At 68.8% G+C, this 56,900-nt stretch carries 54 protein-coding genes (1 of these 54 running past the window's edge); 28 read left to right on the forward strand and 26 right to left on the reverse strand.

The features are described 5' to 3' along the window. Positions 1–132: 132 nt before the first annotated feature. The 4 genes from ACL9RL_RS10230 to ACL9RL_RS10245 form a co-directional block, all read right to left on the reverse strand. Positions 133–654 (reverse strand): CarD family transcriptional regulator, encoded by a 522-nt coding sequence (locus ACL9RL_RS10230; protein ID WP_422780146.1) that lies wholly within the window; start codon positions 652–654, stop codon positions 133–135. A 70-nt stretch (positions 655–724) separates the two neighbouring features. Next, positions 725–1,384: a TetR/AcrR family transcriptional regulator gene (locus tag ACL9RL_RS10235; RefSeq protein WP_422780147.1), complete on the reverse strand. Its 660-nt coding sequence runs from the start codon at positions 1,382–1,384 to the stop codon at positions 725–727. A 73-nt stretch (positions 1,385–1,457) separates the two neighbouring features. After that, positions 1,458–3,314: an ABC transporter ATP-binding protein gene (locus tag ACL9RL_RS10240; protein ID WP_422780148.1), complete on the reverse strand. Its 1,857-nt coding sequence runs from the start codon at positions 3,312–3,314 to the stop codon at positions 1,458–1,460. Beyond that, positions 3,311–5,098: an ABC transporter transmembrane domain-containing protein gene (locus tag ACL9RL_RS10245; RefSeq protein WP_422780149.1), complete on the reverse strand. Its 1,788-nt coding sequence runs from the start codon at positions 5,096–5,098 to the stop codon at positions 3,311–3,313. The genes ACL9RL_RS10240 and ACL9RL_RS10245 overlap by 4 nt, the downstream gene beginning before the upstream one ends. A 54-nt stretch (positions 5,099–5,152) precedes the next feature. Between ACL9RL_RS10245 and ACL9RL_RS10250 the strand changes: the two genes are divergently transcribed. From ACL9RL_RS10250 to ACL9RL_RS10275, 6 genes are all read left to right on the forward strand, one after another. After that, positions 5,153–5,935, forward strand: coding sequence for a helix-turn-helix domain-containing protein (locus ACL9RL_RS10250; protein ID WP_422780150.1), 783 nt, complete (start codon positions 5,153–5,155; stop codon positions 5,933–5,935). 138 nt (positions 5,936–6,073) lie between these two features. Then, entirely contained in the window at positions 6,074–7,195 is a 1,122-nt protein-coding gene (locus ACL9RL_RS10255; protein WP_422780151.1) for an iron chelate uptake ABC transporter family permease subunit, read from the forward strand. Continuing rightward, positions 7,192–8,319, forward strand: a complete 1,128-nt coding sequence (locus tag ACL9RL_RS10260; protein WP_422780152.1) for a FecCD family ABC transporter permease — start codon at positions 7,192–7,194, stop codon at positions 8,317–8,319. The genes ACL9RL_RS10255 and ACL9RL_RS10260 overlap by 4 nt, the downstream gene beginning before the upstream one ends. Next, positions 8,316–9,221: an ABC transporter ATP-binding protein gene (locus tag ACL9RL_RS10265; RefSeq protein WP_422780153.1), complete on the forward strand. Its 906-nt coding sequence runs from the start codon at positions 8,316–8,318 to the stop codon at positions 9,219–9,221. The genes ACL9RL_RS10260 and ACL9RL_RS10265 overlap by 4 nt, the downstream gene beginning before the upstream one ends. Then, positions 9,218–9,346: a hypothetical protein gene (locus tag ACL9RL_RS10270; RefSeq protein WP_422780154.1), complete on the forward strand. Its 129-nt coding sequence runs from the start codon at positions 9,218–9,220 to the stop codon at positions 9,344–9,346. The genes ACL9RL_RS10265 and ACL9RL_RS10270 overlap by 4 nt, the downstream gene beginning before the upstream one ends. Before the next feature lie 20 nt (positions 9,347–9,366). Further along, a complete protein-coding gene (locus ACL9RL_RS10275) occupies positions 9,367–10,416 on the forward strand; it encodes an ABC transporter substrate-binding protein (protein WP_422780155.1) in 1,050 nt (349 codons plus the stop codon). 72 nt (positions 10,417–10,488) lie between these two features. Here ACL9RL_RS10275 and ACL9RL_RS10280 read toward each other — a convergent pair whose 3' ends face one another. The 3 genes from ACL9RL_RS10280 to ACL9RL_RS10290 form a co-directional block, all read right to left on the reverse strand. After that, positions 10,489–12,471 carry a heavy metal translocating P-type ATPase gene (locus ACL9RL_RS10280; RefSeq protein WP_422780156.1) on the reverse strand — a complete coding sequence of 661 codons (1,983 nt, stop codon included), beginning with the start codon at positions 12,469–12,471 and terminating at the stop codon, positions 10,489–10,491. Then, positions 12,468–12,827: a Cd(II)/Pb(II)-sensing metalloregulatory transcriptional regulator CmtR gene (gene cmtR / locus ACL9RL_RS10285; protein ID WP_422780157.1), complete on the reverse strand. Its 360-nt coding sequence runs from the start codon at positions 12,825–12,827 to the stop codon at positions 12,468–12,470. Before cmtR ends, ACL9RL_RS10280 begins: the two co-directional genes overlap by 4 nt. 122 nt (positions 12,828–12,949) lie before the next feature. After that, entirely contained in the window at positions 12,950–13,300 is a 351-nt protein-coding gene (locus ACL9RL_RS10290; protein WP_422780158.1) for a hypothetical protein, read from the reverse strand. 202 nt (positions 13,301–13,502) lie between these two features. On the opposite strand from ACL9RL_RS10290, the gene ACL9RL_RS10295 reads away from it, so the two are divergent. The 4 genes from ACL9RL_RS10295 (at position 13,503) to ACL9RL_RS10310 (ending at position 17,340) form a co-directional block, all read left to right on the forward strand. Continuing rightward, entirely contained in the window at positions 13,503–14,171 is a 669-nt protein-coding gene (locus ACL9RL_RS10295) for a response regulator transcription factor (protein ID WP_422780159.1), read from the forward strand. Between the two features lie 139 nt (positions 14,172–14,310). Next, entirely contained in the window at positions 14,311–15,522 is a 1,212-nt protein-coding gene (locus tag ACL9RL_RS10300; RefSeq protein WP_422780160.1) for a sensor histidine kinase, read from the forward strand. A 98-nt stretch (positions 15,523–15,620) separates the two neighbouring features. Next, positions 15,621–16,223: a TetR family transcriptional regulator C-terminal domain-containing protein gene (locus tag ACL9RL_RS10305; RefSeq protein WP_422780161.1), complete on the forward strand. Its 603-nt coding sequence runs from the start codon at positions 15,621–15,623 to the stop codon at positions 16,221–16,223. A 106-nt stretch (positions 16,224–16,329) separates the two neighbouring features. Further along, positions 16,330–17,340, forward strand: coding sequence for an alcohol dehydrogenase catalytic domain-containing protein (locus ACL9RL_RS10310; RefSeq protein ID WP_422780162.1), 1,011 nt, complete (start codon positions 16,330–16,332; stop codon positions 17,338–17,340). A gap of 54 nt (positions 17,341–17,394) precedes the next feature. On the opposite strand, the gene ACL9RL_RS10315 is transcribed toward ACL9RL_RS10310, so the two are convergent. Further along, a complete protein-coding gene (locus ACL9RL_RS10315) occupies positions 17,395–17,781 on the reverse strand; it encodes a winged helix-turn-helix transcriptional regulator (RefSeq protein ID WP_422780163.1) in 387 nt (128 codons plus the stop codon). Positions 17,782–17,979: 198 nt separating this feature from the next. On the opposite strand from ACL9RL_RS10315, the gene ACL9RL_RS10320 reads away from it, so the two are divergent. The 6 genes from ACL9RL_RS10320 (at position 17,980) to ACL9RL_RS10345 (ending at position 22,665) form a co-directional block, all read left to right on the forward strand. After that, complete coding sequence (locus ACL9RL_RS10320) at positions 17,980–18,366, forward strand: nuclear transport factor 2 family protein (RefSeq protein WP_422780164.1); 387 nt, start codon at positions 17,980–17,982, stop codon at positions 18,364–18,366. Between the two features lie 159 nt (positions 18,367–18,525). Further along, positions 18,526–19,224, forward strand: coding sequence for a FadR/GntR family transcriptional regulator (locus ACL9RL_RS10325; RefSeq protein WP_422780165.1), 699 nt, complete (start codon positions 18,526–18,528; stop codon positions 19,222–19,224). Continuing rightward, on the forward strand, positions 19,221–20,546 hold the full coding sequence (locus ACL9RL_RS10330) for a CynX/NimT family MFS transporter (RefSeq protein ID WP_422780166.1): 1,326 nt from the start codon (positions 19,221–19,223) through the stop codon (positions 20,544–20,546). The genes ACL9RL_RS10325 and ACL9RL_RS10330 overlap by 4 nt, the downstream gene beginning before the upstream one ends. Next, positions 20,546–21,436 (forward strand): ABC transporter ATP-binding protein, encoded by an 891-nt coding sequence (locus ACL9RL_RS10335; protein WP_422780167.1) that lies wholly within the window; start codon positions 20,546–20,548, stop codon positions 21,434–21,436. The genes ACL9RL_RS10330 and ACL9RL_RS10335 overlap by 1 nt, the downstream gene beginning before the upstream one ends. A gap of 172 nt (positions 21,437–21,608) precedes the next feature. Further along, positions 21,609–21,947, forward strand: coding sequence for a hypothetical protein (locus ACL9RL_RS10340; protein WP_422780168.1), 339 nt, complete (start codon positions 21,609–21,611; stop codon positions 21,945–21,947). A gap of 112 nt (positions 21,948–22,059) precedes the next feature. Continuing rightward, on the forward strand, positions 22,060–22,665 hold the full coding sequence (locus tag ACL9RL_RS10345; protein WP_422780169.1) for a histidine phosphatase family protein: 606 nt from the start codon (positions 22,060–22,062) through the stop codon (positions 22,663–22,665). 95 nt (positions 22,666–22,760) lie between these two features. Here ACL9RL_RS10345 and ACL9RL_RS10350 read toward each other — a convergent pair whose 3' ends face one another. Continuing rightward, the gene (locus ACL9RL_RS10350; protein WP_422780170.1) at positions 22,761–23,981 is read right to left on the reverse strand and encodes an MFS transporter; all 1,221 of its coding nucleotides are present in this window, start codon (positions 23,979–23,981) and stop codon (positions 22,761–22,763) included. 99 nt (positions 23,982–24,080) lie between these two features. On the opposite strand from ACL9RL_RS10350, the gene ACL9RL_RS10355 reads away from it, so the two are divergent. Both ACL9RL_RS10355 and ACL9RL_RS10360 read left to right on the forward strand, forming a co-directional pair. Beyond that, complete coding sequence (locus ACL9RL_RS10355; protein ID WP_422780171.1) at positions 24,081–24,536, forward strand: winged helix-turn-helix transcriptional regulator; 456 nt, start codon at positions 24,081–24,083, stop codon at positions 24,534–24,536. Between the two features lie 211 nt (positions 24,537–24,747). Continuing rightward, positions 24,748–25,323, forward strand: coding sequence for an NADPH-dependent FMN reductase (locus tag ACL9RL_RS10360; protein WP_422780172.1), 576 nt, complete (start codon positions 24,748–24,750; stop codon positions 25,321–25,323). Between the two features lie 40 nt (positions 25,324–25,363). On the opposite strand, the gene ACL9RL_RS10365 is transcribed toward ACL9RL_RS10360, so the two are convergent. The 5 genes from ACL9RL_RS10365 to iolB all read right to left on the reverse strand — a co-directional run bounded on the left by ACL9RL_RS10365 (position 25,364) and on the right by iolB (position 30,233). Further along, positions 25,364–25,768: a winged helix-turn-helix transcriptional regulator gene (locus tag ACL9RL_RS10365; protein WP_422780173.1), complete on the reverse strand. Its 405-nt coding sequence runs from the start codon at positions 25,766–25,768 to the stop codon at positions 25,364–25,366. 115 nt (positions 25,769–25,883) lie between these two features. Then, on the reverse strand, positions 25,884–26,303 hold the full coding sequence (locus ACL9RL_RS10370; protein WP_422780174.1) for a VOC family protein: 420 nt from the start codon (positions 26,301–26,303) through the stop codon (positions 25,884–25,886). A 168-nt stretch (positions 26,304–26,471) separates the two neighbouring features. Continuing rightward, entirely contained in the window at positions 26,472–27,269 is a 798-nt protein-coding gene (locus ACL9RL_RS10375; protein ID WP_422780175.1) for a methyltransferase domain-containing protein, read from the reverse strand. Between the two features lie 112 nt (positions 27,270–27,381). Further along, positions 27,382–29,283 carry a 3D-(3,5/4)-trihydroxycyclohexane-1,2-dione acylhydrolase (decyclizing) gene (gene iolD / locus ACL9RL_RS10380; protein ID WP_422780176.1) on the reverse strand — a complete coding sequence of 634 codons (1,902 nt, stop codon included), beginning with the start codon at positions 29,281–29,283 and terminating at the stop codon, positions 27,382–27,384. Further along, a complete protein-coding gene (iolB, locus tag ACL9RL_RS10385; protein ID WP_422780177.1) occupies positions 29,280–30,233 on the reverse strand; it encodes a 5-deoxy-glucuronate isomerase in 954 nt (317 codons plus the stop codon). Before iolB ends, iolD begins: the two co-directional genes overlap by 4 nt. A 139-nt stretch (positions 30,234–30,372) precedes the next feature. On the opposite strand from iolB, the gene ACL9RL_RS10390 reads away from it, so the two are divergent. Next, a complete protein-coding gene (locus ACL9RL_RS10390) occupies positions 30,373–31,119 on the forward strand; it encodes a GntR family transcriptional regulator (protein WP_422780178.1) in 747 nt (248 codons plus the stop codon). 225 nt (positions 31,120–31,344) lie between these two features. Here the strand turns inward: ACL9RL_RS10390 and ACL9RL_RS10395 are convergent, their stop codons facing one another. The 5 genes from ACL9RL_RS10395 to ACL9RL_RS10415 form a co-directional block, all read right to left on the reverse strand. After that, entirely contained in the window at positions 31,345–32,844 is a 1,500-nt protein-coding gene (locus ACL9RL_RS10395) for a CoA-acylating methylmalonate-semialdehyde dehydrogenase (RefSeq protein ID WP_422780179.1), read from the reverse strand. 109 nt (positions 32,845–32,953) lie between these two features. Continuing rightward, entirely contained in the window at positions 32,954–33,853 is a 900-nt protein-coding gene (locus ACL9RL_RS10400; protein WP_422780180.1) for a Cgl0159 family (beta/alpha)8-fold protein, read from the reverse strand. Continuing rightward, positions 33,853–34,818 carry a 5-dehydro-2-deoxygluconokinase gene (gene iolC, locus ACL9RL_RS10405; RefSeq protein ID WP_422780181.1) on the reverse strand — a complete coding sequence of 322 codons (966 nt, stop codon included), beginning with the start codon at positions 34,816–34,818 and terminating at the stop codon, positions 33,853–33,855. Before iolC ends, ACL9RL_RS10400 begins: the two co-directional genes overlap by 1 nt. A gap of 334 nt (positions 34,819–35,152) precedes the next feature. After that, positions 35,153–38,095 carry a glycoside hydrolase family 2 TIM barrel-domain containing protein gene (locus ACL9RL_RS10410; RefSeq protein ID WP_422780182.1) on the reverse strand — a complete coding sequence of 981 codons (2,943 nt, stop codon included), beginning with the start codon at positions 38,093–38,095 and terminating at the stop codon, positions 35,153–35,155. Between the two features lie 123 nt (positions 38,096–38,218). Continuing rightward, positions 38,219–40,750, reverse strand: a complete 2,532-nt coding sequence (locus ACL9RL_RS10415) for a glycosyl hydrolase family 95 catalytic domain-containing protein (protein ID WP_422780183.1) — start codon at positions 40,748–40,750, stop codon at positions 38,219–38,221. Between the two features lie 228 nt (positions 40,751–40,978). Here ACL9RL_RS10415 and ACL9RL_RS10420 point away from each other — a divergent pair, with 228 nt between their 5' ends. The 3 genes from ACL9RL_RS10420 to ACL9RL_RS10430 are packed head-to-tail and all read left to right on the forward strand — an operon-like array spanning position 40,979 to position 45,791. Continuing rightward, positions 40,979–41,878 (forward strand): TIM barrel protein, encoded by a 900-nt coding sequence (locus tag ACL9RL_RS10420; protein WP_422780184.1) that lies wholly within the window; start codon positions 40,979–40,981, stop codon positions 41,876–41,878. Further along, a complete protein-coding gene (locus ACL9RL_RS10425; protein ID WP_422780185.1) occupies positions 41,875–43,014 on the forward strand; it encodes a Gfo/Idh/MocA family protein in 1,140 nt (379 codons plus the stop codon). The genes ACL9RL_RS10420 and ACL9RL_RS10425 overlap by 4 nt, the downstream gene beginning before the upstream one ends. Then, the gene (locus ACL9RL_RS10430; protein ID WP_422780186.1) at positions 43,011–45,791 is read left to right on the forward strand and encodes a hypothetical protein; all 2,781 of its coding nucleotides are present in this window, start codon (positions 43,011–43,013) and stop codon (positions 45,789–45,791) included. The genes ACL9RL_RS10425 and ACL9RL_RS10430 overlap by 4 nt, the downstream gene beginning before the upstream one ends. 476 nt (positions 45,792–46,267) lie before the next feature. Here the strand turns inward: ACL9RL_RS10430 and ACL9RL_RS10435 are convergent, their stop codons facing one another. Beyond that, positions 46,268–46,705 carry a GNAT family N-acetyltransferase gene (locus ACL9RL_RS10435; RefSeq protein WP_422780187.1) on the reverse strand — a complete coding sequence of 146 codons (438 nt, stop codon included), beginning with the start codon at positions 46,703–46,705 and terminating at the stop codon, positions 46,268–46,270. Between the two features lie 423 nt (positions 46,706–47,128). Next, positions 47,129–47,371 carry a hypothetical protein gene (locus tag ACL9RL_RS10440; RefSeq protein WP_422780188.1) on the reverse strand — a complete coding sequence of 81 codons (243 nt, stop codon included), beginning with the start codon at positions 47,369–47,371 and terminating at the stop codon, positions 47,129–47,131. On the opposite strand from ACL9RL_RS10440, the gene ACL9RL_RS10445 reads away from it, so the two are divergent. From ACL9RL_RS10445 to ACL9RL_RS10460, 4 genes are all read left to right on the forward strand, one after another. Next, entirely contained in the window at positions 47,267–47,548 is a 282-nt protein-coding gene (locus ACL9RL_RS10445; RefSeq protein ID WP_422780400.1) for a GNAT family N-acetyltransferase, read from the forward strand. The genes ACL9RL_RS10440 and ACL9RL_RS10445 overlap by 105 nt on opposite strands. 623 nt (positions 47,549–48,171) lie before the next feature. Beyond that, positions 48,172–49,515 (forward strand): ABC transporter substrate-binding protein, encoded by a 1,344-nt coding sequence (locus ACL9RL_RS10450; RefSeq protein WP_422780189.1) that lies wholly within the window; start codon positions 48,172–48,174, stop codon positions 49,513–49,515. Positions 49,516–49,660: 145 nt separating this feature from the next. After that, positions 49,661–50,599 (forward strand): carbohydrate ABC transporter permease, encoded by a 939-nt coding sequence (locus ACL9RL_RS10455; RefSeq protein WP_422780190.1) that lies wholly within the window; start codon positions 49,661–49,663, stop codon positions 50,597–50,599. After that, a complete protein-coding gene (locus ACL9RL_RS10460) occupies positions 50,596–51,552 on the forward strand; it encodes a carbohydrate ABC transporter permease (protein WP_422780191.1) in 957 nt (318 codons plus the stop codon). Before ACL9RL_RS10455 ends, ACL9RL_RS10460 begins: the two co-directional genes overlap by 4 nt. A 126-nt stretch (positions 51,553–51,678) precedes the next feature. Here ACL9RL_RS10460 and ACL9RL_RS10465 read toward each other — a convergent pair whose 3' ends face one another. Continuing rightward, the gene (locus tag ACL9RL_RS10465) at positions 51,679–52,332 is read right to left on the reverse strand and encodes an HD domain-containing protein (protein ID WP_422780192.1); all 654 of its coding nucleotides are present in this window, start codon (positions 52,330–52,332) and stop codon (positions 51,679–51,681) included. Between the two features lie 206 nt (positions 52,333–52,538). On the opposite strand from ACL9RL_RS10465, the gene ACL9RL_RS10470 reads away from it, so the two are divergent. Next, the gene (locus tag ACL9RL_RS10470; protein ID WP_422780401.1) at positions 52,539–53,486 is read left to right on the forward strand and encodes a GlxA family transcriptional regulator; all 948 of its coding nucleotides are present in this window, start codon (positions 52,539–52,541) and stop codon (positions 53,484–53,486) included. Between the two features lie 17 nt (positions 53,487–53,503). Here ACL9RL_RS10470 and ACL9RL_RS10475 read toward each other — a convergent pair whose 3' ends face one another. Continuing rightward, the gene (locus tag ACL9RL_RS10475) at positions 53,504–54,202 is read right to left on the reverse strand and encodes a helix-turn-helix transcriptional regulator (RefSeq protein WP_422780193.1); all 699 of its coding nucleotides are present in this window, start codon (positions 54,200–54,202) and stop codon (positions 53,504–53,506) included. Positions 54,203–54,287: 85 nt separating this feature from the next. Between ACL9RL_RS10475 and ACL9RL_RS10480 the strand changes: the two genes are divergently transcribed. Next, positions 54,288–55,028 carry an alpha/beta fold hydrolase gene (locus ACL9RL_RS10480; protein ID WP_422780194.1) on the forward strand — a complete coding sequence of 247 codons (741 nt, stop codon included), beginning with the start codon at positions 54,288–54,290 and terminating at the stop codon, positions 55,026–55,028. A gap of 76 nt (positions 55,029–55,104) precedes the next feature. Here the strand turns inward: ACL9RL_RS10480 and ACL9RL_RS10485 are convergent, their stop codons facing one another. The 3 genes in view from ACL9RL_RS10485 to ACL9RL_RS10495 are tightly spaced (each overlapping or abutting the next) and all read right to left on the reverse strand, a layout consistent with a single transcriptional unit that may run on beyond the window. Then, entirely contained in the window at positions 55,105–55,431 is a 327-nt protein-coding gene (locus ACL9RL_RS10485; RefSeq protein ID WP_422780195.1) for a lysylphosphatidylglycerol synthase domain-containing protein, read from the reverse strand. Continuing rightward, a complete protein-coding gene (locus ACL9RL_RS10490) occupies positions 55,428–56,201 on the reverse strand; it encodes a hypothetical protein (protein ID WP_422780196.1) in 774 nt (257 codons plus the stop codon). The genes ACL9RL_RS10485 and ACL9RL_RS10490 overlap by 4 nt, the downstream gene beginning before the upstream one ends. Beyond that, a protein-coding gene (locus tag ACL9RL_RS10495) for a glycosyltransferase (RefSeq protein ID WP_422780197.1) crosses the window boundary here: on the reverse strand, positions 56,194–56,900 show its 3' portion. The gene runs 112 nt beyond the window's last position; 707 of the gene's 819 nt are visible here — the last part of the coding sequence; the start codon falls outside the window, past its right edge — the gene reads right to left on this strand; the stop codon is at positions 56,194–56,196. The genes ACL9RL_RS10490 and ACL9RL_RS10495 overlap by 8 nt, the downstream gene beginning before the upstream one ends.

Here is a 56,900-nt window from a genome sequence, read left to right on the forward strand (position 1 = left end):
CCCCCCAACGCGGAATGCGCAGCGCGATGCCCTCAAACAAACGCACACAGCCAGCCTAATCTCGGTTCCGGCCGGACCCGCGCTCACGTCAGCGCGATGCGCTGGTCGGCGTACTCGCCGCCGACGAAGCGACTACTTGGCTGCCGCGGTCAGCGTCTCCGGGTCGGCGAGGGTCTGCGCGAGCACCTCGTCGAGCAGCACGGATGCGCCGTCGTCGTCGAGCCCCTGCGCGAGCGCGAGCTCGGACACGAGGACCTGACGGGCCTTCTGCAGCATGCGCTTCTCACCGGCGGACACACCGCTGTCCTGGTCGCGACGCCACAGGTCGCGGACGACCTCGCCGACGCGGTGGACGTTGCCACTCGCCATCTTCTCCTGGTTGGCCTTGTAGCGGCGCGACCAGTTGCCCGGCTCCTCGACGAACGGTTCGCGCAGGACGGTGTAGACCGCCTGGACGCCGTCGTTGTCGATGACGTCGCGCACACCGACGAGGTCGGCGTTGGCGATCGGGAGCTTGATGGTGAGATCGCTCGTGTGCACACGGAGCGTCATGACCTGCTGCTCCTCACCCTTGATGGTGAGGGTGGACAGCTCGGTGATCGTGACGGCGCCGTGGTGCGGGTAGACGAGCGTTTCCCCAACGATGAACTTCATGGCAGTGTGTCTCTTCTCTTCTCTGGATACGATGTCGGCGGCTGGCCCCGACGGAAGTCTGTGGTGCGGCTCAGGTGCCCGATGCGAGCAGCCACGGCGGCAGCAGCGCGATGAGCTCGTCGACGAGTTCGTCGTCCGAGACGTCGATACTGCCGCGCATCCAAGCGCCGACGAGCGCGAGGGTGCCGCCGGCGACGTACGCCGCGACGAGCTCTGGCCTCGTGCCGGCCGGGACGCTGACCGTGTCGACGAGCGAGGCGATCATGCGGTTCGTGTACGCCGTGACGATCTCGTCGTAGGTGCTGCGCGCGACGGGCAGGTCGAGGACGCTGGAGTACAGCGGGAAGTGGTCCGTGAGGTGCGCGATGAGGCGGCGGTAGCCGATGCGCGCAGCCGATCGCCCTGTGCCGGAGGCGTCGTCGAGGTCGCCGGGGTGGATCTCGACGCCGGCGGTGCCGATCTCGGAGAACTGCAGGCGCAGGAAGTCGGTGGTGAGCTCGTCGAGGCTGGAGAAGTGCGCGTAGAAGGAGCTGCGGCTGATGCCGGCGGTGCGGACGATGTCGCCGACGGAGACGCTCTCCGCGCGTGCGGCCATAAGCGTGCCGACGGCGGCGAAGATGGTCTGCCTCGTGCGCTCGGCCCTGGGATCGGTCGTCGTGCGCCCCGCGGGAGCCTGGCCGGAGGTTGCTTGGCCGTCATCGGGGTCGGAAAGTCCAGATTGTCGAGCCATTCCCTCCATCGTACCACTTCTCGGACAGTTGTCCGAGAAGTTGTCGAAACGATTCGTTCCCCGGGCGGCGCGATCACCGCGCGGCGTCGGCACGCTCCGGTACGTGGCGACGATCCGCCCATGCGGACCACAACGACGCGTACGTTCCGCCGGCCGCAGCGAGCTCGGCATGGCTGCCGTCCTCGACGACCAGCCCGGCGTCGAGCACAACGACCCGGTCCGCCGTGACCGCCTGGGTGAGCCGATGCGCGATCACGATCGTGGTGCGGCCGGCGGTCACCCGGAGCGCAGCCTGCTCGAGCTCGACCGCCGCCGCACTGCCGGCGTCGGCCGTGGCCTCGTCGAGCAGCACAACGGCCGGATCGGCGAGGACGAGTCGCGCGAGCGCGATCTGTTGCGCGTGCGCAGCACTCGGCAGCACACCCTCCGGACCGAGGACGGTCGCGATGCCGTCCGGCAGCGCATCGAGGAAGGATCCGGCCCCTGCGGCTGCCAGTGCGGCCACGAGCTCATCGTCGCTCGCCGTGTCCTTCGCGAGCCGGAGATCGCTCGCGAGCGGCCCCTCGAACACATGGGCCTCCTGACTGAGCAGGACGACGCTGCCGCCGCGGGACTCCCGGACGCTGCGCGCGGAGACGCCGGCGATGCTGACGGTCCCGCTCGTCGGATCGAGCACACCGGCGATGAGCTTCGCGAGTGTGCTCTTGCCCGAGCCGGACGCACCGACCACGGCGACGGTCGTGCCGCCGCGGATCGTGAGGTCGACGTCACGGAGCGCCGGCCGGACGCCCGCCGCGTAGCTGAGTCCGACGTCGCGCAGCACGATGTCCGCGTCCGTGCCAACGACGATCGGCCGACGATGCGCGACGCGCGGCATGCCGATGAGGCCAACGACGCGCGTGAGGCTTGCCCCCGCCTGCTGCACCGTGTCGATCAGCCCGAGCACGGTGTTGAGCGGATCGAACAGGCGGCTGATGAAGAGCGCGGCGGTTGTGGTCGCCCCGAGTCCCACCGGGTCGACTCCGCCGTTCACGAGGAAGAACCCGACCGCGAGCACACCGCCGAGCGCGATGAACTCCGCGAGGTTCAGTCGTCCGAAGAACCTCGTGGACACCCGGACACTCGTTGATTCGAGGTCGCGCGCGAGTGCCGAAGCTGTGTTTGCACGGTCGAGGTGCTCCGTGCCCGCGCGGAGCGCACGGACCGTCTTCGCGCCCGTGATCGATTCGAGGACGGCTTGGGCCCTGGCGCTCTCCGCCACCCGCGTCCGCCGATACACCGGCGCCGAGGTGCGCAGGTACCGCCTGAGCGCGAACACCTGCACCGGCACGGCGAGGAGTCCGGCGAGGGCGAACCGCCAGTCGAGCACCGCAAGACCGGCGAGGGTGATCGCGATCGCGAGGGCGGAGGAGACGAACGCGCCGAGCGTGCCGCCGGCCGCATCGGACAGCCGATCGATGTCGCCGGTGATCCGCGAGACGAGATCGCCGGATCCCGCCCGTTCGAGCACAACGGCATCAGCGTCGAGGGCTGCGGCCATCGCGTCCTCGCGGAGTTCGGCGAGGATCGGCTCGGTCACGCGGATGACGAGGTGGGCGCCCAGCCAGACCAGCACTCCCTGCACAACGGCGCCGCCGGCGAGCAGGGCGACGGCCAGGACGAGGGTTCCGTACCCCGTCGAGGCGGTGATCGCTTCGACCACGAGGCCGATCGCAACAGGAGGCAGCAGCGATGCCGCCGCGCCGAGGACGAGCACGATGACGCAGCACAGAGCGCGAAGCGGTTGTGCTGCGAGTCGGCGTCGGAGCATCGCCGCGGCCCGACGACCGGTGGCGACCGGCAGGGCGTCGAGGGGCCCGGAACCCGGCTGCTGCGACCTCGGCTGCCGCGATCCGGACTGCTGGGAACCGGGCTGCTGCTCCGCGCTCATCGCAGCACCGCCGAACGATACGCGGCATCGCCTGCGACGAGCGAGGCGTGCGTCGACGCCGCGTCTCGGACCCCCGCGGCGACGTCGCCGTCGATGAAGATCACCCGGTCACAGGACTCCAGGATCGCGGGGCTCGTCGTCACCATGATCGTTGTGAGCCCGGCCCTCGCTCCCCCGAGGCGTGCGGCGACCGTCGCCTCGGTGACCGAGTCGACGGCCGTCGTCGGGTCGTGCAGCACGAGCACCGGAGGCTGGGCAGCGATGGCGCGTGCGAGCGCGATCCGCTGGCGCTCACCGCCCGACAGCGTGCCGCCGCGCTCCGTGAGCACCGTCCGCGCTCCGTCCGGCAGTCGCTCGATCACGTCGTCGGCCGCCGCGGCGCGCACGGCGACGTGCCAGCTTTCCTGAGCACCCGGCTGCATACCGCGCACGATGTCGGGCCTAACGTCGGGAATCACGCGGGTCATTGCACCCGGCATCCCGCCGATCATCTGCCCGACCGGGCCGCTGAACAGGGTCGCATCATGCGGTGAGACGAGCACACGCTCCCGCCACGATGCAGGTGCGGTCATCGCGAGGTCGTCCTCGCCGAGCAGGACCCGTCCGTGCTCCGGAAGCGCCTCGCCCGCGAGCAGGTCGACGATCGCCTGTGCGCGCTCGGCGTCCGGGACGACGAGACCCGTCATCCCACCCGACGGGATGCGGACGTCGAGCACCCGGGCATCGTCCCGTCCGGGGAGGACGACGCCTTCGAAGGTGATCGATGCGCCGTCCGCTCCGATCGGCACTGAACGGTCGGGAGCAGTTCCGCGCCCCGTCAGCAGCACCGGGGCGTCGAGCAGCGCGGTGATGCGCTTCGCCGAGGCCCGACCGCGCGCCGCCACCGCGCCGAAACCGCCGAGCGTCTGCAAGGGCCCCAGGATGAACTGCGACAGGCCGAGCACCGCGATGAGCTGTCCGATGTCGATCGCGCCGGAGAGCCCGAGGACCCCGCCGATGGCCGCCACGACCGCGAGGTAACAACCGACGACCGCGACACCGATGCCCTCCAGCCTGCCCTCGAACGAACCGGCGGCGATCGCGTGGCCGAGGGAGACCCGGCTCTGGGCCCGGTACCGGCCGTGCGCCGCCCGCTCGGCTCCGAGTCCGGCGATCGTGCGGAGCCCGCGCAGCAGATCAGCACCGAGCGCCGAGGTCGACGCCGCCGCCTGCTGCTCCGCACCGCTCCGTCGCTCGAGCGGTGCGCTCAACAGCGCGAGCAGCACCACAACGGCGACAACGCCGACCGCGACCACGAACGCGAGGAGGACGGAGGTCAGCGCCACCATGACCACGCCGAACACCACGACCGCGGCAGCGGCGAACGCGCCCATCGCCTGTCTGATGGTCTCGCCGACGCGCCGCGCATCGGAGGTCGCGGTCGAGAGCACGGCGCCGGCCGAGCTGTGACGGTCGAGTCCTCCTCGCTCGTCGAGCGCCCGCGCGATGATCCGCACGCGCAATTCGTGGGCGATGCCGAGGCGCACGGTGGCGCCGATGCGCGCACCGAATCGGTAGGACATCGAGAGCAGCAGGAAGTCGGCCCCGAGGACGGCCAGCCAGAACAGGAGCGCCTGCACCGCTCCGCCGGCGACCGCCTCACTGATCGTCAGACCGATGATGACCGGGACCATCGCCTCGCCGAACTGGTGTCCGGTCAGCAGCGCCGTCGACGCGATCACCCGCAGCCGATACCCCCTCGACGCGCCCAGACGTGCGGATGGACGGGTTTTCAGCGGCGGCACAGCTTCGAGGCTAAACGACGGCACGGTGGCGTGGTTGCGGTACCGTGACGAGTTATGACGACAACCCGCCAAACCGCGATCGTGTTGGAGAGCTTCCCGCTCGCCCAGGGTGAACGGTTCGACGACCACGTGCACAACCGCGATCAGCTGGCGTGGGCGCGCGAGGGCGTGCTGATGGTGACGATCGGCGGTCGGCACTGGGTGCTGCCGTCGAGCCTCGCCCTCTGGATCCCGGCCGGGACCTGGCACACCACAACAAGCGTGCGCCCAGGCACCCTCCAGGGCATCTACCTGGATCCGGGCGAGCGGCGCGGCGCGGTCCTCGACCGACCGGAGCCGACGGTCGTCACCGTGTCGAACCTCCTGCGGGAACTCATCGACCACCTCTGCACCGACCTCGACGACGGCGAACGCTCACGCGCCGAGCACCTCGTGCCAGACCTCCTGCATCCGGTCGACACCCTCACGATCGACCTGCCGCTGCCCGTGGACGGACGCGCGCGCAAGCTCGCGGAGGCGCTCATCGACGACCCGGCGGACGGACGGGACCTCGCTGCATGGGGCCGGATGGTCGGCGCATCCACGAGGACCCTCTCGCGCATCTTCGCGAACGAGACCGGGATGGGCTTCACCCAGTGGCGCACCCTCCTCCGGTTGCGGGCGGCGCTCGGGCACCTCTCGGAGGGCGACAGTGTGAGCCAGGCGTCCGCCCGCGTCGGCTACTCCTCTGCGAGCGCGTTCATCGCCTCCTTCCGTCAGGTCACGGGACTGACTCCCGGGTCCTATTTCGCGCAGCTCGATGCGGATGGCGGGTTCCCGATACCGATCGGCGAGTGAGCGTTGCGCGCCGCTCGACACGCTGGTTACGCTGTTCTTCGGTCATCAGGTTAGGCTTACCTCACCGTGGCCCGAGTCCCCGACGACGTGGGCGTTCACCCCACGCCTTCCAGGCGACCACAACACGAAGAAGACCCCATGCACTCGACCAGGTCGACCGGCAGCAGTGCTGCGCAGGACACCGCACCGACCGTGACGCCGGGCAGCCACGCTGCCGGCGGTGCGAGCGCTCCGGGTGTCACGGGCGGCTCCGGCCTCGTCCGTTCGAACCTCGTCCGGACGATCTGGTGGGTCGGGTCCCTCGCCGTGCTGCTCGCGGTCATTATGCTGAGCTTCGCGATCGGCTCGAAGGACATCCCGTTCGGGACGGTCGTCAACGCCCTCTTCCACCCGGCGAACACCGACCAGGTGCTCATCGTCCGCGATCTCCGTGTGCCCCGCACCGTCCTCGGCATCCTCGCCGGCGTGGCGGTCGGCGTGGCCGGCGCGCTCATCCAGGCGCTCACCCGGAATCCCCTCGCAGACCCCGGCATCCTCGGCGTCAACGCCGGAGCGTCGTTCTTCGTCGTCGTCGCCGTCGCCTTCTTCGGGCTCACGAGCATCAGCCAGTACCTGTGGTTCGCCTTCATCGGTGCGATCGTCGTGACGGTCGCGGTGTACGCGGTCGGATCGGTCGGACGAGACGGCGCCACCCCGGTGCGGCTCACCCTGGCAGGCGTCGGCATCGGCGCGGTGCTCGCCGGCCTCGGCACCGGCATCACCTTCCTCGACCCGCGCGCCTTCGACAACATGCGCGGTTGGAACGCCGGCTCCATCAGCGGCCGCCCGCTCGACATCTCGCTCACGATCGTGCCGTTCGTGATCGTCGGCGTCGTCGTGGCGCTCATCGCCGCCCGCGAGCTGAACACGATCGGACTCGGCGACGACCTCGCAGCCTCCCTCGGCACGCGGGTCGTGCGCACCAGGATCCTCGTCCTCATCAGTGTGACGCTGCTCGTCGGCTCCGCGACCGCTGCGGCAGGCCCCATCGGCTTCGTCGGGCTCATGGTGCCGCACGTCGCCAGGTGGATCGTCGGTCCGGACCAACGGTGGATCCTCGCCCTCAGCATCCTCTTCGCCCCGATCCTCGTCCTCGGAGCCGACATCATCGGCCGGGTCGTGCTGCGCCCCTCCGAGCTGCCCGTCGGGATCGTGACGGCGTTCGTCGGCGCACCGGTGCTCATCTGGCTGGCACGGCGCTCGAAGGCGAGCACCCTGTGAGCCGCGGAACCTCGATGGAGCGCGAGGCCCGGACCGGCACCACGTCGACCGCGGCGACGACCACAACGGCGTCGCCCGGGATCGACTTCGGCGGCAGGCAGATCGTCGGCCGGTCCAAGGGGCACGGCGTCTCCTGGCGGATCCCGCGCCGCACCGTCGTGGTATGCGTCGGCGCAGCGGTCGCCGCGATCCTCATTGCCCTCGTGTCGCTCGCGAGCGGCGCCTACCAGCTGAGCATCCCGGAGGTCGTCGAGGCGCTCATCGGCCGATCCAGCGGCATCGTCCAGACGATCGTCCTCGAATGGCGACTCCCCCGCGTGCTCCTCGCGGCGCTCTTCGGCATCGCGCTCGGCCTCGCCGGCGGCATCTTCCAGTCGCTCACGAGGAACCCGCTCGGCAGCCCCGACATCATCGGCTTCGACGCCGGCGCGTACACCGGCGCGCTCGTCATCATGCTCATCGTGCACGGCGGCGTCTTCGTCACGACCGGCGGCGCGCTCCTCGGCGGACTCCTGACGGCCGCAGTTGTGTACCTGCTCGCGTATCGCCGCGGTGTGCACGGGTTCCGGCTCATCATCGTCGGCATCGGCGTGACCGCGATGCTCGGCTCCTTCAACACCTGGCTCATCCTGCAGGCGAGCCTCCAGGACGCGATGAGCGCGTCGTTCTGGGGCGCCGGATCACTCAACGGCGCCGGCTGGGAGCAGTTCATCCCCGCGCTCATCGTCTTCCTCGTCCTCATCCCGGCGACGATCGCCTTGAGCGGCCCCCTGCGGATGCTCGAACTGGGCGACGACGCCGCCAAGCAGCTCGGTGTGAGCGCAGAGCGCACGCGGCTCCTGCTCGTGATCGTCGGTGTCGGGCTGTCGGCGACCGTCACCTCCCTCGCCGGGCCGATCGCCTTCGTCGCGCTGTCCGCTCCGCAGATCGGTCGTCGACTGGCCGGATCGGCCGGCATCTCCCTGAGCGCAGCAGCCGCGGTCGGCTGTGTGCTGCTCCTCGCATCGGACTGGGTGGCTCAGCACGCCCTCGGCGAATCGGAACTGCCCGTCGGCGTGGTGACGGTCGTCCTCGGTGGCGGATACTTCGTGTGGCTGTTGATCAGAGAGGCAAAACGTCCATGACCGAGACGATCGGAACCGGTGTGACGACGAGTGCAACCGCAGGTGCGGCAACCGGAGGCCCGGCTGCCGGGAGGACACGCCTGTCCGTCGACGGCGCGACGCTCGCGTACGAGAAGCGGGTCATCTCCAAGGACCTCTCCATCGAGATCCCGGACGGCTCGTTCACCGTCATCGTCGGCCCGAACGGCTGCGGCAAGTCGACGCTGCTTCGGGGGCTGTCCCGCCTGCTCAAACCGAGCGCAGGCCACGTCCTGCTCGACGGCCGCGACATCCACTCGATCAAGACCAAGGAGGTCGCGCAGACCCTCGGCCTGCTGCCGCAGACCTCCATCGCCCCGGACGGCATCACGGTCGCGGACCTCGTCTCCCGCGGTCGCCACCCGCACCAGCGGATGCTGCGCCAGTGGTCGACCGACGACGAGCGCGCCGTGACCGCCGCCCTCGAAGCGACGGGCGTCGCCGATCTCTCCGGCCGACTCGTCGACGAACTCTCCGGCGGACAACGCCAACGCGTGTGGGTGGCGATGGTGCTCGCGCAGGAGACCGAACTCCTCCTGCTCGACGAGCCGACGACGTTCCTCGACATCGCGCACCAGATCGAGCTCCTCGAACTCCTCCGCCAGCTGAACGTCGAGAGCGGACGCACCCTCGTCGCCGTCCTGCACGACCTCAACCACGCCTGCCGGTACGCGACCCACATCATCGCGATGGCCGATGGCGAGGTCGTTGTGGAGGGCCCGCCGAACGAGGTCATCACCGCGGAACTCGTGCACGACGTCTTCGGTCTGCCGGCGCACATCCTCACCGACCCCATCGCCGGCACGCCGCTCGTCATCCCGCTCGGTGCTCCTGGACGCGCGTTCGCCGACGACCTCGTCCCGTACACGCCGGCGTCGGCATGACCGCCAGGGACACGGCCGGGGAACGGTTCCCGATCGACCGGTTCGATCCCCGCATCTTCCGCTGGGCTGAGCAGGCGCTCACCGAGCTCGACGGATCCCTCGGCCGGTTGCGGCCCGTCCTCTAGAAACTGGAGCACCACACACCATGCGACTCGATACCCCTGGCACCGCTGTGCACGAAAACACCCTCGCACGCACCGATTCCGCGACGATCGCCGGCTCCGCCCGCCGTACGCGATCGCACGCCCGTCTCGGACGCGTCGTCGCAGCGGGCGCCATCGCCGCAGCCCTCGTCCTCGGCGCCGCTGCATGCTCGGCGGGCGGCTCCGACGCAGCCTCAGCCGCCGACACCCGCACGGTCTCGACGGCGCACGGCGACGTGAAGGTCCCTGCGCACCCGTTGCGCGTCGTCTCGGTCCACTCGTGGACGACCGAATCGCTCTACGACCTCGGTGTGAAACCCATCGCCGTCGAGGACGGCGGAGCAGAATACGTGCCGTCCAGGTACCTGACGAACTGGAAGGCCGCGAAGAAGATCAGCAGCGGCGCGGACGTCGACCTCGAACAGATCGCGGCGCTCAAGCCAGACCTCATCGTCGGCGTCGACGTGCCGTACCTGACGAAGCTGTACCCGAAGCTCGAGGCGATCGCCCCGACCGCGTTCGCCGCGTTCGACGGCAAATGGACCACCCCGGCGATCGCGACGGCCGACTTCATCAATGACGACGCCGCGCTCACGAAGCTGCAGGGCTCCTACACGAGCAAGCTCGATGAGATCCGCTCGACCTATGGCGAACAGCTGAAGACGGCGAAGTGGGATGTGATCCAGGGCGGATTCGACGAGGGGAACTACTGGATCTACGGCGAGAAGTCCTCCGTCGGCACGATCCTCACGGACCTCGACGCGCCGCTCGCGAGCGCGTCCGCCGCGGTGAAGGACGACAACAGCACTTCCGTCTCCTATGAACAGGCGGCGTTGCTGTCCGATGCGGACTACATCATCTACTACGCGAACAACGACGGAACGCCCGCGAACAACATCCAGAACCTGTTCGATCTGCAGGCGTACAAGCAGCTGCCTGCTGTGACCGCCGGCCACGTGATCGGAACGTCGGACTTCCTCACCGGGTCGTACGCCGATGCGATCGGTGTGCTCGACGCCATCGAGCAGGTGCTCAAGACGTCCGCGAAGTAGCGCCAGACGAAGCCGGGCTCCGGGCGGCGCCGATCGGATCCGATCCTGCGCCGCGTCGGGTCGCCCCCTGCTTCACCGTGAACGGGCTGCGCGCCGCCGACCGCCGGCTGCACGCAGCCCGTTCGCGATCACCACGACCTCCGCGATCTCGTGCACAACGACGACGCCCGCGAGGCCGAGGACGCCGAACAGTGCGAGCGGGAACAGCACAACGATGATGAGCAAGGCGAGCACGATGTTCCCGGTCATGATGCGGCGCCCGCGCCTGGCGTGCCGCAGCGCCCGTGGGACGAGACGCAGGTCCGTGCCGGTGAACGCGACATCGGCAGCTTCGACCGCGACCGCCGAACCGCCGACGCCGATCGCGATGCCGACGCTCGCCGTTGCGAGGGCCGGGGCGTCGTTGATGCCGTCGCCGATCATCGCCGTCGCCCCGGACGACATCGCCGCTTCGACAGCTGCGGCCTTGTCGGCGGGGAGCAGTTCTGCGCGGACGTCGGTGATCCCCACGCGCTCGGCGATGGCGAGCGCCGTGCGGCGGTTGTCACCCGTCAGCATCATGACCTCGACAGCGTCGCTCCGAAGGATGGCGACCGCTTCCGCAGCCTCCGGTCGGACCTCGTCGCGGATTCCGATGGCGCCGATGGTCTCGCCGGCAACCGCCACCAGCACAACGCTCGCGCCCTGGGCTTCGAGGGCCGATACCTCCTCCGCTATCCCGCCGACGTCGAGCCACCTGGTGCTGCCGACGCTGATCCGCACCCCGTCGACGACGCCCTCGACGCCCTGCCCCGGGTGCTCGATGACATCCGACGCGTGCAGGCGGGCAGCCGGGGACACCGCGCCGGCGAGCGCAGCAGCGAGCGGGTGGGTGCTGCCGGCCTCGACAGCGGCCGCGAGTGCCACGACCTGTTGACGGAGGCCGGGGGCCGTCACGTCGACACCGGATGCCCCGGCCACAACGACCTCGACGACTTCCGGCCGGTTCCTGGTGAGCGTCCCTGTCTTGTCGATCGCGACCGTGCGGACCGCGCCCAACTGCTCGAACGCCGCCCCGGACGTGATCACAACACCGAACCTGCTCGCCGCACCGATCGCGGAGATGACCGTCACCGGAACCGCGATCGCCAAGGCGCACGGGGACGCGGCGACGAGCACCACGAGCGCGCGCTCAGTCCAGAGCAGCGGGTCGCCGACGACGAACCCGAACACGACGATCGCCGCGGCCACGACGAGCACGGCCGGCACGAGCGGCCTCGCGATGCGGTCGGCGAGCCTCGCCCGACGACCAGAGCGGGCCTGCGCCTCTTCGACGAGCCGAACGATCGTGGTGACCGAGTTGTCGCGCCCGTCGGCCGTCGCCTCCACGAGGAGCACACCACCGCCGTTGATCGAACCGGCGGGGACGACCGCGCCCGGACCGACGTCGACCGGGATCGATTCGCCCGTCACCGCTGAGGTGTCGATGCTGCTGCGCCCCTCCGCCACGACGCCATCTGTGGCGACGCGCTCCCCGGCCCCGACCACGAGGAGGTCGAATTCGCGGACCTCGGCGGCGGGGATGACGACATCGCCGGAGAGCTTCGACAGCCGGGCGGTCTCCGGCATGACCGAGAGCAGTGCGCGCAGGCCGTGCTTCGCCCGGTCCATCGCCCGATCCTCGAGCGCCTCGGCGATCGAGAACAGGAACGCGAGGGCCGCTGCTTCACCGACGTGGCCGAGCAGGACGGCGCCTGCCGCAGCGATCGTCATAAGCAGCCCGACGCCGAGGCGTCCGCGGATCAGACGACGCAGCGCGCCAGGGACGAACGTCCACGCACCGGCGAGGAGGCTCGCCGCGAGGACCACGGTGGCCGGGACGGGGAACCCGGTCCATTCGAGTCCGTATCCGACGGCGAGCAGGAGACCGGCGAGCACGGGCAGCGCGAGTGCCCGGTCCAGCCACCAGGGGGCGGGGGCATCGTGCTCGTCGACGTCCGTCGAGCGTGGATCCGCAGGGTTCTGGCCGGACGGGGACGTCTCGGGGTCCTCCGGCGTGCAGCAGGCGGCGCTCATGCCTCGCTGCCCGGGTCGCAGCACAACGGGACGTCGCACTCGTCGTCGAGGCACGGGATGCCGTCGTCGACGGCGAGCACCACGTCGACGAGCTCCGTGAGGGCTCTCGTGAGGTGCGGATCGGCGATCTCGTATCGCGTCCGTCGCCCCTCCGGCACGGCGACGACGATGCCGCAGCCGCGCAGGCACGCGAGGTGGTTCGAGACGTTGGACCTCGTGAGTCCGAGGTCGAGCGCCAGTTGTGCGGGGTGCCCTGCCTGTTCGAGGAGACTCAGGAGGATGCGGGACCTGGTCGGGTCGGCCATGGCCCGACCGAGGCGGTTGAGGACGTCGAGACGCGAAGAAATGGTCAGCACACGCTGACTATACAGCATGTGCTGACCATTTGACCAGAGCCGCGCACCTCGGCGGTCGCCTCAGAGTGGCCGACTCGACGCGCGGTGCAGTTGCCTGCCGTCCGGCCTGTCCGCGTGCCGGGTCAGTTCGCGGGAACGGCCTCGGTGAGCGTCAGGCCGCTCCCGTCGCCGAGCACGGCGTCCTTGGGCACGGGACCGATCGCCTTGGCCACACCCGGCTTGACGTCCTTCGGCAGCGGCATCGGGTGCGCGCCAGGACCCGTCGTGTGCGGCCCGGTCGAAGCCGGATCGACGACGGTCGTCGACTGGTAGTCCGACGACCCGCCGGTCTCGGCGGACGCCGACGTCGCCACCGCGACGCCGACGCCGACGGCGCCGAGCGTCAACGCTGCAGCAGCGGCACCGGCGATGATGCGGCGCTTCATGGAGCCGGCCTTCGGTGCCTGAGGCTCCTTGTAGATTTCGAGTGACATCATTCCTCCTCAGCCGGCGGACCGGCGTTGTGTGAACTGCCGGCGTACCGGCTGACCGGTGATCGGTCATGCACACAGTCCAGCCCACCGGCTGTCGCGAGAGCGTCGGGATTCACCGTGACGTTTTCCTTATACGACGTCTGTTGTAATCGTCAGGTTCAGCCACCCGACGCTGGACGCATCCGAATCACAGAGGAACAACGTGCGTGTGCTGATCGTCGAAGACGAACCCTACTTGGCCGACGCGATCAGAACGGCGCTCGGCCGCCAGGCCATCGCAGCCGACATCGTCGGAGACGGACTCGCAGCCATGGAAGCGGTCTCCATCACCGAGTACGACGTCGTCATCCTGGACCGGGACCTCCCCGGCCTGCACGGCGACGAGGTGTGCCGGAGGATCAGCGCCTCCGACTCCCCCACCAGGATCCTGATGCTCACCGCAGCGCGCAGGCTCGGCGACACCGTGAGCGGCTTCGAACTCGGGGCGGACGACTACCTCAAGAAGCCGTTCGAGTTCCCGGAGCTCATCGTCCGGCTGCGGGCCCTCGAACGCCGGTCAGGCAAGGCTGCTCCCACGACGCTCAGCTTCGGCGACGTGAGCCTGAACGCGTTCCGGTTCGAGGTCTTCCGCGCCGGGCGCTTCACGAAGCTCTCCCGCAAGGAGTTCGCCGTCCTCCACCTGCTCATGCAGGCCGACGGCGGGGTCGTGAGCGCCGAACAGTTGCTCGAGCAGGCCTGGGACGAGCACGCCAATCCGTTCACCAACGCCATCAGGGTGACGATCTCCGCCCTGCGCAAGAAGCTCGGGGAGCCGTGGATCATCCAGACGATCGCGGGCGTGGGGTATCGGATGGGCGAGGGCGATGAGTAGTCGGGCTGCTGCGGACGCCGATCGCACAGCGGACGCCGATCATACTGCGGACGCCGGTCACGCAGTGGTCACGGCGCCTCCCACCCGAACGCGTCGGCACCCCTTCCACTCGCTCCCCGCCCGCGCGAGGTTCGCGATCGTGTGCACTGGTCTTATCCTCGTGGTCGGCCTTGTGATGCTCGCCGTCGTCTCCATCGCGATGCGCTACGTCCCGACCTACAACTTCACCGCCGCGAATCCGGATATCACCCCAGTCCTCATCCCGACGACGCTCACCCCGACCACCGGGGCGGCCGGTGCGACGGGCACAACGACGCTCGCCACGGCGAAACCCTCCGGCATCGTCATCTCCAGTTCGAACGACATCCTGGCGACCCTGTTCGTCACGAGCGGCATCGCCCTGCTCGTCATCGGCGGCCTCGGCGCAGTGCTCAGCTGGTTCGTCGCCGGACGGATGCTGCGCCCGCTCGAATCACTCGCATCAGCCGCCGAGCGCACCGCCACCGGGTCGCTCAGCCACCGCGTCGGCCTCGACGGCCCTGACGACGAGTTCACCCGACTGTCGCGATCCTTCGACGACATGCTCGATCGCCTCGAACGCTCCTTCACCGCCCACGAACGTTTTGCGGCGAACGCCTCGCACGAACTGCGGACGCCGCTCGCGACCACAAAGGCCCTCCTCGACGTCGGAAGGGACGGCATCGAGGACACGGCGGTGCCCGACCTGCTGGAACGACTCTCCGAGACGAACGACCGCAGTCTCGACATCGTCGAGGCCATGCTCGACCTGTCCGATGTGGCACGGACGGTCATCAGCACGGACACCGTCGACCTCGGCCCGATCGTGGCGAGCGAGCTCGAGCTCGTCGCGGACGAAGCCGGCGCCACCGGCGTGGCGCTGACGTTCACCGAGCCGGGCACCGACGCCGGTGTCGTCGCGGGCGACGCGGCACTCCTGCACCGACTCACGGCGAATCTGCTCATCAACGCCGTGCGCCACAACGACGATCGTGGCGAAGCGTCCGTCACGATCAGCACGGAGGGCCCGATGAGGGTCCTCCGGGTCGAGAACACGGGCGACGACTTGTCTGACGCCCAGCTCGCGGTGCTGCGAGAGCCGTTCTATCGGGCGCGCGGCCGTGTCAGGGCCGCTCCTCGCCCGACCGCGACCGGCAGTTCCCGTGCGACGCACGGGCTCGGCCTGGCACTCGTGGCCAACATCGTCGATGTGCACGGCGGCGAGCTGGAACTGGTCGCGCGCCCAGGGGGCGGCCTCATCGCATCGGTTCGGTTGGCCGCTGCACGGCCGGATTCCGAGGGGTCGCCGAGCCTCGCCGCACACGTTCGCTGACAGCGAACAGTCTACGGAGACGATTTGAGACGACCGGTCATATTGTTAATGGCACCGAGCCGATCCAGGCGCGGATCGCCATCGACAGGAGCCGTGACGTGCCGAAACCGAACCTCAGAGCCGCATTCCTCGAGGCCGGATACGAGACCATCCACCGCGACGGGTACACCGCGTCAGGGGTGGCGGCCATCGCCGCACGCGCCGGCGGGCCGAAGGGCTCCTTCTACAACCACTTCGCCAGCAAGGAGGACCTCGCCGTAGCCGTCCTCGAACGCTACGGCGACGGCCGCAGGATGGACATGCTGAGCGCCGAGGAGCACACACCGCTCGACCGCATCGCCGGGCACTTCGCCCACCTGCTCGCCGACCTCGCGATCGACGACTACCAGCGCGGATGCATGTTCGGCAACTTCGCCGCGGAGACGGCCGGCACCAACGACCGGCTCGCGAGGGTCGTCGACCAGGCGTTCGGCGAGTGGCACGAGGCACTGGCCGGGGCCATCGAAGCCGCCAGAGCCGACGGCAGCGTCGACGACTCCGTCGACGCGCGGGACGCCGCCTGGTTCATCATCGACGCATGGGAGGGCGCGGCCCTCCGAGCGAAGTCGCTCCGCAGTGCAGCACCGCTCGAACGGGTGCTCGCACTCACGTTCTCAACCGTTCTCATCGCCGGCCTGGCCCCCGGCTCGACGAGCGCCTGAGCCACCGGCAACCGTCGACAACCACCGACGACTGCAGCGCGCCAGGCGATCAGCGCCTCCCAGCATCACCACACTTCCCACCACCATCACCACAGAAGGATCTGCCATGCCCACGTACTCCGCCATCCAGGTCGCACCCGACGGCTCGCTCGAAGCGACCGAACGAGAACTCGTCGAGCCGGCACCTGGCCACGTCCGCATCAGGGTCGAGGCCTGCGGCGTCTGCCACAGCGACAGCCTCGCAGTCCACGAGCACGCCGCGAGCGAGATCGGACGGGTCCCCGGCCACGAGGCGGTCGGGCGCATCGACGCCGTCGGCGACGGGGTCGGCTCCTGGTCGATCGGCGACCGGGTCGGCGTCGGCTACCTCGGCGGCCACTGCGGCGTCTGCGACCGTTGCCGCCGAGGCGACTTCACCGGTTGCACCGACCAGCCCGCGACGGGCGTGACCGTCGACGGCGGCTACGCCGAGGTGCTCTACGCACGCCAGTCCGGCCTCGTCGCCATCCCGGACGAGCTCTCCTCGATCGAGGCGGCGCCGCTCCTGTGCGCCGGATTCACCACCTTCAATGCACTCCGGAAGGCTGCGGCCGCCCCCGGCGACCTCGTCGCCGTCCAGGGCATCGGCGGACTCGGGCACCTGGGGCTGCAGTACGCCAGGAAGATGGGCGCCCGCGTGGTCGCGATCGCACGAGGCACCGACAAGGCCCCGCTCGCGAAGGGACTCGGCGCCCAGGACTACATCGACAGCCGCTCGGTCGATCCGGGGAAGGCCCTCCAAGCACTCGGCGGCGCCGACGTTGTGCTCGCGACCGCGGCAAGCGGCGCATCGATGACCGCACTCGTCCCCGGGATCGCGCGCGGCGGGCGGCTGATGGTGGTCGGCGCATCGTTCGAACCGATCGAGGTCTCCCCCATCTCGCTCATCTTCGGCGATGTCACCGTGGGCGGCTCGTTGACCGGCTCCTCGATCGAGAACGAGGACAACCTGCGGTTCGCGGCCGAGAACGGGGTCCGCGCGATGATCGAGGAGGCCCCGCTCGCCGACGCCGCTGCCGCGTATGCGCGGATGATGGACGGCGACGCGCGATTCCGTATGGTCCTCGCGATCGCCTGATCACCTGATCGCCTGCCGGGCTCCCCGATAGATCCGACTCGGCGGCGAGGCGATTCAGGGACGCTGCTGGATGCCGAGGACCGCATCGTCGGCCGCGGCATCCCAGCGGTCCCGGGATTCGAGCACGTCCTCGATGTGCGACTCCGACCAGCGCTGGAGCGCCAGGAGGGGCTCTTCGAGCGTTCGTCCGAGCGGCGTCAATCCGTACCCTGGCGCCTCGCCGACGAGTGCGCGCTCGACCATCCCGTCCCGCTCCAGCGCCTGGAGGGTGTCGCTCAACACCTTCTTGCTGATGCCCTCCAGGCGAGTCTGCAGCTCACCGAAGCGGTGGGGACGCTCCGACAGCGAGATGACGATCATGGCCGTCCACTTGTTCGCGATGCGGGCGAGGGACGTGCGCGAGGGGCACGTCTTGGAGAACACGTTCCACACAGGGGCCACAGCGGGTCTCATCTCTTGATCGGGTCTGCGGGTCGCCGGAGGGCGAGACGCAGTGGCCGCGCGTCCGATGCGCGGGGCGTCCGGCCGACGCGCATCGTGCACCTGCCGGGTAACGATGAAGTTACCTGGCCGGATCCAGGATAAATGACTCATCACATCGTCAGCATCCGCTGACGTTCACAGATGGGAGTCATCGACATGACCGCACTCGACACCTTCAATCGCTACCTCGCAAGCCTCGAAGCCGGCGACATGGGCGCGCTCGCGGCGACCCTGCACCCCGGCGTCGTGTGGCACCAGCCCGGTGCCCACCCGCTCGCGGGCGACCACGTCGGCCCGGACGCGGTCCTCGGATTGCTCGGCGGCATGATGGAGCGCTCGGCCGGTTCGCTCATCGTCGCGACCGAGTCCTCGATCGCCGGCGGCGACCTCGTGGCCGCGACCGTCTGCTTCACCGCGAAGCGCGACGGCCGTGCCGATCTCGACCAGCACGGCGTCGACGTCTTCCGCATCCAGGACGACCGCATCGTCGAGGTCTGGCTCATGAGCGAGAACCAGCCCGCCGAAGACCTCTTCTGGTCCTAAATCCCTCTCCCGTCCCTTCTTCCCCCGCCCTTAGCCCGCGAACTGTCAATCGTGGCTGGTTTGACGACCGTCAAAGCAGCCACGACTGCCCACTCGCGGGCTGAGGGCGGGCGAAGGGGTGGGCGTGGTACGTTGTGTGTAAATGTAGGAGGTTTGCACATGGCGACGCTTGGCGCACCGATTCGACAGGTCCCGCTCGTGACCCAGGTCGCGGATCGATTCAAGGCACTGCTGGATGACGGCACCTGGGCGGTCGGGACGAAGATCCCCGGTGAGGTCCAACTGGCCGAAGACCTCGGTGTCAGCCGCGGCACCGTTCGGGAGGCACTCCGCGCCCTCAGCGTCGCCGGCCTCCTCGATCCCCGCGTCGGCGACGGAACCTACGTCCGCGCGACGGACGAACTCACGGCGATCCTCACCCGCGACCGGGTCGTCACCGACCTCGCCCATGCGCTCGACGTGCGCTCCATCCTCGAGACGGCGGCCTCCTCGCGCGCAGCGAACCACGCGACCGACGACCAGCTCGCCGAGATCGACGCCGCCCTCGAAGCCAGGCGAACGGCTCACGATGCCGGCGACCGCGCCGGATACATCGCGGCAGACCTGCGCTTCCACCGCGGCATCGTCACCGCGAGCGGCAACCCGCTCCTCGAACGCCTCTACGACGCGGTCGGCCAGACGATGACCGAGACGATCGACAAGACGGCCGTCCTCCCGGAGGATCCTGGCATCCTGCAGTCGCACCACGACCTCCGCGATGCGATCGGTCGCGGCGATGCGGAGGGCGCGGAGCGCATCGCCCGCGGCATCATCGACGACGTGACGTTCCTGGATGCGATCGGCGGACTGGCAGAGTGAGCGGCGGAATCGAGACGGCGTCCGTCCCGACGTCGGCGCGCGGATACGAGCACACGTCCCCGTCCGATACCGGCCCGGCCCGCCCTGCCGCGCCCGCACACCCGAGTGCGCCCGGCCGCATCTCCCGCCCTGACCTCAGCACGTTTCTGCTCGGACTCACCGTCCTCGTGGTCGCCGCGAACCTCCGTCCAGCGATCACGGCGGTCGGTTCGGTCATCGGCCACATCGCGGCTGACACCGGCCTCCCCACGGCGTCGCTCGGCCTCCTCGGCGCCGTCCCCCTGCTCGCGTTCGCCGTCGTCTCGCCCCTCGTGCACCTCGTGAGCGTCCGCCTCGGCACCGAGCGTGCCGTCTTCTTCGCGGTGATCGTGCTCATCGCCGGCACCGTCATCCGGTCCCTGCCAGGTCTCCAGGCGAACCTGTGGATCGGAACGGCGATCCTCGGCGCCGCGATCGCGGTCTGCAACGTCCTCGTCCCGTCGATCGTCAAACGGGACTTCCCGAACAACATCGCGGTCATGACGGGCGCGTACTCCGCCGTCATCAGCGCGTTCGCGGCACTCGCGTCCGGGCTGGCCGTGCCGCTCAGCGAGTGGGGCGGCTGGCGCCTCGGCATCGGCGTGTGGGCTGTGCTCAGTGTGGTCTCGGCCATCGTCTGGATCCCCCGGCTGCGCCACAGGCGACCGGTCGCCCCCGTGGTGACGGGATCCTCGACGTCCACGACCGGATCGATGTGGACCTCACCTGTCGCCTGGCACGTCACGTTCTTTATGGGACTGCAGTCGACGAGCTTCTACCTGCTGATCACCTGGCTCCCGGAGATCGAGGAGCACGGCGGCACCGCCATCGCGGTCGCCGGCTGGCACCTCTTCGCGTTCCAGATCATCGGCATCGCGGGCGGTCTCGGGATCACGGCGTTTATGGGGCGCCGCGCCGACCAGCGTCTCGTCGGCGTCCTGGTGAGCGTCCTCATGATCTGCGCCATGATCGGCCTCCTGCTCGCTCCACAGCTCGTGATCCTGTGGGTGCTCATCGGCGGGTTGAGCTGCGGCAGTTCACTCGTCGTCGCACTGACCCTCGTCGGGCTCCGCTCCCGGACCGCGAGCGACGCAACGCGATTGTCCGGCATGGTGCAGGGCGTCGGATACCTGTTGGCCGCCTTCGGTCCCATCGGCTCTGGACTGCTGATCGATGCGACGGGCTGGTGGTCGGCGCCGCTTGTGCTCGTGATCGGCATCGCGAGCATCCAACTCGTCTTCGCGATGCTCGCCGGACGCGACCGCTACACCCACCCCGAACCCATCGCCGTCAAGGAGGCGTGATGAGCATCAACACCGCATTCGGGCAGGCGCCCTCCGCAGATCCGGTCGAGCGCTTCAAGGAGCACGCCTTCCTGGCAGAACCGGCCACCGTCCTCGAGTTCTCCGACGTCGCACTCGTGCGCAACGGCCGGGAGCTCCTGTCCGGCGTCGACCTCCGAGTCCGCGAGGGCGAGCACTGGGCCGTCATCGGTCCGAACGGCGCCGGCAAGACCACGCTCATGAACCTCTGCGCAGCCGTCACCCACCCGACGAGGGGCACGGCGACCGTCCTCGGGCGACGCATCGGCCGGACCGATGTGAACGAGTTGCGCCGCGACATCGGATTTGTGCAGCCGCGACACCCGCTGACCTCGGCACTGCCGGTCATCGACGTGGTGCTCACGGGAGCGACCGCGACGATCGAACGCCGCCTGCGCTGGGACCCGAGCGAGCAGGAGTCGGCGCGCGCGCACGAACTCGTCGATCTCCTGGGCATCGGGCACATCGTCGACAGCCCGTGGACGACCCTGTCACAGGGTGAACGCGGACGGGCCCTCATCGCCCGCGCGCTGATGCGCGAACCGCAGCTGCTGCTGTTGGACGAGCCGTCCACCGGACTCGATGTCGCCGCTCGCGAGAACCTGCTCGACCGGATCCGCACGCTCGTCGGCGCGACGCCGCGACTCGCGACCGTGACGATCACCCATCACCTGGAGGAGCTGCCGAGCACCACGACCCACGCGGCACTGATCCGCGACGGGCGGATCATCGCCAGGGGCCTGGCAGAGGACGTCCTCACGACGACGGGCGTCTCGGCGGCCTTCGACTACCCGATCCGGGTGAGTCGCACCGGCGGCAGATGGTCCGCGGTGACCGGGGTCGAGGACACGGGCCGGCCCACCACCGCCTAGCGACATCGCGCGCGGACGTACGGGTCGGTCGCACGGAAGGCAAGCCCCTGTTCGACCGCGGATGCCGTGGATACGATCGTCGGACATCGACCTGCACCGCGCAAACCCGGGACGGCGGCAGTTCACCAGCAGCCCGCCCGATCCTTCGGCGGTGCCGAACGATCGGGGAATCATGGAGCGGATCACGTGCGCCGGCAGCACGTTCGTGACGGGCGGTCTCATCGCCGCGGCGGTCATCGACTACGCCCACATCCTCGCGCAGCAGGGCGAGTTCGATGTGATCGAACTGCCGACGCGACGGACCGACGGCTCGGCGGGCCGGGCGAGGCTCCTCGTCGGACCGACGACGCAGATCGCGTCGGAGACCGTGCAGCTCGCGAGCGACGAGCTGACCGATCTCCCGCTCGTCGACGAGCTGCGCGAGCGCGCGGCACGACTGCGCCGCCCGCAGCGACCGGCCGTGGACCCCGGACGCCATGCCGAGGACGTCGAACCCTGGTTCGACCTGTGAGCAGGCGCTGAAGCGGCGCTGAACCAGCGGCCAAACCGGTCCTCAACCGGCACCGGTCGAGCACACTGCAGCTGACAGCGAATTCCCGATCAAGTTCGTGCACTATTGATTCGTGCACGAATCTATTCCATCCCCAGCATCTGCGATCGGCGACACGACGTCGACGATCGCCCACCCGCCCGCAACCACTCGCCTGGCGATCGTCCGCCACGGGGAGACCGACTGGAATCGACGAGGCCTCCTGCAGGGCCGCGTCGATCAACCGCTCAACACCACCGGGCGAGCCCAAGCGGCAGACGCCGCGGAGAGCCTGGCCGGCAGAGCATGGGACCTCGTGGTCTCGTCGCCGCTCGATCGCGCCGCGACGACCGCCGGCATCATCGCCGAGCGCCTCGGGCTGGCAACCCCCGCACTCGCTCCCGAGTTCACCGAGCAGTCGTTCGGCGTCGCGGAGGGCACCCCCGCGCAAGCGGCGTTCACCACGTGGCCTGACGGCGACTACCCGGAGGGCGAGCGTCGCGCAGAGGTCGATGCGCGCGTCGCGACCGGGCTGGAACGCATCCTCGCCGAGCATCACGGCCGCAGCATCGTGCTGGTCTGCCACGTCATCGTCGTGCGCAGCATCATGCTGACGCTCACCGGCAACGAACCGGCTGAGGTGCCCAACGGCTCCGCGACGATCCTGACGCACGTCGAGGGACGCGAGGGCTGGAGCTAGGGACAGAACACAACACAACGTGCGGTGCGGCCCGGAGGAACCCTCCGAGCCGCACCGCACTTCGATTCAGCCCCGCACGCAGATCGCCCCCTGATCTAGGCGGGGTCAGCCGTGCGCACCGACCCGGTCGACGCCGCAGCCCGCCGCAGCCGCGTCGCCCAGGCCAGGAACAGCGCAACGAGGAAGAGCACGCCGAGCGCGATCGCCCCCTGGTCGAGCGCCGTCCCGATGCCCGAGCGGGTCGCGACCAGTCCCAGCACAACCGCGGTCAGACCCTGCCCGACGTACCCGATGAGGTACGCGGCGGAGAACATGCCGGCCCGGTGGTGAGCGGGGGCATTGGCGCCGATGAGCGACACGCCACCGAGGAAGGTGAGGCTGTACCCGGCGCCGTTGACGAGCGATGAAGCAAGGAAGATCCAGAGGTTGTGGGTCAGGCCGGCCTCCACCAGGAGCCCGACGCCGACGAGGGACAGCACGGCGCCGATGCCGATGTTCAGACGGGGCGCAAGCCTCGAGAACACGATCGCGACGATGCCGACGGCCACACCGAAGGTCGACATCAGCGCACCGGTGACGAACGCGTTGTCCGAACCGACGAGGTCGTGGGCGATCTGCCCGCCGAGCGAGAGCAGCAGCGCACCAACGGTGTAGGCGCACGTGATCGCGGCCGCGGCGGTGATGAGGACCAGCCGCAGGCCCTTCGGGACGGCGATGCCCTGCGGCCGCCAGCGCCCGCGCGCCTCCGCTTCGGTGTGGTGCGGCAGGAACCAGGCCAGGGCGCCGACCACCACGAGCACAAGCGCGAGGACGAGATAGTCGAGGTGGAGCGGCAGCGGTGCGTACTGGACGAGCGCCCCGCCGACGAAGAGCGCGATCACGACGCCGAGTGCGGTTGCGGCGGTGTTGATGGCACTCGTCAGCCGCCGCTTCGCCGGATCGCTGAATTCGATCATCGCCGCGCTGCCAGGACTCAACGAGAGCCCGACGCCGATCCCCATAAACGCGCGTCCGACGAAGAGCCACCACACGTCGGAAGCTGCGGCGAAGCACAGGGCGCCGATGAGCAGCGAGCCGAGCCCGAGGAGCATGGAGGCGCGCCTGCCGATGTAGTCGGAGAGGTTGCCGAAGAGCAGCAGCACCACAACGAGGGCGACGGGGTAGACCGCGAACACGGTCGTGGTGAGTGCCGGGGTGAGCCCCCAGGACGCCGCGTAGAGCGGGTAGCTCATGGACGGCGCAGCGCTCGCCCAGAGGGCGAGTCCCACCACCATCGCCGACACCCGGAAGCTCGCGCGATTGCTCAGTGTGCGCATTTCTGGTCCTCTCCACCGCGGCGAACCTCGCCGACTGACTTGGAGATTCCAAGTTAGCACATGAATAGGTTTTTCATATCCAGGTGGTACGATGGCGACATGGTCAAATCACTCGGCAAGGACGCCCGTTGCGCGGTCGCCCGCGCGGTCGACCTCCTGGGCGACAAATGGACCCTCCTGATCGTGCGCGAAGCCTTCTGGGGCAGCACGCAGTTCTCGCAGTTCCGCGAGGAGCTCGGCATCGCGCCGGACATCCTCACGGCACGCCTCACGAAGCTCGTCGCCGACGGAGTCTTCGAACGCGTCCCCTACCGCGACGCCGGCAGCAGGGAGCGTCACGAGTACGTGCTGACGCCGGCCGGCGCCGACCTGCACTTCGTGATCGCCGGCCTCTCCCGCTGGGGCGAGGACAACCGGCCGCGGGACGACAGCACCGGGCCGGTGTACTCCGATGCGTCCACGGGCGAACCGCTCGAAGTCGCGTTCGTCACGGCGGACGGCCGCCGGGTCGAACCGATGGACGTCACCGTGACCCCCGGCTATCTCGTCAGCTGAGAAATTCCTGAGACCGCCTTCCACGCACCCGCGAGATCACGCAAGACGCACCTGCACATGCGTGACGCACTCGAAAGTGCGGGATCAGCGGCGGGATTACCCGGGCACGAACCCCTGTTCCGAATCGAGTCCGCGCACTCGAGAACTCTCGACCTGCGGTCGCCACACCGACCGGTCGCCAGGCCGGCCGCCTTCGAAACAGGAGACACACGTGACCAAGATCGCCATCATCATCGGCAGCACCCGTCCGGGCCGCAACGGAGAAGCCGTTGCCAACTGGGTGCTCGACCAGGCCGCAAGCCGCACCGATGCCACGTACGAACTCGTCGACCTCGCGGACTACCCGCTGCCCCACCTCGACGAGCAGCTGCCGGCCGCCTACGGCCAGTACGCGAACGACCACACCAAGAAGTGGGCTGCGAAGATCGCAGAGTTCGACGGGTACATCTTCGTGACCCCCGAGTACAACCACTCCACCTCGGGCGTCCTGAAGAACGCCATCGACTACCTCGGCGCCGAGTGGAACAACAAGGCCGCCGGCTTCGTGAGCTACGGCAGCCTCGGCGGCACGCGCGCCGTCGAGCACCTGCGCCTCATCGCCGCAGAGCTGCAGATCGCGACGGTCCGCGCCCAGGTCGCGTTCTCGCTGTTCACGGACTTCGAGAACTTCAGTGCCTTCGCACCCGGTGCTCAGCACGGCGACTCGGTGACGGCCCTGTTCGACCAGCTCGAGTCCTGGTCGGCCGTCCTCGCGCCGCTGCACGCGCCGGTCGCCGTCGCGAGCTAGGCGTCGGGAGCCTGCACTCACGCAAGCCGGGCGGTGGTGGTCAGCCCAGACCAGCCGCCCGGTTCGCCTCGATCTCTGCGCGGTGGTCCTGCGCCCACTCCACCATCTGCAGTGCGCGGGTCAGGAAGCTGTCTCCCAGCGGTGTGAGCGCGTACTCCACGCGCGGCGGCGACTCGGGGTAGGAGGTCCTGGAGACCAGGCCGTCCTGCTCGAGGGTCCGCAGCGTCGCCGTGAGCACACGATGCGAGATCCCGGACAGGACACCCATCAATCCGGTGAACCTGACCGGCCCGGACGCCAGACGGTCGAGGACCGGCATCGTCCACTTCTCCCCCAGCCTGACGAACACCTGCCGGACAAACGCCACGGTGTCGTCCTCACGGTCGCACACACTCGCGGCTCTCGCTCCTGCAGCGGTCGGGGTCGCCTGGGTCGTGAGTGTCATCTGGGCCTTTCTCGCCGATCGACGGGACAGCGCAGGACACTGCACCGCCCTGAGAGAAACACGGAGGGCCGGGAATCTCTTCCCGGCCCTCCGTCACAACCCTGCAGGAGTGGTCCTAGACCTCCGGCGTGCCGCCGATGTTGACGAGCCAGCTCACACCGAACTTGTCGTTGAGCATGCCGAAGCTGTCGCCCCACGGCGCCTTCTCGAGCGGCTGCTGCACGGTGGCGCCAACCGAGAGCTTGTCCCAGTACCCGTGGATCTCGGACTCGTCGTCGCCGCTGATCGACACCGAGAAGTTGGTCCCCGGCGTGAAGTCCATGTGATTGGGGGTGTCGGAGCCCATCAGGATGAACCCGGCCGGCGTGGTCAGCTGGGAGTGCATCACGAGGCCCTTCTCGTCCTCGTCGACCTCCATGTTGAAGTCGGCGAAGGTGCTCGAGGTCAGTTCCCCGCCGAAGACGGACTGGTAGAACTCCATCGCGTCCTTCGCGGTGGTCTTGAAGTTGAGGTAGGGGTTGAGGTTGCTCGTCATGATCGTCCTTCCGTCTGGCCTGATCGAGGCGTTGGGTGTTCCCATTGTCGACCCGTCGCCCTCCTGGGACCAGTGTCGATTCGGTGAACGTCGCCTGGCTCACGCTCCGGCCCGCCCCCGACACCCGGGCATCGCACCAGTGCGTCAGGCCGCGCGTCAGGCTGTCCGTCAGGCCGTGCGGGAGGCGACCACGAACACCCGACGGAACGGCAGGACCGTCGTCCCGTCCGCCGCCTGTGGGAACGCCTCGCGGAGCCGCCGCCGATACTCCGTCGTGAACTCAGCCGCCAGGCCGGCCGGAAGCGACTCGATGACGGGCCTGGCGTGTGTGCCCGCGATGAATTCGAACACGGGGTCCTCGCCCCGCAGCACGTGTAGATACGTCGTCTCCCAGGCGTCGACGCTCCACCCCGGTCGGCTGAGGTCGGCGAGGTAGTCCGCCGGGTCGGCGGAGGTGCGATCGGTGGTCGACGGCGTATACGCGTCGTACGGATCGGACGTGGCGAGGTCGGCGAGGATGGTGTGCGCCGGCGCCCGGAAGTTCCCCGGCACCTGGAACGCGAACACGCCGCCCGGCGCGACGAGGTCGGCCAGACGGGTGAGGATCGCCCGATGCCCAGGCACCCACTGGAGCGTCGCGTTGCTGACGAGGAGGTCGACGGGTTCCAGCGGCCGCCAGTCGACGAGATCGCCGACCCGGTAGGAGACCGCCGGATCGAGCGGCGCCCCATCCGGCCCGGTGTTGTCCGCGGTTGCCCGCGCGATCATCGACTCGCTCGAGTCGACGCCCTCGATCGAGGCGTCCGGCCAAGTGGCGCGCAGCGCAGGCGTCCCGTTTCCCGGCCCGCAGCCGAGGTCGACGATGCGCGCAGGCGCATCGAGCGGTACATGCGCGATGAGGTCCCGGAACGGGCGTGTCCGCTCGTCCGAGAATTTCAGGTACTGGCCGGGGTTCCACGTCGTCATACCGTCATCGTAGAACGGCCGGGACCCGTCGATGACGAGTCCCGGCCGTTCCGCAGGTGCGTTCAGGTTCGCGTTCAGGATCGCTCGGTGAACGCGCCCGATCAGCGCGGGATCAGAGGTGCGGGCGCTGCGCGACCCGGTCGATCTCGTACTGCTCACGCGCAGCGGCGGTGCTCTCGATGTCGGACACCTCGGCGACCGGGACGTCCCACCACCAGCCGCCGTCGACACCTGGCGCCGCAGGATCGGAGCGGACGTAGACGGCCGTCGTCTCCTCGGCTTCGAGCGCCGCACGGACGGCTGCACGGAATTCGTCGAGCCCGTCCGCCTCGATCACGTTCGCGCCGAGGCTGCGGATGTTCGCGGCGAGGTCCACCGGCAGCACGCCGCCGTCGAGACGAGAGGTGTCGACGTTCCGGTACCGGTACTTCGTGCCGAAGCGCTGCGACCCGACCGACTCGGACAGGTTGCCGATGGAAGCGAAGCCCTGGTTGTCGATCAGCACGATGACGAGCTTGATATGCTCGGCGACGGCCGTGACGATCTCCTGCGACAGCATGAGGTACGAGCCGTCACCGACGAGGGCGACGACCTGGCGCTCCGGGGCGGCCATCTTGACGCCGAGGGCGCCGGCGATCTCGTATCCCATCGTGGAGAAGCCGTACTCCACGTGGTACTGCTTCGCAGAGCGCGGCTGCCACAGGCGGTGCAGGTCTCCGGGGGCGGAACCCGCCGCGTTGACGATGACGTCCTCGTCGGCGAGTTCCTCGTTGAGGATCGAGAGCAGGCCGATCTGCGCCGGGAGGTCTCCGGGGGCCTCAGCGGCGATGGCGGCGGACCGCGTCGCCTCCCAGGCCGCACGGCGCTCGGCGATCTCGGCGCGGTACGCCTCGTCGGTCGTGTGCGCGCCGAGCAGTTCGCCCAGCTCCGTCAGGCTCTCGCGGGCGTCACCGGTCACGGCGTGCCCGGCGAGCTTGATGGCGTCGAGGCCGGCGACGTTGAGGTTGAGGAAGCGGACGTCGTCGCGCTGGAAGAGCGCCTTCGAGGACGTGGTGAAGTCGGAGTAGCGGGTGCCGATGCCGATCACGAGGTCGGCGGTCGACGCGAGCTCGTCCGCCGCGATCGTTCCCGTGGAGCCGACGCCGCCGACGTCCATCGGGTGGCCGTCCGGGAGCGTGCCCTTTCCCGCGTGGGTCTGACCGACGGGGATCCCCCATCGCTCGCTCAGTTCCGCCAGGACGGCGTTCGCCTCGGAGTACTGCACACCGCCGCCGGCGATGATGAACGGACGCTTGGCCGCGGCGATGATCGACGCTGCGCTCTGCAGGGCGTCACGGTCCGCACGGGTGCGGGCGACCGTCCAGACGCGCTTGGCGAAGAACTCGACCGGCCAGTCGTGCGCCTCGGCCTGCACGTCCTCCGGGAGGGCGATCGTCACGGCACCGGTCTGCGCCGGGTCCGTGAGCACCCGCATCGCGTTGAGCAGCGACAGCGGCAGCTGCTCGGCGCGCCACACGCGGTCGAAGAACGCGGACACCGGACGGAACGCGTCGTTGACGGTGACGTCCTGCGACTCGTTGCGCTCCAGCTGCTGCAGCACGGGGTCCGGCGCGCGGGTGGCGAAGGTGTCGGCCGGGAACAGCAGCACGGGGATGCGGTTGACGGTCGCGAGCGCTGCACCAGTGATCATGTTGGTGGCGCCCGGCCCGACGGAGGTCGTGACGGCGAGCGTCGAGAGGCGGTTCCGCTGCTTGGCGAAGCCGGCGGCGGCGTGCACGGCGCCCTGTTCGTTGCGGGCGAGGTAGTACGGCATCGTGGCAGGGTCGTCGAGCTCGGCCTGGAGGAGCGCCTGGCCGATGCCGGCGACGTTGCCGTGTCCGAAGATCCCGAAGAACCCCTCGACCACGCGGTGCTCGACGCCGTCGCGCAGCGTGTACTGCTGCGAGAGGAAGCGCACGATGGCCTGACTGACGGTCAGACGGACCGTCTGGGTCCGGCTCGATTCGGTGGTCATTCGCTGTCCTCACTGGTGCGGGCGGTGGCGCCCTGCTGCTTCGCGGCGCCGAACGGCAGCCGGGGGTCGATGGCCTCGTGTTCCCAGCTCTGCCGGATCCACGTGTGCTGGGGGTCGTCGCTGATGAGCCACTGGCGGTCGTCGCGCGACGGGTCCGCAGGGCCGGCCATGACGTTCAGGTAGTAGAGGTCGTGGCCAGGCGCAGCGACGGTCGGACCGTGGTAGCCGTGCGGGATCAGCACGACGTCGCCCGTGCGGACTTCGACGGTCACGTCGATCTCGCCGGCGTCCGACGCGTAGACGCGCTGCAGGGCGAACCCGGGGGTGCCGACGGGAGACGGGGCGACCTCGTAGTAGTAGATCTCCTCCAGAACCGTTTCGGTCTCGGTCGCCGTGTCGTGCTTGTGCGGCGGGTAGGAGGACCAGTTGCCGCCCGGCTGCATGACCTCGCACACGATGATGCGGTCGGCGCGCAGGGCCGCAGGCGTGCCGAAGTTGTTGACCTGACGCGAGCAGATGCCGGCGCCGCGCAGTTCGGAGGAGACGGCGTCCGCCGCGATGTACTGGACGGGGAAGACGCGCTCCGCGACCGACCACGCGATGGCGAAACGACAGCCGGCGACCGAGTGCAGGGCCACGTGCGAGCCGAGCGGCGCGTACAGGACGTCCGTGACACCCCACGGGTTCTCGCGGCCGAAGAGGTGACGGGCGATCCCGTCGACCTCGACGTCGACCGAGCCGTGCAGCGGAACGACGACGGCCTCGCGACCGACCAGGTCGAGCTCGTGGGAGCCGCCTGCTTCGAGTTCGACGACCGTCAGGCCGGTGTACTGCCAGTCCGGGCGATCCTGCGCCGGTTCCTGGGGCTGCGCCGCAGCATCGCCGATGGGGTCGATCGACACCGTCGTGTTTCTCGTCGCGCGGCTGCCTGCCGGGAAGTGGTACTTCATTGGTAACCAATCATGCGTTTGTCCTGACAATCGTTTAATATTACCTGTGGCTCTGGGACTTCACTAGGCTGGCGGCAGGAGTCCGCAATGCTGCGCCCCGCGGCATCCCCACATGTTTGACAGAGATGAGACCCTGCCTATGGATTCGTTCACAGCGCTCTTCGACGACCTCGACCGATCCGGTCCGCTCCCCCTGTACTTCCAGGTCGCGCGACGCATCGAAGGGGCCATCGAAAGCGGCATGCTGCCCGCCGGTACCAAGCTCGAGAACGAACTCAAGCTCGCCGACGACCTCAAGCTGTCGCGCCCCACCATCCGCCGTGCCATCCAGGAGCTCGTGAGCAACGGCCTGCTCGTGCGACGCCGCGGCATTGGCACCCAGGTGGTCCACGGCAAGATCACCCGCAAGGTCGAACTGAGCAGCCTCTTCGACGATCTCGCGAGAGACCACAAGGTCCCGACCACGCAGCTGCTCCTGCACGAGCTCGTCACACCGTCCGGCGACGTGATGGAGGCGCTCGACCTCAGCTCCCCCGAGCCGATCCTGCACATCAAGCGTCTGCGCAAGGCCGACGGCGACCCGATGGCGCTGCTCGAGAACTACCTCCCGGCCGAGCTCTCCGACATCACGGCCGAACAGCTCGAACGGCAGGGGCTCTACCAGATCCTGCGCGCCCGCGGCACGACCATGCGCGTCGCGAAGCAGCGCATCGGCGCCAGGGAGGCCACCGAGGAGGAGGCCGGGCTGTTCAACCGTCCGGCCGGATCGCCCGTGCTCACGATGGCGCGGACGCTCTACGACGACGGCGGACGAGCGGTCGAGTACGGTGTGCATTCGTATCCTCCCGAAACCTACTCGTTCGAGATCACCCTCGTCGAGACGTGATCTGATTCCGGCCGTCGCCCACTCGTGACGGCCGGGCCGATCCGGCGCCTGGCCGAACCGGGCACTCGGGCCAACCGACCACCGGCCGGGATCCACTCGATGCATCCAGATGCATCCAGAGGGTCCCGGCCGGTGCCGCCTGTTCGGTTCTCACCGATCAGGACCCCGTCCGGCCCCGGAACGAGGCGTCCAGGACCGGACGGGAGCCGAGCGGACTCGGCAGAACTAGTTCTGCGGGAAGCCCAGGTTGATGCCGCCGTGCGACGGGTCGAGCCAACGGCTCGTGATCGCCTTCGCGCGCGTGAAGAAGTGGACGCCCTCTGCGCCGTACGCCTTCGTGTCGCCGAACAGCGAGTCCTTCCAGCCGCCGAAGGAGTAGTAGCCGACGGGCACGGGGATCGGCACGTTGATGCCGATCATGCCGACCTGCACCTCGCGCTGGAAGCGACGCGCGGCGCCGCCGTCGTTGGTGAAGATCGCCGTGCCGTTGCCGTACTGGCTCGCGTTGACGAGGTCGATGCCGTCGTCGAAGCTCTCGACGCGGACGACAGAGAGGACCGGTCCGAAGATCTCGTCCGTGTAGACGCGCGAGGTGGTCGGAACGGCGTCGACGAGGGTCGGGCCGAGCCAGAAGCCGTCCGCCGCGCCGTCGACCTCGACGTCACGGCCGTCGACGACGAGCTTGGCGCCGTCCTCCACCGCGATGTCGAGGTAGCCAGCGACCTTGTCGCGGTGCTGCTTCGTGACGAGCGGGCCCATGTCGCAGTTGCGGCGGCCGTCGCCGACCGTGAGGGTCGCCATCCGGTCGGTGATCTTCGAGATGAGCTCGTCGGCGATGGACTCGACGGCCACAACGACGCTCACGGCCATGCAGCGCTCGCCCGCCGAGCCGAAGCCGGCATTGATGGCGGAGTCCGCGACGAGGTCGAGGTCGGCGTCCGGGAGGACGAGCATGTGGTTCTTGGCGCCGCCGAGGGCCTGGACGCGCTTGCCGTGCGCCGTGCCGGTCTCGTAGACGTACTTGGCGATCGGCGTCGAGCCGACGAAGGAGATCGCGGCGACGTCCGGGTGCTCCAGCAGGCCGTCGACGGAGACCTTGTCACCGTGCAGGACCGTGAACACACCGTCCGGGAGGCCGGCCTCCTTGAGGAGCTCCGCCAGCCAGATGGCGGTCGACGGGTCCTTCTCGCTCGGCTTCAGGACGACCGTGTTGCCGGCCGCGATCGCGATCGGGAAGAACCACAGCGGCACCATGGCCGGGAAGTTGAACGGCGTGATGATTCCGACGACGCCGAGCGGCTCGTTGACCGAGTACACGTCGACACCGGTCGACACGTTCTGCGAGTACTCGCCCTTCTGCAGGTGCGGCATCGCGGTGGCGAATTCGACGACCTCGAGGCCGCGTGCGATCTCGCCGAGTGCGTCGGAGACGACCTTGCCGTGCTCGGACGTGATGATCTCCGCCGCCTCCTGCTTGCGCTCGTTGAGCAACTCGCGGAAGCGGAACATCACACGCTGGCGCTTGGCGAGCGAGGTGTCGGCCCAGGCCGGGAACGCGGCCTTCGCGGACGCGACTGCTGCATCGACGTCGGCGGGGGTCGCGAGGCGGACCTCCTTGGTGACGACGCCCTCAGCGGGGTTGTAGACGGGCGAGGTGCGGGTCGACTCGCCCTGGTAGGACGCTCCGTCGAGCCAGTGCTCGACGACCGGGACAGATGATGCCATGCGGGGTTACTCCTTCGGAGGTTCGGTGGAGGTGACGTTGAGGCGCCCGATTCGGGCGGGGCGGGAGTTGCGCGGGACCGGGCGGGCGCAGCTCACCGCTGGAAGCCGGTCAGCGTGCGCCGGCGAGGACGTTGCCGTGCACGAGCGATGCGGCCGTGGAGACCGCGTCGACGACGTTGCCGGACGCCGGGTAGAGCAGCGCACGACCGACGACGAGGCCGCGGACACCTGGCAGGCTGAGCGCACTCGACCACGCCTCGTAGTTCGCGTCCTGGTCCTCGCCCGGTTCGCCGCCGAGCAGCAGGGTCGGGAGCGTGGTCGCTTCCATGACCCGCGCCATGTCCGGGACGACCGGGAGCTTGAGCCAGGAGTAGGCGGACGTCGCGCCGAGCCCGGAGGCGATGCCGACCGAGTTGATGACGGCGTCGGTGCTCAGGTCGTTGACGATGCCGCTCGCGGTGCGACGGCTCATAAACGGTTCGAGCATGATGGGCAGGCGGTGCGCAGCCGCCTCGGTGACGGCACGGCCGGACGCTTCGAGCGTCGCGACGCTGCCGGCGTCGTTGAGGTCGATGCGCAGCAGGAGCTTCGCGAAGTCGAATCGGGCGGAGGCGATGCCAGAGGCGTCGTACGCCGTGAAGCGGTCGTCCATCTCGAAGCTCGACCCGCGCAGACCGCCGCGGTTCATCGAGCCGACGGCGACCTTGTCGTCGAGGGCGCCGAGCAGGAGCAGGTCCTCGAGGATGTCAGGGGTGCCGAGGATGCCGTCGACGCCCGGGACGCTCAACGCCGTGACGATGCGCGAGAGCAGGTCGTACCGGTTGGCCATCGCCAGCGGGTCCTGACGGATCCCGAGGGCGCCGCGGGCCGGGTGGTCGACGGCGATGATGAAGAGCTTGCCGTCGTCGGCGAGGAGCGAGCGGCGCTTGCGGCTCGCCTGCAGCTCGGCGACCCGCTCGGGGTGCGCGGCGCGGGTCAGCAGCAGTTCGTCGAATGAGAGGTCAGACATCAGCGGGCTCCTTCGAGAGCACTCAGAACTTCAGCGGTCGTCGGCATGGCCGTCGAGCACTCGAGACGGGACGCGACGATCGCACCTGCGACGTTGGCGAATCGGATGGTGCGCTCGAGCGACCAGCCTTCGAGGAGGCCGTGTGCGAGCGCTCCCCCGAAGCTGTCGCCTGCGCCGAGGCCGTTGACGACGTCGACGGCGTGGACGGGGACGACGACGGACTCTTCGCGCGTCTTGGCGAGGACGCCGAGCGGACCCTGCTTGACGATCGCGAGTTCGATGCCGCGTTCGAGGAGGGCGTCTGCCGCACGCTCGGGCACGGTCTCGCCGACGGCGATCTCGCACTCCTCCTTGTTGCCGATGGCGACGGTCACGTGGTCGAGGGCTGCACCGACTTCACGGCGGGCGTCCCCAGGATCCTCCCAGAACATCGGGCGGTAGTCGAGGTCGAGGATCGTCAGCGGGCGACGGGCGCGCGCCTCCCAGGCCGCGTGGTGTGCTGCACGGCTCGGCTCGGAGGACAGGCCGGTCACGGTGGACCAGAAGATCCGCGCGTTCGCAATGGCGTCGAGGTCGAGCTCATCCGCGTTGATGACGAGGTCCGGCGCCTGCGGCTGACGGTAGAAGTACAGGGGGAAGTCGTCCGGCGGGAACAGCTCGCAGAACGTGATGGGGGTGTTGAGGCCAGCGACGCCGGAGACGTAGCGGTCGTCGACGCCGAGGCGCTGCAGCTCGGTGTGGATGAAGCGGCCGAAGGGGTCCTCACCCGTCCGCGAGATGAGGGCTGCGTTCACGCCGTGGCGCGCTGCTGCGACGGTGACGTTCCCGGCGGTGCCGCCGAGGAAGCGACCGAAGGTGCTCACCTGGTCGAGCGTCACCCCCGATTCGAGCGGGTAGAGGTCGACCCCGACCCGGCCCATGGCCAGGAGGTCGAACCGGGTGGCGTCATCGGGGGATGCGCTCATCTCACGTCCTTCACACAATTGCGGCTCCGACGTCGTTCGTCGTGCGGAGCAGGGTCGGCAAGCTCGGCTGAGATCTCTCGGCCAGGCCGTTGATCCAAGAATACACAGCCGGAGGAACTTTGTCCTGACATATAGACAACCCGTCAGAAGTTGCCGTCTTTTTGCCAGCTTTTTTGGCTGTCCACGCCCCATCGCATCGGCAATTCTCATGTCTCACGCGAGGCGAGGCGATGTGCTGCTGCGGCGCGCCCACAACGACAACCCGCCTCCCCTCGCGTGATCGGCGAGAGGAGGCGGGATGTGATGAGTACGGTTCAGCGCCGGGCGCTTCTGGTCAGAACGTGCTGAAGGTGAAGCCCAGCGTCGCACCGGAGACGATGAAGCGCTCCGTCTGACGGACGGGCGGACCACACGTCGCCGAGCCGACACCGTTCACACCGGCGTCGAGGTGCAGCCACAGCGTCGAGCCGGCGTGCAGCTCGTTGACGTGCGTCGCCGCATCGAGTTCCGCGATCGACCACGGACGGACCGCGAGGTCGAACGGCGTGGTGCCGTCGATGCGGAGCCCACCGGTCGCGAGGCCGAGCTCGACCCATCTGGTGTCCTGACGGACGCCGTTCTCCTGCGGGACGACGTAGTTCGTCTGCATCGCGCCGACGGTCGAGGAGAACCGTCCGATGCGGGCGGCGACGCGCGAGTCAGGGTAGTTCTCCCCCGGACCGGCGCCGAACCAGCTCACCGGGACGGCACGCGGGTCGCCCTGCGACAGGCCGAGCGTGAGCCCTAGGCGCGGCAGCGGGTTCCGCCACTCGCCACGGCGCAGCGCGGTGAGTTCGAGCGACACGGAGGCCGCCTCGCCCTCGCCGACGGCGAACCAGCGGTACTCGACGTCGAAGCCGACATCCGTGTTGCCACCCGCGACGCGCGTCCGGCGCACGAGCGCGGTCGATCCGTCCACCTCCGTGACGACCTCGAGCGAGATGAACCGCTCTTCCAGCCGGTCGAGGCCGTCGGTGCGCCAGGTCTCCACGACAGGAGCTTCGTCGTCGTGACCCGGGTAGCGGTCGTTCTCGGTGGGCGCACGCCACGCGTCGAGGACCGCGGTGACGACCTCGACGCCCGCGAGGGTGCGCAGGACGCCTGCGGCGTCGAACACGGCGTTCGCGACGACGTAGCCGCCGTCCTCCGTGCGCTCGACGGACCCGGCAGACGCCGTCGACGCAGCGGCCGATGCGACGGTCGATGCGGCGGTGAGCACACCGAAGCCGACCTGCCCGGTCGCCAGGACGTGCCCGGCATCCGCCCAGACGGCGTCTTCGACGGTCACGGCGCGGAGCGTCAGGAACCGCTCGCCGACGGCCTCGGCGAGGGCCGCCGGGATCGCAGCCGGCAGGTCGACGCCGCCGAAGCTGCGCGGTGCGATGGCCGGCACGTCGAGGACGCCGGAAGCCACCTCGACGCCGTCGGCCTCGACGACCCAGCCGAATGCGGCGCGATCGGTCGTCTGGAAGCTCAGGCGGTTCTCGATCACGACGTTCGTCGCATCGTCCGAGAACTGGAATCGGAACGGCGCGATGACCGCCGCGTACTCCACGAGGCCGGGAGACGGCGTGCGGTCGGGCAGCAGCAGCCCGTCGATGACGAAGGAGCCGTCGTGCAGACGCTCGCCGAAGTCGCCGCCGTAGGCGTAGCCGATGCTGCCGTCCTCCGCCGTGACTTCGAGGCCGTGGTCGAACCACTCCCACACGAAGCCGCCGGCCAGGCGCGGGTACGCGTCGAAGATGCGCTCGTAGTCCTCGAGCCCGCCAGGGCCGTTGCCCATCGCGTGCGCGTACTCGCACTGGATCATCGGGATGCCGCGGCGCTTGGCGTCCAGTTCCGCGTTCTCGAGGCGCGGCTCGGCCTGGCGGCCGATCGCGTCGAGCTCATCGAACGTCGCGTACATGCGGCTGTAGATGTCGACGCCCTCGCACTCCGCGTCCTGCTCGTAGTGGATCGGACGCGACGAGTCGCGGTCGTGGGTCCACGCGGAGTTCGCAGCGAGGTTCTCGCCCCAGCCAGCCTCGTTGCCGAGCGACCAGATGACGACGCTCGCGTGGTTCTTGTCGCGCTCGACGGTGCGACGCATGCGGTCGAGGTAGACCTCGGCCCACTGCGGGTCGCCGGAGGGGTTGCCCCGCCAGTCGACGAGCGAGAAGCCGTGGGTCTCGAGGTCGCACTCGTCGATGACGTACAGGCCGTAGACGTCGCACAGCTCCAGGAAGTACGGGTCGGGCGGGTAGTGGCTCGTGCGCACGGCGTTCATGTTGTGACGCTTCATGAGGCGGACGTCGTCCTCCATCGTCTCGCGGCTCACGGCACGACCGGCACGCGGGTCGAAGTCGTGGCGGTTGACGCCGCGGAAGGTGATGGGGGTGCCGTTCACGAGGAGGACGGTGCCCTCGATCGAGACCGTGCGGAAGCCGATGCGCAACAAGACGCGCTCCGCGTCAGTCGTGACGACGGCGTCGTAGAGGCGGGGAGCCTCTGCCGACCACGGCTCGACGCCGTCGAGGACGACCCGCTCACCGGCGGCGAAGGATGCGCCGAGTTCCGGGATCGTGACGGTGGCCGTCGCACCATCGGTCGTCGCGTCGACCGTGAGGACGCCAGCACCCGTGGTGTGGTCGTAGTCGGCGTGGACGAACACGTCGTCGATGCCGCCGGCCGGGCGGTGCAGGACGGCGACCGAACGGAAGATGCCGGACAGCCACCACTGGTCCTGGTCCTCGATGTAGCTCGCGAAGCTCCACTGGTGCACACGCAGGGCCACGAGGTTCTCGCCGTCGACGAGGGCGTCGGTGATGTCGAACTCGACCGCGAGGCGGCTGCCGGAGGAGTCGCCGATCGAGCGGCCGTTGATCCACAGCTCGAACCACGAGTCGACGCCGTCGAAGCGGATGAGCGCGCGTCCGGTCCAGTCGGCCGGCTTCACGAAGGTGGTGCGGTACTCCCCCGTCGGGTTCGCGTCGGGCACGAACGGCGGGTCGACGGGGAACGGGTACTGCTGGTTCGTGTAGATGGGCGAACCGTGCCCCTGCAGCTGCCAGTGGCCGGGGACCTCGATGGTGCCCCAGCTGGCACCGGAGTCGCTCGGGTCCTTGGGGGTCGCGGCGCTCGGCGACAGGTCGAAGCGCCAGGTGCCGTCGAGGCTGAGCTCTGCGGCATCGGTCGCCAGACGGGCGCGCGCCGGGGAGGCGCCGCGGGGCGGGCGGATGGTTTCGAAGGTGGTGGTCACCGGATGCAGCCTTTCATGTGGAGCCGAGTTTCTGAAGATCTGAGGGTGTGGAATTCGGGGGCGGGAGATCGGGGCGGGAGGTTCTGGATTCGATCGACCGTTGGGACGGCGTCCGACCGTCCGTCAGGCGAAGTCGGTCGCCGTGAGCGTGACCGGTCCGCCCGAGCGGAGATCGACCGATGCGCGCGCGTCGCCGAACACGACGGTCACGGACCGCTTCCCGGCCGGACGCTGCGCACGGAGGGTGGCCTCGATGAGCTGGATCGAGCCATCGTCCCCGGTGCTCCAGCGCACGTCGACGCCGATGCCGGGGCGGGCGACGATGCCGCGGACCCGGCCGCTCGCCCATTCGCGGGGCACGGCAGGCAGGAGCACGAGGTCCCCGGTGTGGCTCTGCAGCAACGCCTCGACCACTCCGGCGACGTATCCGTAGTTCCCGTCGATCTGGAACGGCGGATGCGCGCCGAAGAAGTTCGGGTAGAGCCCGCCCTGCTGGACGTCCTCACCCGAGGGGGCCGCGCGGAAGACGAGCGCGAGCAGGTCGGAGACCTTGTCCCGCTGTCCGAGGCGCGCGCGGAGTGCGAGCTTCCAGGCGAGCGACCATCCCGTCGAGTCGTCGCCGCGCCCTTCGAGGGTGCGGATGACGCCGTCGCGGAGCTCCGGTGTGAGCTGCAGATCGCCCGGGTACACGCCGACGAGCTGACCGAGGTGGCGGTGGTGCGGCTCGACCTGCGGGTCGTCAGCCGCCCACTCGGGGATCATGCCGTCGCGGCCGACGCGGAGGCCGGGGATGTTCGGCCTGGCGGCACGGGCCTCCGCGACGACGGGGTCGCCGTCGATGTCGAGCAGCTCGGCGAGTGAGGACAGGGAGTCGAACAGCGAGCCGATGAGCGTGAGGTCCATCGCGGAGGACACGCCGACCGAACTCGTGCCGCCGTCGGGCGTCTGGAACTGGTTCTCCGGCGATGTGGACGGCGAGGTGCCGAGTGTGCCGTCCGGCAGGATGATGAGCCAGGCGAGCGCGAACTCCGCGGCCGAGCGGATGACCGGCCACGCCTCATCGCGGGCGAACGACTCGTCCGCCCCGAACCGGACGTGCTCCCACAGCGTCTGCACGAGCCAGGCCGGTGCGAGCGGCCAGAACGCCCACGACGGGTTCGCACGGCCGATGCCGACGGGCGAGGTGTACGCCCACGCATCGGTGTTGTGGTGCGCGACCCAACCGGGCGCGTCGTAGAGGCGTTGCGCCGTCTCACGGCCGGCGATGCTCATGGCGCGCATGAGATCGACGTACGGGCTCACGGTCTCCGCGAGGTTCGCCGTCTCGGCGGGCCAGTAGTTCATCTCGGTGTTGATGTTGACGGTGTAGTTGGAGCTCCACGGCGCACGCAACCGGTCGTTCCAGATGCCCTGCAGCGTTGTGGGGAGTCCGCCGGTGCGGGATGCCGCGATGAGCAGGTACCTGCCGTAGTGGAAGAGGAGGGCTCCGAGGGCCGGGTCCGCCGGCATCGCGCCGCCAGGGGCGGCTTCCGCGACTGCGAGGCGTTCGTCGCTTGCGAGCGGGGCTGCGGGGTCGGCAGCGCCGGCTGAGTCGGCTGCGTCGGCTGCGTCGGCCGCCGGCGCATCGATGACGAGTTCCGTGCGGGCGTACAGCTCTGCGTGGTCGGCCAGGTGCTCGTCGCGGACGGCCTGCGGCCCGGCCTCGATCGCGGCGGCGACCCGTGCGGACGCCGCCGTGAGCGCGTCGAACTCGTCGCCGACGGGTGCTTCGCCGATGCCAACGAAGGTCGTCGCGGTCGCGAGCACGATCGTCGCGGTCGTCACCCCGCCGGCACGGAGCACCGCACCGGCCGGCTCATCACCGGTCGACTGCGCGCCGACGCCGTTGTGCCGCCATCCGACGACGACGGCTCCGCGCATCGCGTCGCCTGGCGCCTCCGAGTACCGGACGGGCTCGTCCGGCTCGTGCTGCGGTGGGGCATCGCTCGGCAGCAGGAGGGTCAGCGACGCCGCGTCCCCGGCAGCACCGGCGAGCGCGTCGATGACGTGCAGCGGTGAGCCGAGTTCGAGCTCGACGTCGAGCGGCGCGCTCGCACTCAGGGTCAGCTGCAGCACACCGGCCGGGTGGGACACGAGGCTCTGCCAGGTGACGTCGATGGGCGCTGCGCCCTCGTCCGTGCCGTCGACCACATAGTGAACAGTGTGCTGCGCAGTCGTGAAATCGAGGCGTCTGGAGTACGCGGAGTATCCGGGAACATCTGCCGGGCCATCGCCATCGACTGCGCTGCCAGCATCGGTTCCGCGCTCCCCGGCGAGTCCGGCCGGCGTCGTTCGCACGAACAGGTCCGCGAACGGGAGGTATCCCTGCGAGTACCGCTCCTGCAGGCGCTGCAGTTCGCTCATGGCTCGCGTGTGGTCCCCGGCCACGAGCGCAGCACGGGACGCAGCCAGGGCCTCGGCTGCCGTTTCGGCGCTGACCGTCCCTGCCGCGTGCTCGCTCTTCGGGCTGCCGGACCAGGCGGTGCCATCGTTCAGCTGGATGCGCTCGGCGCCCGGGACGCCGAAGACCATGGCGCCCGTGCGGCCGTTGCCGAGCGGCAGGGCTTCGAGCCAGGTACCGGCCGGCCGGTCGTATTCGAGGTGATGCGTACTCACACTGATGCTCCCTTGCTGGTGATTGCGCTTGTCAGAATCTGGGGGCCGATCGGCCTGTGAAACCCCTCACCGAGCACGGCGGGACGTGACTACACTCGCTAGAGTGAATGTTTGTAAGGACATTCTATGTAATGCTCTCAATGGCTCAAGTCCCCACCCCAACCGGGACACGATTTCGAGCCCAGCACGACCTCTCCCCGAACCCCATCCCGAAAGGAGTGCCAGCCGATGAGGATCGCAGGCGCACCCGTCAGTTTCGGTGTCTTCGAGCTCGAGCCGGAGGAGGGTGCCGAACTTCCGGGACCCGACGACGTCGCCGCAGCACTCCACGACACCGGGTACCAAGGCATCGACCTCGGGCCCGTCGGCTTCCTCGGCCGCGGCGCCGAGCTCCAGGAACGTCTCCGCCGGTACGAGCTCAGTCTCGTCGGCGGTTGGGTGGATCTGCCGTTCCACGACGACGCGGCGTTCGAAGCGAGCCTCCCAGCGCTCGCAGAGGCGCTCGACAACTTCATCGAGGGATCGGAGGTCGACCCGGAGCACCTCCCGCTCCCGACGCTCGCGGCGAGTGCGACCCCCGACCGCCAGGCGCAGCCGGGCGGCGGAGAGGGCCTCAGCCTCGACGAGGCCGGCTGGACGACGTTCGCGAACAACGTGCAGCGCGCAGCAGCGCTCGTGCGCGAGCGCGGCCTCGAGCCGACGTTCCACCACCACACGAGCACCTACGTCGAGACCCCGGCCGAGATCGACGAGTTCCTCGCCCGCACCGACGTCGGTCTGACGCTCGACACCGGCCACCTCATCATCGGCGGCGGCGACCCGCTCGAGGGCCTCAAGCGCTGGTCGGACCGCATCAACCACGTCCACCTCAAGGACGCCCGCATCGATCGACTGCGCGAGATCCTCGCGGCAGGCGGCGGCATGCGTGAGGTCTGGTCCGGTGAGGCGTTCGTCGCCCTCGGTGCAGGCGACCTCGACCTCGAAGCGGTCATGGAGCACCTCACGAAGACCTTCGACGGATGGCTCGTCATCGAGCAGGACGTCATCCCCCGGCCAGGCGACACGATCGATCGTGCGATCGCCAACCAGAGAATCAACCGAGAAGCACTCAGAAAGTGGTTGCCATGACCAAGAAGATCCGTATCGGCGTCGTCGGCCTGGGCGCCGTCGCACAGTCCGTGCACCTGCCCCTCATCCAGCGCCGCTGGGACCTCTTCGAGCTCGTCGCCGTCGCCGACCTGTCCCCCACGCTCCTCGCGAGCGTCGGCGACCAGTTCGGCGTCGCAGCCGCGAACCGCCACGACAGCCTCACGACGATGCTCGCCGCAGAGGAACTCGACGGCGTTGTGCTCCTCACCTCCGGCTCGCACGGCGGACCGGCGCTCGAAGCCATCCAGGCCGGCGTCGCCGTGTTCTGCGAGAAGCCGCTCGCGTTCTCTCTCGAAGAGGTCGACGCCCTCGCAGCCGCCGAAGCCGCGGCCGGTCGTCCCCTCCTCCTGCTCGCGTACATGAAGGAGTACGACGCGGCAGTCGTCGGTCTCCGCGACCTCCTCCCGGCAGCGGAGGACATCCGCTACGTCGACGTCGAGGTCCTGCACCCGAGCCCCGGCTCGCAGCTCGCCTACGCGAACCTGCAGCCGCCGGCACGCGACATCGACCCGTCCGTCATCGCCGGTTTCAAGCAGCGCGACGGCGTCGCGATCGACCAGGCCATCGGCGAGGGCACACCGGCCGCGTTCCGCTCGCTGTACACCGACGTCATCGCCGGCAGCCTCATCCACGACATCTCCGTCCTGCGCTCGCTCCTCGGATCGATCACCTCGGTCGACTCGGCGAGCCAGTGGGGCAACGTCGACAGCGCGGGCTCGCTCGAATTCGGCGGCACCATCTCGGCCGGCGCCCGTGTGCACCTGCACTGGCACTACCTCGCCGACTACCCGGCGTACCACGAGACCGTCCGCATCCACCACACCACCGGCACGCTCGAGATCGAGTTCCAGGTCCCGTACCTGCTGAACGCGCCCACCGAGCTGCGCGTCATCGCACGCGCCGGCGTCGGCGGCGAGACCAAGAGCGTCACGCGCGAGGTCTCCGAGGCGTTCGAGACCGAACTCGCAGCGTTCCACACCCTCGTGACGGAGGGCGTCGCTGCGCCCACCGGCATCAGCCACGGTCGCGAGGACCTCATCACGGCACTGCGGATGGCTCGCGCACTCGCGACCGCACAGGGCATCACGATCGGCGGAGAGGCGGCACAGGCGTGACCGACACCACCCAGGCAGCAGCAGGCGACGCAGCGAACGGCACCGACGGACACCCGTCCGGCATCGTCTTCGTCCCCCACACCCACTGGGACCGCGAATGGTACGAACCGTTCCAGGTCTTCCGCTTCCGGCTCGTCGAAGCCCTCGACCAGGTCCTCGAGACCGCTGAGCGCGACCCGCAGTTCCGGTTCACGCTCGACGGCCAGACAGCAGCGGTCGAGGACTACCTCGAGATCCGCCCGGAGAACACCGAGCGCATCAAGGCGATCGTGCGGAGCGGCCAGCTGGCCCTCGGCCCGTGGTTGATCCTCCTCGACGAGTTCCTCTGCACCGGCGAGACGATCATCCGCAACCTCCAGCTCGGCTGGTCCGGTGCTGAGCGCCTCGGCGGAGCGATGCCGGTCGGCTACCTCCCCGACATGTTCGGTCACGTCGCGCAGATGCCGCAGATCCTGAACCGTGCAGGCATCACGACGTCCGCGTTCTGGCGCGGCGTCCCCGGAACCGTCGACGGCCACCAGTTCCGCTGGGTCGCACCCGACGGATCGAGCGTCCGCTCCGAGTTCCTGTTCGACGGCTACGACAACGCCCTCGACTTCCTGCTCGTGCCGGACGAGATCCCCCGCGCGCTCCGCGACTACCACCGCCTGACGAAGGAACGCTGGGGCGACGAGCCCATCCTCGGCATGGTCGGCACCGACCACATGGCGCCGAACCCGGAGCTCATGAACTGGGTCCGCCGCTTCGACGAGGCCGCGTTCCCCATCGCCGTCGAGACGCTCACCGAGTACTTCGAGCGCTACGCGGACGACGCTGAGGGTGCTGCGAAGCTCGTCGACGTCATCGGCGAACTCCGTAGCCACCAGCGCGGCAACATCCTGCCCGGCGTCATCTCGATCCGTCTGGGCCTCAAGGAGAGCATGGCTGTCGCCGAGCGCGTCCTCGACGAGGCTGAGCGCGTCGCCGCCCGCTGGTCGGACGAGGACTTCGAGCCGTTCTTCGACATCGCATCGCGGGGCATCATCGAGTCCACCGCCCACGACTCCGTCGTCGGTTCAGGCACCGACGAGACCGTCGAGCAGGTCGCCGCGCGTCTGGCCGAGTCCGCACAGGCAGCACGCTCCGTGCGTGACGGCGTCCTGCGCGAACTCGCGAAGCCCGTGTCGAGCGATGCGTACGTCGTCGTCAACACGCTGCCGCGCGATCGCACGATCTTCGTCGACGTCGAGGTCGCCTCGCCGGACGAGGAGCTCCCGCTCGTCGCGAAGCTCGCCGACGGCACCGTGCTGCACGTCCAGGAGATCGGTCGCACCAAGACCGTCCTCGGCGACGAGCGTATGGACGCGTCGCAGGTCGACCGCGTCATCCGCCGCATCCACCGTCGTGAACTGTTCGGTCAGGACATCGACACCTGCACGATCGAGCCGAACCGCCTGACGTTCCGCGTCGCCGAGATCCCGAAGACCCCCGTCTTCGACCTCCTCGCAACGCGCGACGCCCTCACAGAGGCCGCTGCGGCGTACCCGGGCGAATGGCACGTCCTGACGCTCGCCGAGCCGCGTCGTCGGGTCCTCGTCGCCGTTCCGGTCCCGGCTTCCGGCAGCACCTCGTTCACGATCGCCCAGGGCGAATCCGAGGCGAACGTCTCCCCCATCACCGCTTCCGGCGATGCTGCTGGGGCGACGATCGGCAACGGTCTCGTCTCCGCGACGATCAACGCCGACGGCACCGCGACGATCACGGGCGCCGACGGCACCGTGCTCGAGGGCGTCGGCCGCCTCGTCGACGAGGGCGACCGTGGCGACAGCTACAACTTCGGTCCCATCTCCTCTGGTGAGGTCATCGACGCCCCGACGAACGTTGTCATCGAGACCGTCGAGGTCGGCGATGTCCGTGCCGTCGTGCGTGCGCTGCGCACCTACGCGCTGCCCGTCTCGCTGTCCGAGGATGTCGATGTCCGCTCCACGCAGACCGTCGACACGACGATCGAGACCCGCTACGAGGTCCGCGCGGGCGAAGGCTTCGTGCGGGTGAGCGTCGAGTACGTGAACCAGATCGCGGACCACCGTCTGCGTCTGCACGTTCCGCTGCCAGAGGCGGTCACCGGTTCGGCCTCCGAGGGTCAGTTCTCGGTCACCGAGCGCGGGCTCACGAGCGAGGGCGGCTGGGGCGAGTTCCCGATCCCGACTTTCCCCGCGACGTCGTTCGTCAACGCCGGGCCCGCGACGGTCCTGCTGAAGCACGCGACCGAGTACGAGGTCGTCGGCGACGGCACCGAGCTGGCGATCACGCTCGTGCGCGCCGTCGGTTCCATCAGCGTCAACGTGCACCCGCTGCGCGACGAGCCGGCCGGTTCCGAGATCCCGATCCCCGGTGGTCAGGAGCTCGGCACGACGGTGCTGGCCGAGTTCGGTGTCGTTCCGGTCCGTGGTGGCTGGCAGCCTGCCGGCGCGGTCGCCCTCGCCGAGGAGTTCCGTGCAGACGGCCTCGTCGTGCGTGGAACGCAGCGCTCCGGTGGGACGGTCCCCGCTCCTGAGGCCGGTCTCCGCGTCGACGGTGCGGACGTCCAGGTGACGACCATCCGCCGCGTCGGCGACGCGACGGAGGTGCGACTCGTCGCCCTCAGCGCATCGCCTGTCACGGCGACGGTGTCGGGTGCGTTCGCGTCGGTCGACACGGTCGACCTGTTGGGTCGTCAGCTGTCGTCCGAGGACGCGGCAGGTTCCGTCGAGGTCGCCCTCGGCCCGTGGGAGATCCGCACGCTGCACCTGCGTTGAGCAGCCGCTGAGCGCTCAGTCCGTCGTCCTCCGACGTGCTGAGCACTCAGTCCGCTCGCTGAGCGCTCAGCCCGCTTGCTGGGCACCCAGCCCGCTTGCTGGGCGCTCAGCCCGCTTGCTGGGCACCCAGCGTCAGAAGCCCGGCCGCACGTCACGTGCGGCTTTGCTTCTGCGTTCCCGTGCTCCCTCCCATCGCGCATAACTCCTTCAATTCGTCGCCGCCGCGATCTCGATCCCTGAGTTTCCGCGGATCTGATTTCTACGAGGCCCAAATCGAAGGAGTTATGCTCGATGCCCTTCGACGGGCTCAGGGACCGGCGGTGCAGTTGACCGCGCAAGCGCCGGTCCCTGAGCTTGTCGAAGGGCCCGGTCACCACGCTCGTCGAAGGGCCACCGCGCTGCCCAGTCCCCGAGCTCATCGCAGGGCCCACACACTGCCCGGTCCCTGAGCTTGTCGAAGGGCCCGAGAGCGACGCTCACCTCAACCGCATCAAGCCAGCGTCCGTATCCGTGAACCCACAACCGCGGTAGAAACCGGCCAGATGCGGCTCGAAGTCGACGTGCAACCACGAACAACCGGCCGCCACGACCGCTTCGCGCAACCGACCGACCAGCACCCGACCGATGCCGCGACCCTGGAGGGCCGGATCGACGACAGTGTCGAGCAGGAACGCGTGCTCACCGCCGTCCCACACCGCGTGCACAAATCCGACGAGCCGCTCGTCCACAAACGCACCGACCCACGCGACACTGTGCCGTTCCAATCGCGCGGACCACGGCACGATCGAAGCGTCCGCCGCATCATCCGCTGCCGCCCCCGCCGCCTCGAACGCTCGCCGGTGCAGGGCCGTCAGCACCGCATCGTCCACCGCGAAGCCGACCTGCAGCTCGATTCCAGCATCCCCATCGTCCATGACCCGCCAATCATGCCAGGTTCGAGCACAACTCCTTCGAGCACAACTCCTTCGATTTTGAGGGTCCGCGACAGAGAAGCCCGGAAATCCGCGGCACAGAATCGGGCACCGTCGAATGTGAAGGAGTTGTGCTCGATCGCAGGAGCGGAGGGACGAGGAGCGGTAGGACGAGGAGCGGTAGGACGAGAAGCGGAAGGAACGAGGGCCGGGGGAACGAGAACCGGGGGAACGACGGACGAAGGCCGAGGCCGGGGGAACTGGGAACGGAGGGACGACGTAGGGTGGAGCGGTGTTCGAACCCCGTGAAATCGCGCCAGGCGTGACCCTGCGCACCGTCCGCCCGGCCGACGCCACAGGCATCGCCGATGCGTTGACCTCGAACCGCGCGTACCTCGCCCCCTGGGAACCCGTCCGACCCGAGACCTACTTCACCGCGGAGTGGTGGATCGGCGAACTCGCTCGAGCACAGCGCTCGATGGCGGCGGGCGCTGAACTCCCCTCGTCCTGGAACGCAGCACCGACCGTGGAACCACGATCGTCGGACGCTTCACGCTCGGCAGCATCGCACGCGGACCGTTCCAGAGCTCCGGCCTCGGCTACTGGGTCGTCGAGTCCGAGACCGGCCGCGGGCTCGCCACCACGACCGTCCAGGCGATCGTCGAACATGCTCGCGACGTGCTCGGCCTGCACCGCATCGAGGCCGGGACCCTCCCGCACAACACCGGATCGCAACGTGTGCTGCAGAAGGCGGGGTTCGAACGCATCGGCTACGCCCCGAACTACCTCTCGATCGACGGCAGCTGGCAGGACCATGTGCTCTTCCAACGCATCCTGCACGAGTGAAGAGGTTCCTGCATGATCGGCGCCACCGGCGGCGCCCCTCGTGATGCCCCTCGTGATGCCCGAGTGATGACCCCCATCCGACGCGGTGAGGTCGAGGCATGGACATCCCACCGACCCCAGACCGTCGAACTCGCCTCACAATGTTTGCTCCTGTTGTGATGAGAATTTGGAGATGTTGGCTTTTTGTGATGTTTACCCATTCACTCACAGACATCCGATGTATGCGCTCTCCAATTCGACCGACGCCCGCGGACACTCGACCTGGAATCCCGGGATCAAGCGCAGATCACACACCAAAGAATCGGTCGATCATCCCGATTCGAATCAGAGGGAACATCAAACAACTGATGATTGAACACCCGGTTCGCAGGCGATTCGCAGCCATGTAAGTACATGAGGACAAATAGCGATGTACTGTGGAAGAGATCTACCCGATACCTGCCCGAAACTCGCTTGACATCAAGGGATTACGGGCCTATAAATACGAATGTCATATTGTCCTTACTTAAGTCCCAACGGTGGGTAACGAGGCCTCATCCGCGGGATCTGAGTAGCACTGTTCTTGCAGTTCTCTCCTGACTCGTTCGCATTCGCGGGCGAGTTGCCCCCCCGAAAGGATCACCTTGAGCACCACAACCCCACGCAAGCTCATGCGGGGCCTGGCGATTGCAGCGACGATCGCTGCAGTTGCCACGACCGCAGCATGTTCGTCGACGTCGTCGGACTCCGGAAGCGCAGCCGCTTCCTGCGAGCCGGCCGGCAAGCCCGTCACCCTCCAGTACTGGAACTGGGTCTCCGGCATGGACAAGGTCGTCGACCTCTGGAACAAGAAGAACCCGGACATCCAGGTCGAGGTCAAGAACATCTCGAACGATGCCTACGGCACCATCTCCAACGCGCTCAAGGCCGGCCAGGCCCCCGAGCTCGCACAGGTCGGCTACGACCAGCTCGCGAACCTCCGCCTCCAGGACGGCTTCGTCGACGCGTCCAAGTGCGAAGCAGCCGTCAAGGCCAAGTCCGACTTCGTGCCGTGGACCTGGTCGCAGGCGACCTTCGGCGGCGAAGGCGTCTACGCCATCCCGCAGGACACCGGCCCCATGGCCATGTACTACCGCGCTGACCTGTTCGAGAAGTACGGCATCCCCGTCCCCACTACGTGGGAGCAGTACGAGGCAGCGGGAAAGACCCTCAAGGCAGCGGACCCGAACCTCTCCATCGCATCGTTCGACCTGAACAACGCTGAGGCGTTCAACGGTCTGCTGTGGCAGAACGGCGCCAACATGTACAGCTACTCGAACGACAAGTGGAACGTGTCGGTCGACAGCGACAAGAGCCGTCAGGTCGCCGACTACTGGCAGAAGCTCATCTCCGACGGCACGGTCCGCACGGACCTCGCGAGCGGCTCGACCCCGCAGTTCGCAGCGTTCGAGAAGGACGAGCTCGCCACGAACATCTCCGCGGCGTGGGGCTACAGCATGCTCCGCGACAACCTGCCCGACCAGTCCGGCAAGTGGCGCGTCGCTCCGCTGCCGACGTTCTCCGCCGACAGCAAGGCCTCCGGCAACTGGGGCGGCTCGACCGTCGCATTCATGAAGGGCAACAAGCACCTCTACGAGTCGGTCAAGTTCAACCTCTGGCTGAACACCGACCCCGAGGCACTCGCGCTCGAGAACTCGCTCGGTGGCCTGTACCCGGCCGCCAACGCCGGTCTCGAACTGCCCGCCCTCACGGCCGGCGTCGACTACTACGGTGGACAGAAGATCTTCGACGTGTTCAAGGACGCATCGAACAACGTGAACCCGGACTTCACCTGGGGCCCGACGCAGAAGACGGTCAACGTCGCTCTGCAGGACGCGATGGCCAAGTCGGTCAACGGCGGCGGCACCCTGGGCGACGCGCTCAAGGCCGCTCAGGCCAAGGCGATCTCGTCCATGAAGGACCAGGACATCCCGGTCGCAACCAAGTAGTCGTCAGCATCTGACGACACGGCGACACCAGCAGTACACAGCAACACCAGCAACACCGCACCATCAGCACCACAGAACCGATCCGGTGCGGGACGACACGTCCCGCACCGGATCACCCACTCCCCCAGGTTGGAAAGAACGTCCCATGACCACCACCGCGACGGCGCCGGCCGTCCTGCAGGACTCCAGACGCACCAGGCACACGCCGGGACCGAAGGGGAAGACGATCCTCCTCTTCCTCCTGCCCTTCTTCGTGCCGTTCGTCCTCTTCTACGTCATCCCGATCTGCTACGCACTCGTGCAGAGCTTCCTGATGGTGAAGCGCTCCTCCGGACAGTTCGGTACGAGCAGCACCGTCTTCGGCGGCTTCAGCCAGTACGCAGCGGTCCTGCAGAACACCGAGTTCTGGGGCAGCATCGGCCGCATCGGCTTGTTCGGCATCGTCCAGGTGCCCGTGATGCTCCTCATCGCACTGGTGATCGCGCTCCTGCTCGACTCCCCCTTCATCAAGGGCAAGGGCTTCTTCCGCATCGCGGCGTTTATGCCGTACGCGATCCCGGGCGTCATCGCCGCCATCATGTGGTCGTTCCTGTACCACCCGCAGCTGTCCCCGATCGTCGACGCCCTCGCGTCCGTCGGGATCAAGGCCGACTTCCTCGGCGCCGGCGCCATCCTCTGGTCGATCGCGAACGTGTCGACGTGGCTCTGGACCGGCTACAACATGCTCGTCATCTACTCGGCCCTGCAGGCGATCCCGCAGGAGCTGTACGAGGCGGCCAAGCTCGACGGCGCGACGAACTTCACGATCGCCCTCCGGATCAAGATCCCCATCATCGCCCCCGCGATCGTGATGACGACCGTCTTCTCGATCATCGGCACGCTGCAGCTCTACACGGAGCCGACGGTGCTGGCGCAGATCTCCTCGAACATCTCGAGCACCTTCACGCCGAACATGCTCGCGTACTCGCTGGCCAGCGGCAACAACTACCCGCAGGCGGCAGCCGTTTCGGTCCTCATCGCGATCGTGACGTTCGTCCTGAGCTTCGGGTTCATGAAATTGACTTCGCGTAAGGCAGCACTGTGACCACGACAACGCCGAATCCCCAGCAGTCCACGCCATCGTCGACCGCGCCGAAGGCCAAGCCGCAGCGCTGGCAGACGATCCCCCGTCAGCAGAAGGTGACGCCCGGCCGGGTGCCGAAGGAGAGCACGGTCTCCCGCGTCGCGTCGATGGGTCTGATGATCATCCTCGCCGTGTACTTCCTACTCCCGATGTACTGGCTCGTCGTCGCGGCCACGAAGCCGCAGGGCGACCTCGCGTCGACCTCCGGCCTCTGGTTCTCGAACTTCAACCTGTTCCAGAACCTCGGCACGCTCTTCGCACGCCAGGACGGCATCTTCCTGCAGTGGGCGCTCAACAGCCTCCTGTACGCCGGCGGCGGTGCCCTCGTCGGAACCCTCATCTCCGCGATGACCGGCTACGCGCTCGCGAAGTTCTCCTTCCGCGGCCGTGAGGGCCTGTTCGGCATCATCCTCGGCGGCGTCCTCGTCCCGACGACGGCACTCGCACTGCCGCTGTTCCTCCTGTTCTCGCAGGTCGGTCTGGTCAACACGTACTGGGCGGTCTTCCTGCCGAGCATCGTGAGCCCGTTCGGCGTCTACCTGGCCCGCATCTTCACGGCAGGCGCAGTGCCGGACGAGATCCTCGAATCCGCACGCATCGACGGTGCAGGCGAGTTCCGGATCTTCTTCCAGGTCGCGTTCCGCCTGATGGTCCCCTCGCTCGTGACGGTGTTCCTGTTCCAGTTCGTCGGCATCTGGAACAACTTCTTCCTCCCGATCGTGATGCTGCAGAACGACCGCCTGTACCCGATCACCCTCGGCCTGTTCAACTGGAACGCGTCCACTGCGCGCGTTCCGGCGCTGCAGGAGTCGGTCATCACGGGTTCGCTCGTGTCGATCATCCCGCTCATCATCATCTTCATCTCGCTGCAGCGCTTCTGGAAGACGGGCCTCGCGTCCGGCGCCGTGAAGTAACGGCGAAACCGGCAGCACCAGCAGGACCGCGAAGGGCGGGGCATCAGACGATGCCCCGCCCTTCGGCGTTCGTGACGGATCAGCTCACGCTGCCCAGCTCACATCGCCGGCCTCACTCCGCCGGCCTCACTCCGCCCAGGAGCTCCCCTGGATGATCTGCACGAAGTCGTCGCGCACGAACGAGGGATCGACGTGCGCCAGGACGTCGGCGTTCACGTTGCCGAACGTCGTGTGCGGACGATGGATGTTCCCGTCGGCGAACGCCTGCAGGATACGGCGCTTGAAGTCCGGGCGCGGGTGCGCCGCGGTGACCTCCGCGACGAGCGCAGCGTCCAGATCCCGGTGGCCGATGCCGAGCACATCGGTTTCGACACCGGCCGTGACGAGTGCGATCTCCGGCGCGAGGTGCTCGGGGACGCCCGGGGTCGTGTGCAGGGCGATCGCGAGCCACACCGTCTCGGCGTCGGCATCGCTCAGCCCGTGTTCGGTCAGGAACCGCTTGGCCGCGTGGGCGCCATCGATCTCGAAACGGAGTGCGCCTTCGGCGTCGGATCCCGACCCGAACGCGTCGGTCAGCCCGAGGTCGTGGAACATCGCCCCGACATAGAGCAGTTCTGGGTCGGGATGCAGCCCCAGCCGACGCCCCTGGAGCGATCCGAAGAGGAACACCCGCCGCGAATGGTTGAAGAGCAGCTCGTCCGTCGCACTGCGGACGAGATCCGTCGCCTCGCGGACCAGCTGGGTGTCCGGGATTGTGATTCCGGCGATCGTCTCCGACATGGTGCACTCCTTGTTCGTGTGTCTCGTTCATGTGCTGTCGGCATCCCTGTGCTGACGGCCTCATTCGAGCATCGCCGCATCAGCGACCTGTCCTCCATGTCCGATCAGACACAAGAGGCGTATGATCGGACATCGCACGTCACCGTGCGCCAACCAAGGGATCGGAGCACGTCCTGACGCAACACGGCAGAAGGCACAGCGTCGGGATAGTCGCGTTCGACGGCGCACAACTGCTCGACGTCACGGGGCCGGCCGAGGTGTTCCATCAGGCGAACCGACTCGGCGCCGGGTACCGGATCTCGATCCTCGGCTGGGAGTCGCTCGATGTCGCGACCTCCTCGTCCGTCCGGCTCCGGGCAGACGCATTGGTCGCGGACTCCGCCACGGCGGCGTTCGACACGCTCGTGGTGAGCGGCGCTGACGACCTCGCGATGCTGCCGGCCGGCCCGACGGTCCGCACGCGCATCGACCGCCTGACGGCCTCGTCATCGCGCATCGCGTCGATCTGCACGGGAGCGTTCGTCCTCGCTTCGGCCGGCCTCCTCGACGGCCACCGTGCGACGACGCACTGGCGCCACGCCGACGCGCTCCGACGTCGCTTCCCGCTCGTCGACGTGTCCCCCGATTCGGTCTTCGTCCGGAGCGGGCGATTCGCGACGAGCGCAGGGGTCACCGCCGGCATCGATCTCGCACTCGCGCTCGTGGAGGAGGATCACGGCCCGGACCTCGCCCGCGAGGTGGCGAGGGAGCTCGTCGTCTTCCTGCGTCGCCCAGGCGGCCAATCGCAGTTCTCCGTGCGGGCGCGGATCCCCGAGACGACCGACATGCGCCTGCGCCGCCTGGTCGACGAGATCACCGATGAGCCGTCCGGGCGACAGACCGGCGGGCACACGGTCGAATCGCTCGCTGCGCGCGCATCGCTCACCACCAGACACCTCCGCAGGCTGTTCCAGTCGGAGCTCGGCCTGTCCCCAGCCGCGTTCGTGGAGCAGACGAGGACCGAGGCCGGTCGGATGCTCCTCGAACAGGGCGCCAACGTCACCGAGGCCGCGCGTGAGGCCGGTTTCGGCAGCGACGAGGCGTTCCGACGCGCGTTCCATCAGGCCCACGGGATCACCCCGTCCACGTATCAGGCGCGATTCCGTCGCACCTAGCTGTGCGGACGTGTGGCTCACGCGTCCCGACCGTGCACCGGTCTCGCGTTCGCCGGAGGTGCTCCGACTTCGGCGACGGTGTGACCGCTGCATGCCGCACCTGTCACATTGGCCCGCTCGATGCGCGACACGGTGAACCAGCGCATCGCGTCGCGCAGCCGGCACCATCCGACGAGATACCACCGGCCGTTCGTCGAGGCGAACAGCACCGGTTCGACATCGCGGGTGGTCGTGCTGCCGTCGCTCGCCGTGTAGCGGAGGCGGACCACTCGTTGCTCGGCCATCGCCTCCTCCAGCGCCGACCTGACAGCGCGGGACGAGGTTGGCGGCACATCGACCCACACACGATGCGCCAGCTCGTCGGCCCGTCCTCTGGTTCCGGGATCGAGGACGTCCAGGATCTTCCCCACGCCGGCAGCGGCGAGATCGGAGTACGGGGCGTCCGGGGCCGCCGACACGGCGGCCATCAGCGCAACGGCCTGCGCCGGCGAGAGGCTGATGGGCGGCAGAGAGGCGGCGACGGCCAATCCGTAACCGCCGCCCGGGCCCGGGCGCGACCAGACGGGCGCACCGCTTCGCGCGAGCGCTTCGAGGTCTCGTTTCACGGTTCGCACCGACACGTCGAACTCGCTCGCCAACCGGTCGGCCGTGCACCCTCGCGATCCGTTGCGACGCAGCATCTCGGTCAGGGCGTGGAGCCGTTCAGCTCGCTTCATCGCTGCGCCTCCCCGGGCCATTGTGGCAAATTCATGTCATAAATAGTGACACACACCTGCCCGTGGGACCCACAAAGGTGGAGACATGACAACACAGACGAGCAGCCCGACCATCATCCTCATCCCCGGCCACTGGCTGGGCGCCTGGGCGTGGGAGGACGTCCTTGGGCATCTGCGGACCGAGCACGCCGGCGCAGTCGCGATCACACTGCCCGGCCTCGACGGCGACGATCCCGATCGTGCAACGAGGACCCTCGACGACCAGGCCGACGCCATCCTCGACGCGATCACCCGGCTGGAGGCCTCCGGCGATCAGCCCACGACGATCGTCGCGCACAGCGGGGCGAACGCGCCCGTGAGCCTCGTCCTCGACCGCCATCCGGAGCTCGTGCATCGCGTGGTGTGGGTCGACTCCGGGCCGGTCGCCGACGGAAGTGTCTTCGCGCCGGACATCCCGGAGGCGGTAACGGAGCTCCCGCTGCCGCCGTTCGACGTCCTCGCGCAGCAGGCGAGTCTCGAAGGGCTGAGCACAGCTGTGCTCGAACGATTCCGCGCACGAGCCGTCCCCGAGCCCGCTCCGGTGCTCCGGCAGCCGGTCGAACTCACGAACGACGCCCGTCGCACGGTCCGCACCACACTGGTGTGCTGCTCGATCCCGAGCGCGCAGGTGCTCGAGCTCGCGAAAGCTGGCCACAGCATGTTCGCGGAGGTCGCGAACCTCGAACGCCTCGACGTCATCGACCTCCCGACGGGCCATTGGCCCATGTGGAGCCGACCTCGTGACCTCGCCGAGGTCATCCGGTCCGAGGTCGCCCGAACGGACTGAACGGCGGGCACGAGCCGACGGCGCCGGCCGATTCCGGCCGACCGATCCTCATCGGGCAGGCCTCATCGGGCAGGCCTCATGAGCGAACCCGCTCGGACCGGATCGGCGGCGCGCCAGAGCGCAGCACGCTCTGCTGGTAGAAGCCCCACCCGAATCCGATGGTCCCGAGTAGGAGCACCACCCTGGCCAGGACGACGGCGGCGATCGTTGTGCCCTCCGGGAGCCCGCCGGACATGAGGACCGCGATCATGGCGACCTCGTAGGCGCCGAGCCCGTTCGGCGTGACGACGACGATGCTCGCGAGCGTCGCCAGGCCGTAGGCCACGAACACCAGACGAGGATCGGGCACCACACCGAACGCCCAGAGCGCGATGAAGAAGAGCGACGCGTCCGCGAGATTCACCACACCGACCAGAGGAACGGTCGGACGAGCGTCTGCGGGCGTTCAACGAGCGCTCCGACTTCGAGGTACAGCCCGTCGAAGAACCTGACGATCGGAGCACTCGCCAACCGTCTCGGCGACCGCACGATGCGAAGCGCGCGATTCGCGAGCATCGTCACCACGCCTGCGATCCGGTGCAGGAGGCGTCTGCGCCGGAACACGACGAGACCGACGCCCGTGCAGACGACGGCGAGGACACCCACGAGTGCCGCGGCGCCGAGCACTTGCGGGTTGCCCTGCCCCTCCAGCACGAGCGAGACCGTCACACCGGCCAGCAGCAGGCTGAAGGAGACGAAGGTCACCGCGAATCGAGCGAGCTGTGCGACGGACGCCCGAGCTGGGGCGACGCCGAAACTGCCGAGTTTCCAGGCGGTGTAGGCGATGCCGGCCGCGCCGGCCGATGGCAGCATGTGGTTCGAGAAGTTGAACTCCAGCGACATGCGCATCGCCGTGAGCGGGCGCACCCCACGAAGTTCGCCGCGCGCGCGGAGGAAGGAGAACATCGTCTCCTCCGTCACCCAGTAGCTCAGCAGCTGGGCGGGGACGAGGAGCAGCAGGATCCACACGTCCACACGAGCGAGGCTGTGGAACGCGTCCACGATGTGGTCCCACGATGCACCGATGAGCGCCGCCACAAGACCGAAGGTGACCACGCTGATCCACACCCTGATGCTCCGGTACCACGGCACCGGGCCGGCCGACCGGCCGCCGGCGGGGGCGCCCTCAGACATCGTCGACCCAGCGCGCACGATTGCCGTAGCCGTGACGCGTGAGCGTCTGAGAATCGGTGCGGTAGTACCGCGACAGCTTCTCACGGTCGATCGACCGGAACAGTCGCGCCTTCACCCGGAGCTGCGGGACGTACGCGATGTGGTGACCGGTCCGCAGCAGCGCGATCGTGAGATCGACGTCCTCGCTCACGTCCTGGTCCCCCATCGCGATCAGTCTGCGCGCCGAGTGCCAGGCCGACCGGCGCATGGCGCCGTTGAATCCGTACACCATCGGATAGACCCCGATGCTGCGCTCGTGCCACCAGCGGAATCCGCGATACCACCAGCACCCCCAGAGCAGCCGCCCGGGCGAGAGCTCGGCGATGCTCGCCCCACCGCCGACCGCATCGATCGAGGACCTCCGCTGGAAGACGGCGCGGATCCGCTTCGTCCAGCAGCGTGCAACGACCGTGTCGGCGTCGATGCGGGCGATGATGTCACCACGGGCCTCGTCGAACCCGGTCGTCCTGGCATACGTCACCCCGCTCCGGGGTTCCAGGACCACACGCACCCCTGGGAACCGCGCGGCGATGCTCGCGGTGGCGTCCGAGCTGCAGTTGTCCACCACGATGATCTCGTCCGCGGGATCCTCGGTCCTCGCGAGTGCGGCAAGGCACCTGGCGATGATCCGTGCCTCGTTGAACGCCGGGATCACCACTG

This window comes from Plantibacter sp. Mn2098 (assembly GCF_049319745.1).
GTDB lineage: Bacteria > Actinomycetota > Actinomycetes > Actinomycetales > Microbacteriaceae > Plantibacter.

Coding starts and splice junctions, on each gene's coding strand:
- ACL9RL_RS10325 (WP_422780165.1), top strand. CDS start 18,526: ATGGCGACGCTTGGCGCACCGATTCGACAGGTCCCGCTCGTGACCCAG.
- iolD (WP_422780176.1), bottom strand. CDS start 29,283: ATGACCACCGAATCGAGCCGGACCCAGACGGTCCGTCTGACCGTCAGT.
- ACL9RL_RS10390 (WP_422780178.1), top strand. CDS start 30,373: ATGGATTCGTTCACAGCGCTCTTCGACGACCTCGACCGATCCGGTCCG.
- ACL9RL_RS10320 (WP_422780164.1), top strand. CDS start 17,980: ATGACCGCACTCGACACCTTCAATCGCTACCTCGCAAGCCTCGAAGCC.
- ACL9RL_RS10235 (WP_422780147.1), bottom strand. CDS start 1,384: ATGGCTCGACAATCTGGACTTTCCGACCCCGATGACGGCCAAGCAACC.
- ACL9RL_RS10465 (WP_422780192.1), bottom strand. CDS start 52,332: ATGTCGGAGACGATCGCCGGAATCACAATCCCGGACACCCAGCTGGTC.
- ACL9RL_RS10240 (WP_422780148.1), bottom strand. CDS start 3,314: ATGAGCGCGGAGCAGCAGCCCGGTTCCCAGCAGTCCGGATCGCGGCAG.
- ACL9RL_RS10270 (WP_422780154.1), top strand. CDS start 9,218: ATGACCGCCAGGGACACGGCCGGGGAACGGTTCCCGATCGACCGGTTC.
- ACL9RL_RS10310 (WP_422780162.1), top strand. CDS start 16,330: ATGCCCACGTACTCCGCCATCCAGGTCGCACCCGACGGCTCGCTCGAA.
- ACL9RL_RS10480 (WP_422780194.1), top strand. CDS start 54,288: ATGACAACACAGACGAGCAGCCCGACCATCATCCTCATCCCCGGCCAC.
- ACL9RL_RS10280 (WP_422780156.1), bottom strand. CDS start 12,471: ATGAGCGCCGCCTGCTGCACGCCGGAGGACCCCGAGACGTCCCCGTCC.
- ACL9RL_RS10395 (WP_422780179.1), bottom strand. CDS start 32,844: ATGGCATCATCTGTCCCGGTCGTCGAGCACTGGCTCGACGGAGCGTCC.
- ACL9RL_RS10290 (WP_422780158.1), bottom strand. CDS start 13,300: ATGTCACTCGAAATCTACAAGGAGCCTCAGGCACCGAAGGCCGGCTCC.
- ACL9RL_RS10230 (WP_422780146.1), bottom strand. CDS start 654: ATGAAGTTCATCGTTGGGGAAACGCTCGTCTACCCGCACCACGGCGCC.
- ACL9RL_RS10475 (WP_422780193.1), bottom strand. CDS start 54,202: ATGAAGCGAGCTGAACGGCTCCACGCCCTGACCGAGATGCTGCGTCGC.
- ACL9RL_RS10335 (WP_422780167.1), top strand. CDS start 20,546: ATGAGCATCAACACCGCATTCGGGCAGGCGCCCTCCGCAGATCCGGTC.
- ACL9RL_RS10400 (WP_422780180.1), bottom strand. CDS start 33,853: ATGTCTGACCTCTCATTCGACGAACTGCTGCTGACCCGCGCCGCGCAC.
- ACL9RL_RS10370 (WP_422780174.1), bottom strand. CDS start 26,303: ATGACGAGCAACCTCAACCCCTACCTCAACTTCAAGACCACCGCGAAG.
- ACL9RL_RS10435 (WP_422780187.1), bottom strand. CDS start 46,705: ATGGACGATGGGGATGCTGGAATCGAGCTGCAGGTCGGCTTCGCGGTG.
- iolB (WP_422780177.1), bottom strand. CDS start 30,233: ATGAAGTACCACTTCCCGGCAGGCAGCCGCGCGACGAGAAACACGACG.
- ACL9RL_RS10255 (WP_422780151.1), top strand. CDS start 6,074: ATGCACTCGACCAGGTCGACCGGCAGCAGTGCTGCGCAGGACACCGCA.
- ACL9RL_RS10350 (WP_422780170.1), bottom strand. CDS start 23,981: ATGCGCACACTGAGCAATCGCGCGAGCTTCCGGGTGTCGGCGATGGTG.
- ACL9RL_RS10365 (WP_422780173.1), bottom strand. CDS start 25,768: ATGACACTCACGACCCAGGCGACCCCGACCGCTGCAGGAGCGAGAGCC.
- ACL9RL_RS10420 (WP_422780184.1), top strand. CDS start 40,979: ATGAGGATCGCAGGCGCACCCGTCAGTTTCGGTGTCTTCGAGCTCGAG.
- ACL9RL_RS10265 (WP_422780153.1), top strand. CDS start 8,316: ATGACCGAGACGATCGGAACCGGTGTGACGACGAGTGCAACCGCAGGT.
- ACL9RL_RS10455 (WP_422780190.1), top strand. CDS start 49,661: ATGACCACCACCGCGACGGCGCCGGCCGTCCTGCAGGACTCCAGACGC.
- ACL9RL_RS10355 (WP_422780171.1), top strand. CDS start 24,081: ATGGTCAAATCACTCGGCAAGGACGCCCGTTGCGCGGTCGCCCGCGCG.
- ACL9RL_RS10440 (WP_422780188.1), bottom strand. CDS start 47,371: ATGTTCGACGATCGCCTGGACGGTCGTGGTGGCGAGCCCGCGGCCGGT.
- ACL9RL_RS10375 (WP_422780175.1), bottom strand. CDS start 27,269: ATGACGACGTGGAACCCCGGCCAGTACCTGAAATTCTCGGACGAGCGG.
- ACL9RL_RS10425 (WP_422780185.1), top strand. CDS start 41,875: ATGACCAAGAAGATCCGTATCGGCGTCGTCGGCCTGGGCGCCGTCGCA.
- iolC (WP_422780181.1), bottom strand. CDS start 34,818: ATGAGCGCATCCCCCGATGACGCCACCCGGTTCGACCTCCTGGCCATG.
- ACL9RL_RS10340 (WP_422780168.1), top strand. CDS start 21,609: ATGGAGCGGATCACGTGCGCCGGCAGCACGTTCGTGACGGGCGGTCTC.
- ACL9RL_RS10490 (WP_422780196.1), bottom strand. CDS start 56,201: ATGTCTGAGGGCGCCCCCGCCGGCGGCCGGTCGGCCGGCCCGGTGCCG.
- ACL9RL_RS10250 (WP_422780150.1), top strand. CDS start 5,153: ATGACGACAACCCGCCAAACCGCGATCGTGTTGGAGAGCTTCCCGCTC.
- ACL9RL_RS10275 (WP_422780155.1), top strand. CDS start 9,367: ATGCGACTCGATACCCCTGGCACCGCTGTGCACGAAAACACCCTCGCA.